This is a genomic window from Microvirga sp. CF3016, from assembly GCF_036314085.1.
Lineage (GTDB): Bacteria > Pseudomonadota > Alphaproteobacteria > Rhizobiales > Beijerinckiaceae > Microvirga.
On record NZ_JAYGGM010000003.1, the window covers coordinates 223,465 to 279,542 of the forward strand.

Annotated in this window: 52 protein-coding genes and 3 tRNA genes (1 of these 55 running past the window's edge); 23 read left to right on the forward strand and 32 right to left on the reverse strand. The window is 66.3% G+C overall.

The annotated features are described in order from the left end of the window. The first annotated feature begins 204 nt into the window (after positions 1-204). Positions 205-483 (forward strand): hypothetical protein, encoded by a 279-nt coding sequence (locus VB672_RS05580; protein WP_329783187.1) that lies wholly within the window; start codon positions 205-207, stop codon positions 481-483. Positions 484-525: 42 nt separating this feature from the next. Here VB672_RS05580 and VB672_RS05585 read toward each other — a convergent pair whose 3' ends face one another. The 14 genes from VB672_RS05585 to aceA all read right to left on the reverse strand — a co-directional run bounded on the left by VB672_RS05585 (position 526) and on the right by aceA (position 15,507). Then, positions 526-855, reverse strand: a complete 330-nt coding sequence (locus tag VB672_RS05585; RefSeq protein ID WP_329783188.1) for a hypothetical protein — start codon at positions 853-855, stop codon at positions 526-528. Between the two features lie 492 nt (positions 856-1,347). Continuing rightward, the gene (locus VB672_RS05590) at positions 1,348-1,746 is read right to left on the reverse strand and encodes a YbaN family protein (protein ID WP_442931915.1); all 399 of its coding nucleotides are present in this window, start codon (positions 1,744-1,746) and stop codon (positions 1,348-1,350) included. Positions 1,747-1,816: 70 nt separating this feature from the next. Next, entirely contained in the window at positions 1,817-3,127 is a 1,311-nt protein-coding gene (locus tag VB672_RS05595) for an amidase (protein ID WP_329783189.1), read from the reverse strand. A gap of 79 nt (positions 3,128-3,206) precedes the next feature. Next, positions 3,207-5,357 (reverse strand): sensor histidine kinase, encoded by a 2,151-nt coding sequence (locus VB672_RS05600; RefSeq protein WP_329783190.1) that lies wholly within the window; start codon positions 5,355-5,357, stop codon positions 3,207-3,209. Position 5,358: 1 nt separating this feature from the next. Next, on the reverse strand, positions 5,359-6,372 hold the full coding sequence (locus VB672_RS05605; protein ID WP_329783191.1) for a sensor histidine kinase: 1,014 nt from the start codon (positions 6,370-6,372) through the stop codon (positions 5,359-5,361). A 41-nt stretch (positions 6,373-6,413) separates the two neighbouring features. Further along, entirely contained in the window at positions 6,414-6,863 is a 450-nt protein-coding gene (locus VB672_RS05610; protein ID WP_329783192.1) for a response regulator, read from the reverse strand. After that, positions 6,864-9,107: an ATP-binding protein gene (locus tag VB672_RS05615; protein WP_329783193.1), complete on the reverse strand. Its 2,244-nt coding sequence runs from the start codon at positions 9,105-9,107 to the stop codon at positions 6,864-6,866. Beyond that, on the reverse strand, positions 9,104-9,670 hold the full coding sequence (locus VB672_RS05620) for a biliverdin-producing heme oxygenase (RefSeq protein WP_329783194.1): 567 nt from the start codon (positions 9,668-9,670) through the stop codon (positions 9,104-9,106). The genes VB672_RS05615 and VB672_RS05620 overlap by 4 nt, the downstream gene beginning before the upstream one ends. After that, entirely contained in the window at positions 9,667-10,422 is a 756-nt protein-coding gene (locus VB672_RS05625) for an ABC transporter permease (protein WP_329783195.1), read from the reverse strand. The genes VB672_RS05620 and VB672_RS05625 overlap by 4 nt, the downstream gene beginning before the upstream one ends. Continuing rightward, positions 10,419-11,357, reverse strand: coding sequence for an ABC transporter ATP-binding protein (locus tag VB672_RS05630; RefSeq protein ID WP_329783196.1), 939 nt, complete (start codon positions 11,355-11,357; stop codon positions 10,419-10,421). Before VB672_RS05630 ends, VB672_RS05625 begins: the two co-directional genes overlap by 4 nt. Then, positions 11,354-12,535, reverse strand: a complete 1,182-nt coding sequence (locus VB672_RS05635; protein WP_329783342.1) for an ABC transporter permease — start codon at positions 12,533-12,535, stop codon at positions 11,354-11,356. Before VB672_RS05635 ends, VB672_RS05630 begins: the two co-directional genes overlap by 4 nt. Positions 12,536-12,827: 292 nt before the next feature. Beyond that, positions 12,828-13,742 (reverse strand): glycine betaine ABC transporter substrate-binding protein OsmF, encoded by a 915-nt coding sequence (osmF, locus tag VB672_RS05640; protein WP_329783197.1) that lies wholly within the window; start codon positions 13,740-13,742, stop codon positions 12,828-12,830. A gap of 179 nt (positions 13,743-13,921) precedes the next feature. Further along, positions 13,922-14,131 carry a DUF4170 domain-containing protein gene (locus tag VB672_RS05645; RefSeq protein ID WP_329783198.1) on the reverse strand — a complete coding sequence of 70 codons (210 nt, stop codon included), beginning with the start codon at positions 14,129-14,131 and terminating at the stop codon, positions 13,922-13,924. 56 nt (positions 14,132-14,187) lie between these two features. Further along, positions 14,188-15,507 carry an isocitrate lyase gene (aceA, locus tag VB672_RS05650; RefSeq protein WP_329783199.1) on the reverse strand — a complete coding sequence of 440 codons (1,320 nt, stop codon included), beginning with the start codon at positions 15,505-15,507 and terminating at the stop codon, positions 14,188-14,190. A 188-nt stretch (positions 15,508-15,695) separates the two neighbouring features. Here aceA and VB672_RS05655 point away from each other — a divergent pair, with 188 nt between their 5' ends. Beyond that, positions 15,696-17,129 carry a helix-turn-helix domain-containing protein gene (locus VB672_RS05655; protein ID WP_329783200.1) on the forward strand — a complete coding sequence of 478 codons (1,434 nt, stop codon included), beginning with the start codon at positions 15,696-15,698 and terminating at the stop codon, positions 17,127-17,129. Positions 17,130-17,137: 8 nt separating this feature from the next. Here the strand turns inward: VB672_RS05655 and VB672_RS05660 are convergent, their stop codons facing one another. Beyond that, entirely contained in the window at positions 17,138-17,878 is a 741-nt protein-coding gene (locus tag VB672_RS05660; protein ID WP_329783201.1) for a glutamine amidotransferase, read from the reverse strand. 359 nt (positions 17,879-18,237) lie between these two features. Between VB672_RS05660 and VB672_RS05665 the strand changes: the two genes are divergently transcribed. The 6 genes from VB672_RS05665 to VB672_RS05690 all read left to right on the forward strand — a co-directional run bounded on the left by VB672_RS05665 (position 18,238) and on the right by VB672_RS05690 (position 28,789). Further along, the gene (locus VB672_RS05665; protein WP_329783202.1) at positions 18,238-18,627 is read left to right on the forward strand and encodes a response regulator; all 390 of its coding nucleotides are present in this window, start codon (positions 18,238-18,240) and stop codon (positions 18,625-18,627) included. A 172-nt stretch (positions 18,628-18,799) separates the two neighbouring features. Continuing rightward, positions 18,800-22,453 (forward strand): FecR domain-containing protein, encoded by a 3,654-nt coding sequence (locus VB672_RS05670; RefSeq protein ID WP_329783203.1) that lies wholly within the window; start codon positions 18,800-18,802, stop codon positions 22,451-22,453. A 64-nt stretch (positions 22,454-22,517) separates the two neighbouring features. Beyond that, positions 22,518-24,431, forward strand: a complete 1,914-nt coding sequence (locus VB672_RS05675; RefSeq protein ID WP_329783204.1) for a CHASE2 domain-containing protein — start codon at positions 22,518-22,520, stop codon at positions 24,429-24,431. Positions 24,432-24,622: 191 nt separating this feature from the next. Next, complete coding sequence (locus VB672_RS05680; RefSeq protein ID WP_329783205.1) at positions 24,623-25,510, forward strand: cation diffusion facilitator family transporter; 888 nt, start codon at positions 24,623-24,625, stop codon at positions 25,508-25,510. A gap of 220 nt (positions 25,511-25,730) precedes the next feature. Next, positions 25,731-26,756 carry a tryptophan--tRNA ligase gene (gene trpS / locus VB672_RS05685; RefSeq protein ID WP_329783206.1) on the forward strand — a complete coding sequence of 342 codons (1,026 nt, stop codon included), beginning with the start codon at positions 25,731-25,733 and terminating at the stop codon, positions 26,754-26,756. 335 nt (positions 26,757-27,091) lie between these two features. Then, a complete protein-coding gene (locus VB672_RS05690) occupies positions 27,092-28,789 on the forward strand; it encodes a methyl-accepting chemotaxis protein (RefSeq protein ID WP_329783207.1) in 1,698 nt (565 codons plus the stop codon). Between the two features lie 498 nt (positions 28,790-29,287). Here the strand turns inward: VB672_RS05690 and VB672_RS05695 are convergent. The 7 genes from VB672_RS05695 to hemC all read right to left on the reverse strand — a co-directional run bounded on the left by VB672_RS05695 (position 29,288) and on the right by hemC (position 34,743). After that, a tRNA-Gly gene (locus VB672_RS05695) sits at positions 29,288-29,362 on the reverse strand. 37 nt (positions 29,363-29,399) lie between these two features. After that, positions 29,400-29,475 (reverse strand) — tRNA-Ala (locus VB672_RS05700). A gap of 41 nt (positions 29,476-29,516) precedes the next feature. Beyond that, positions 29,517-29,592: transfer RNA gene (locus VB672_RS05705), tRNA-Thr, on the reverse strand. Between the two features lie 81 nt (positions 29,593-29,673). Continuing rightward, positions 29,674-31,269, reverse strand: a complete 1,596-nt coding sequence (locus VB672_RS05710; RefSeq protein WP_329783208.1) for a heme biosynthesis protein HemY — start codon at positions 31,267-31,269, stop codon at positions 29,674-29,676. A gap of 15 nt (positions 31,270-31,284) precedes the next feature. After that, entirely contained in the window at positions 31,285-32,922 is a 1,638-nt protein-coding gene (locus tag VB672_RS05715) for a COG4223 family protein (protein WP_329783209.1), read from the reverse strand. 199 nt (positions 32,923-33,121) lie between these two features. Further along, on the reverse strand, positions 33,122-33,817 hold the full coding sequence (locus tag VB672_RS05720) for a uroporphyrinogen-III synthase (protein WP_329783210.1): 696 nt from the start codon (positions 33,815-33,817) through the stop codon (positions 33,122-33,124). Next, the gene (hemC, locus tag VB672_RS05725; RefSeq protein ID WP_329783211.1) at positions 33,817-34,743 is read right to left on the reverse strand and encodes a hydroxymethylbilane synthase; all 927 of its coding nucleotides are present in this window, start codon (positions 34,741-34,743) and stop codon (positions 33,817-33,819) included. Before hemC ends, VB672_RS05720 begins: the two co-directional genes overlap by 1 nt. Positions 34,744-34,864: 121 nt before the next feature. Between hemC and tsaD the strand changes: the two genes are divergently transcribed. The 4 genes from tsaD to VB672_RS05745 are packed head-to-tail and all read left to right on the forward strand — an operon-like array spanning position 34,865 to position 37,925. Continuing rightward, on the forward strand, positions 34,865-35,920 hold the full coding sequence (gene tsaD, locus VB672_RS05730) for a tRNA (adenosine(37)-N6)-threonylcarbamoyltransferase complex transferase subunit TsaD (RefSeq protein WP_329783212.1): 1,056 nt from the start codon (positions 34,865-34,867) through the stop codon (positions 35,918-35,920). Further along, a complete protein-coding gene (locus tag VB672_RS05735; RefSeq protein ID WP_329783213.1) occupies positions 35,920-36,492 on the forward strand; it encodes a GNAT family N-acetyltransferase in 573 nt (190 codons plus the stop codon). The genes tsaD and VB672_RS05735 overlap by 1 nt, the downstream gene beginning before the upstream one ends. A 16-nt stretch (positions 36,493-36,508) precedes the next feature. After that, complete coding sequence (locus VB672_RS05740) at positions 36,509-37,492, forward strand: NAD(P)H-dependent glycerol-3-phosphate dehydrogenase (RefSeq protein ID WP_329783214.1); 984 nt, start codon at positions 36,509-36,511, stop codon at positions 37,490-37,492. Positions 37,493-37,511: 19 nt separating this feature from the next. Further along, entirely contained in the window at positions 37,512-37,925 is a 414-nt protein-coding gene (locus VB672_RS05745) for an EVE domain-containing protein (RefSeq protein ID WP_329783215.1), read from the forward strand. Positions 37,926-37,956: 31 nt separating this feature from the next. Here the strand turns inward: VB672_RS05745 and VB672_RS05750 are convergent, their stop codons facing one another. Together VB672_RS05750 and VB672_RS05755 are read right to left on the reverse strand one after the other, a co-directional pair. Then, positions 37,957-38,202 carry a hypothetical protein gene (locus tag VB672_RS05750; protein ID WP_329783216.1) on the reverse strand — a complete coding sequence of 82 codons (246 nt, stop codon included), beginning with the start codon at positions 38,200-38,202 and terminating at the stop codon, positions 37,957-37,959. Beyond that, complete coding sequence (locus VB672_RS05755; RefSeq protein ID WP_329783217.1) at positions 38,199-38,942, reverse strand: Crp/Fnr family transcriptional regulator; 744 nt, start codon at positions 38,940-38,942, stop codon at positions 38,199-38,201. Before VB672_RS05755 ends, VB672_RS05750 begins: the two co-directional genes overlap by 4 nt. Before the next feature lie 190 nt (positions 38,943-39,132). Here VB672_RS05755 and VB672_RS05760 point away from each other — a divergent pair, with 190 nt between their 5' ends. The 5 genes from VB672_RS05760 to VB672_RS05780 all read left to right on the forward strand — a co-directional run bounded on the left by VB672_RS05760 (position 39,133) and on the right by VB672_RS05780 (position 44,409). Continuing rightward, complete coding sequence (locus VB672_RS05760; RefSeq protein WP_329783218.1) at positions 39,133-39,393, forward strand: hypothetical protein; 261 nt, start codon at positions 39,133-39,135, stop codon at positions 39,391-39,393. Positions 39,394-39,581: 188 nt separating this feature from the next. Continuing rightward, positions 39,582-41,540, forward strand: coding sequence for an acetate--CoA ligase (gene acs, locus VB672_RS05765; RefSeq protein WP_329783219.1), 1,959 nt, complete (start codon positions 39,582-39,584; stop codon positions 41,538-41,540). Positions 41,541-41,706: 166 nt separating this feature from the next. Continuing rightward, positions 41,707-41,970 (forward strand): DUF6356 family protein, encoded by a 264-nt coding sequence (locus VB672_RS05770; protein WP_329783220.1) that lies wholly within the window; start codon positions 41,707-41,709, stop codon positions 41,968-41,970. Positions 41,971-42,051: 81 nt separating this feature from the next. Next, on the forward strand, positions 42,052-42,552 hold the full coding sequence (locus VB672_RS05775; protein WP_329783221.1) for a L,D-transpeptidase: 501 nt from the start codon (positions 42,052-42,054) through the stop codon (positions 42,550-42,552). Positions 42,553-42,750: 198 nt separating this feature from the next. Continuing rightward, positions 42,751-44,409, forward strand: coding sequence for a DUF4166 domain-containing protein (locus VB672_RS05780; RefSeq protein ID WP_329783222.1), 1,659 nt, complete (start codon positions 42,751-42,753; stop codon positions 44,407-44,409). On the opposite strand, the gene VB672_RS05785 is transcribed toward VB672_RS05780, so the two are convergent. The 6 genes from VB672_RS05785 to VB672_RS05810 form a co-directional block, all read right to left on the reverse strand. Next, a complete protein-coding gene (locus tag VB672_RS05785; protein WP_329783223.1) occupies positions 44,376-45,707 on the reverse strand; it encodes a class I SAM-dependent methyltransferase in 1,332 nt (443 codons plus the stop codon). The two genes, VB672_RS05780 and VB672_RS05785, sit on opposite strands and share 34 nt — an antisense overlap. A gap of 72 nt (positions 45,708-45,779) precedes the next feature. After that, a complete protein-coding gene (locus tag VB672_RS05790) occupies positions 45,780-46,673 on the reverse strand; it encodes a sigma-70 family RNA polymerase sigma factor (protein WP_329783224.1) in 894 nt (297 codons plus the stop codon). Continuing rightward, a complete protein-coding gene (locus VB672_RS05795) occupies positions 46,660-47,121 on the reverse strand; it encodes a carboxymuconolactone decarboxylase family protein (protein ID WP_329783225.1) in 462 nt (153 codons plus the stop codon). Before VB672_RS05795 ends, VB672_RS05790 begins: the two co-directional genes overlap by 14 nt. Positions 47,122-47,249: 128 nt before the next feature. Further along, positions 47,250-47,549: a CcdB family protein gene (locus tag VB672_RS05800; RefSeq protein ID WP_329783226.1), complete on the reverse strand. Its 300-nt coding sequence runs from the start codon at positions 47,547-47,549 to the stop codon at positions 47,250-47,252. Continuing rightward, on the reverse strand, positions 47,549-47,794 hold the full coding sequence (locus VB672_RS05805; protein WP_329783227.1) for a type II toxin-antitoxin system CcdA family antitoxin: 246 nt from the start codon (positions 47,792-47,794) through the stop codon (positions 47,549-47,551). Before VB672_RS05805 ends, VB672_RS05800 begins: the two co-directional genes overlap by 1 nt. 97 nt (positions 47,795-47,891) lie before the next feature. Further along, a complete protein-coding gene (locus tag VB672_RS05810; protein WP_329783228.1) occupies positions 47,892-48,122 on the reverse strand; it encodes a DUF1674 domain-containing protein in 231 nt (76 codons plus the stop codon). 115 nt (positions 48,123-48,237) lie between these two features. On the opposite strand from VB672_RS05810, the gene htpX reads away from it, so the two are divergent. The 3 genes from htpX to VB672_RS05825 all read left to right on the forward strand — a co-directional run bounded on the left by htpX (position 48,238) and on the right by VB672_RS05825 (position 52,367). Beyond that, positions 48,238-49,197, forward strand: a complete 960-nt coding sequence (gene htpX / locus VB672_RS05815) for a zinc metalloprotease HtpX (protein ID WP_329783229.1) — start codon at positions 48,238-48,240, stop codon at positions 49,195-49,197. Between the two features lie 3 nt (positions 49,198-49,200). Next, positions 49,201-50,514 (forward strand): RsmB/NOP family class I SAM-dependent RNA methyltransferase, encoded by a 1,314-nt coding sequence (locus VB672_RS05820; protein ID WP_329783230.1) that lies wholly within the window; start codon positions 49,201-49,203, stop codon positions 50,512-50,514. 95 nt (positions 50,515-50,609) lie between these two features. Beyond that, positions 50,610-52,367 (forward strand): heparinase II/III family protein, encoded by a 1,758-nt coding sequence (locus VB672_RS05825; protein WP_329783231.1) that lies wholly within the window; start codon positions 50,610-50,612, stop codon positions 52,365-52,367. Between the two features lie 4 nt (positions 52,368-52,371). Here VB672_RS05825 and VB672_RS05830 read toward each other — a convergent pair whose 3' ends face one another. Continuing rightward, the gene (locus tag VB672_RS05830) at positions 52,372-52,821 is read right to left on the reverse strand and encodes a cupin domain-containing protein (RefSeq protein WP_329783232.1); all 450 of its coding nucleotides are present in this window, start codon (positions 52,819-52,821) and stop codon (positions 52,372-52,374) included. A 161-nt stretch (positions 52,822-52,982) separates the two neighbouring features. Here VB672_RS05830 and VB672_RS05835 point away from each other — a divergent pair, with 161 nt between their 5' ends. The 3 genes from VB672_RS05835 to VB672_RS05845 all read left to right on the forward strand — a co-directional run bounded on the left by VB672_RS05835 (position 52,983) and on the right by VB672_RS05845 (position 56,054). Then, a complete protein-coding gene (locus VB672_RS05835) occupies positions 52,983-53,801 on the forward strand; it encodes a class I SAM-dependent methyltransferase (RefSeq protein ID WP_329783233.1) in 819 nt (272 codons plus the stop codon). Between the two features lie 107 nt (positions 53,802-53,908). Next, on the forward strand, positions 53,909-55,501 hold the full coding sequence (purH, locus tag VB672_RS05840; protein WP_329783234.1) for a bifunctional phosphoribosylaminoimidazolecarboxamide formyltransferase/IMP cyclohydrolase: 1,593 nt from the start codon (positions 53,909-53,911) through the stop codon (positions 55,499-55,501). 232 nt (positions 55,502-55,733) lie between these two features. Beyond that, complete coding sequence (locus VB672_RS05845) at positions 55,734-56,054, forward strand: heavy metal-binding domain-containing protein (RefSeq protein WP_329783235.1); 321 nt, start codon at positions 55,734-55,736, stop codon at positions 56,052-56,054. Positions 56,055-56,061: 7 nt separating this feature from the next. On the opposite strand, the gene VB672_RS05850 is transcribed toward VB672_RS05845, so the two are convergent. Then, positions 56,062-56,078, reverse strand: partial view of an MFS transporter gene (locus VB672_RS05850; RefSeq protein WP_329783236.1) — the 3' portion only. 1,333 nt of this gene lie beyond the right edge of the window; 17 of the gene's 1,350 nt are visible here — the last part of the coding sequence; the start codon falls outside the window, past its right edge; the stop codon is at positions 56,062-56,064.

Here is a 56,078-nt window from a genome sequence, read left to right on the forward strand (position 1 = left end):
CCTTCCCTCGCAGCCGCCGAAGAACCGCATCCGCGCTCGGCGAGGGGATATGAATCTCAACCGAAACCGCTTGAGCGCGGTTCCTCGCATGCGCGAAAAATGCCGCGCGACCCTGCCTTGCACGACATGCCTGCAGCATTGGAGTGCGGGTCTTTCGGTGCTAGGCTCTTGCCAGGAAGCCTTCTGAGCTCAGGGAAAGAACAGGTGGTCGCAGACTTGGCAATATCCGTGCTCGTCGTCCTGGCCGGCGCTGTCGGGATGCTCCTGCTGCTTGTCACGTGGTTCGGCGGCAGAGCCATCACGCCGGAAATCGAGAACGATCTCGATCCCATCCTGGGCGCCCGCGACCCGATGGCCATCTACGAATCCCATGGGCCCTTCATTCCCATGCCGGGCCATCTGAAAACCAGCGATCAGATGGTGGATTGGATGACCAAGGAACTCCCCAGGCTCACGGCGGAAATCGCCAATCCTCGCGCGTAACGAGCCGAGCGGCTCACCGCGCGAGGACCATAAATGCCGTTGTTAGTCGCAGCGACGAACCCGTCGCTCGACGGTACGACCCCACTCGTTCTCTTCTCGAATGATGATGTTGCGGCAGCGGCTCTCGTAACGGCGCTCGTCGCGCAGAGCATCCCGGCGGCCGGCCTCATAGGCGCGGGCACGATCCTCCTCCCGGCGCTCGCGCCAGCGCTCGCGGCGCTCATAACGCTCCTGCTCGGGATCGCGCACGCCGACCTGCGGGCGACCATCCGGGCCGATGCCGAATTGAAAGGTAGGCTGAGCCAGAGACGGGGAGGCTGCGAGGAGGGTTGAACCGATTGCGGCAGCGGCAAGACAAACGATTTTTCGCATCAGAAAAGTCCTGTTTAACAATCGCAGTCCAACGCTCACTCGCAAATGCGGTTCCCGGCCAGTGTGCCGCATGCCGCCGGACAATTGCGCAATTGAGAAATCAAAAGGTCGATCACGTTTCAGGGGAACATCAGAGCCGATACCAACACGCTGACCGCATAGGCCAGTGCGATCAGGAGTGGCGCAAGCATCGCGGCTGAAGCAAGCAGGAAGACCGACAAGCTGAGGCTGCGCATGATGGGCTCCTTCAATCGTGATGCCCGCAGCGTAACCGGAACCTGGGCCTTAACATGGCGCAACCTGGGCCAAAGGCGAGAAGCTCTGCCTCGCTGCCGCTCTACTATAGCCTTGCGGAAGAGCGACGAGCGCGTACCGAATCCTCGAGCATCGGACCCAAAAGTCGGCTTGCACTTTTGGGGTCCATACGATGCTCCACTCATTTATGCGCATCGGATGAGCCGGAAAACCGGGTCCACTTTTCCGTCCGATGCGCTAGCGATCGCAGGCGTTCGGCAAAGGCGCGTCGCAATTGTCGCGGGGTCTCGGCCGCGTCGCAATGTAGAGAGCGACGCTGCCCATGATCGCCGCGAGGACGGCAAGCAGGATGCGGCTTTCGATGAGATACAGGATCAGCACGTAGGACAGGGCGAGCGCCGTCAGCGCGCAGATCTTGGCGGGCAGTGGAATGGCCTTCTGATCGCGCCATGCGGTCAGCAGGGGACCGAATCGAGGATGATCGTAAAGCCTTGCGGCCAGAGCCGGATTCGATCGGGAAAAAAACCAGGCCGCCAGGAGCACGAAAGGTGTCGTCGGCAGAACCGGCAGGAAGATCCCGACGATGCCGAGCGCGAGGCTCGTATAGCCAAGGCAGAGATAAAAGCGGCGCATCATCGAGTGTCTCGCTCGCCCGTCGGATCGATCCAGGATGAGCATAACGCCCCAGGTTCCGATCCCGTGCCGTTCATGGTTCTTGCACCAGCATCGTCTCGACGCTTGCGGCGATCTCCAGAAGCCGCCGGTCGTGGCCATGACGCGCCACCAGCATGAGACCGACCGGTCGCTCGGTTCCGGGGATCGGCAGGGAGATCCCGGTGAGATCGAACTGGTTGCCGAACATGGTGTTGCGCAGGATCAGCCAATCCATCTTGTTGTAGAGCTTGTTGTAGAGCTTGTCGTCGGCTTCGAGCGGCGCGATCAGCGGCGCCGAGATGGCGGTAGCGGGCAGCACCAGCACATCGACGGGAGACAATCGCTCGTCCATGGCGGCGATCAGCGCGCGCCTGCGGCGCAGCATGCGGATATAGATCGGCGCCGGCACGGTGCCGCTGCGGGCAATCCACCAGCGCACCCGCGGATCGAGCTCGGCGGCTTTCGTCTCCAGCCAATCCGCGTGGACCTCGGCCGCCTCGATGGACGCGATAGAGGCCGTGACCGTCGTGTCCGCCATCGCGTCGAGCAGATCCTCGATATCGTGATCGACGATTCTCGCACCGGCCCGGGACAGGAGCGTCAACGACGCCTCGAACGCCTCATCGACCATCGGCTCGGTCTGCGCAAACAGGCGTCCGCGCGGAACCCCGATCCGCAAGCCTGCCAAGGGAAAAGGTTTCACCACGCGCGGCTCCTCGCCCGCCATGATCGCATCGGCGAAGGCGCAGTCCTGCACGGAGCGGGCCAGCGGCCCGACGGAATCGAGGCTGGGCGAGAGCGGGACGGCGCCTTCCAGCGGCACCCGATGCGCTGTGGGCTTGAACCCGACGACGCCGTTGAGCGCCGCCGGAATACGCACAGAACCGCCGGTATCGGTGCCGATGGCGATCTCGCTCGTGCCCTCCGCCACCGAGACGCCGGCGCCCGAGGACGAGCCGCCCGGAATCCGCGAGGGATCGGCGGCATTGCCAGGCGTGCCGTAATGCGGATTGAGGCCGATCCCCGAGAAGGCGAACTCCACCATGTTGGTCCGGCCGATGATGACGGCGCCGGCCTGTCGCAGGCGCCGAACGACCGTCGCGTCCCTGTCGGCTGGCGGCGCATCGCGCAGGGCGATCGAGCCTGCAAGGGTCGTCTCGCCCGCCACGTCGAAGAGATCCTTGATCGACACGATGGCGCCGTCGAGCGGGCCGAGCGAGAGACCCGCGCGACGGCGCGCATCGGCTGCATCGGCCGCGATGCGCGCTCCATCGTCGTAGACGCGCAGGAACACCCGCTCGTCGGCCGCACGCCCGGCAAGGCGCGCCAGGATGGTTTCGAGCTTGTCTCTGATCGTCGTCATAGGGAACCAATTCCAACGCGGAATGTCAGGTTAGCATCCGGGTGACAAGGTGATGTCAAGCCGGATCCAGTCTTGTTCCTCACGACGCATAGCGCTCGCGGACGTCATCCGCATCGTTCTGATCGGACGCCATGGTCGAAATCGGGAAGGTGATCACGCAGCGGATTCCCGCCGGGGCGAAATCGAGCTTGATCTCGCCTCCCAGCTGCTGCGCAAGGCCACGCTGGATGAGCTTGGATCCGAAGCCCTGACGCTCGGGCTTATTCACAGGCGGGCCGCCGCTCTCGACCCATTCCACGAGCAGCGCGGGCTGGCCGCTCCCTGACGTGAGGGCCCACATCACGTGCACCTTGCCCTCCGGAACCGAGAGGGACCCGTACTTGACGGCATTCGTCGCCAGTTCGTGGACGGCAAGTCCCAGGGCGAGGACGGCGCCCGGCTGCAGGTTGATCTTCGGGCCGCGCAGGCGGATGCGTTGCAGCATGGCATCCTGGTAGGGATCCAGTTCGTTCTTCAGCACGTCTTCCAGAAGCGCGCCCTGCCATTGCGTGGCCGTGAGAAGGTCATGGGTCTTGGCCATGCCATGCAGGCGATCCATGAAGGCATTCCAGGCCGCCGGATCGTTGCTCTCTGCGGAGCGCCTGGTCAGGGAGGCTACGGATTGAACCGTCGCCAGCGTGTTCTTGACCCGGTGATTGAGCTCGTGGAGCAGAAGTGCCTGACGCTCCTCGGCAAGGCGGCGTTCGGTGATATCCTGAGATACGCCGACCATGGAGATCTGTCCGTCGGGTCCGCATCTCATGCGGCCGCTCACCCGAATCCAGTGCTCGCTGCCGTCGGGCCAGATGGCCCGATATTCCACGTGCAGATCCGAGCGGGTCGCAAGAGCCTGTGCGACGGCTTCCGCCTGCATGGCGCGGTCGTCGGGATGGATCGACGCGACCAGATCGGCATAGGAGAAGGGCTCGTCGGGCCCGCGGCCGAAATTGGCCCGGCAATCGGCCGATGTGGTGAAGGCGCCCGTGGACGGCGTGTACTCCCAGGAGCCGAGATCTCCCGCATTGAGCGCCAGGCGCAGACGTGCCTCGCTCTCGGCCATGCGGGCCAGAACCTCTTCCCGCTCCCGTTCGTGCTTGCGGATGCCCGCCGCAGCCTCGCCAAGCGCCTTCTTGATCATGTCGAATTCCAGGACGCGCGTGGTGGCCGGATCGGTGATCTCGCCCCCGCGGCCGAGGGTCTGGGCGGCGGTCACGAGCTGGTCGACCGGTTTGGCGATGGATCGGGAGAGCAGGATTGCCAGGAGAATGCCGCCAAGGATGACGGCCCCGAGGATCGTGAGCCAGAAGAGGGAGCGCTGCGCCGATTTGGCCAGCTCCGCTTCCGGGATGCTGAGCACGAAGGACCAGCCGTAGGACGGCGACTGGCTGAAATAGGTGCGCACCGCAATGCCGTCCAGCGTCACGCTCTGGAGGCGTCCTTCCCGCGAGGCCGCGAGGGCGTCCTGGACGTTGGAGCTGGCGGATTGGCCGACGAAACGCTCCGGCGCGCGGGAGCGGGCCACGATGGTCCTGCTGCGGTCGAGCACCGCGGCATTCCACCGATCGTCGATCCGCTGATCGCGGATGATGGCCTGGAAGACGTCCGGCGTGATGGCCAGGGACAGGATATAGGCGACCTGCTCGTCGAGAATGACGGGCGCATCGATGGTGATCAGGCGCTGCCCCGTCAACGATCCCACATAGAGGTCGGATACTTGGGGCCTGCGGGTTTCCTGAACGCGCCGAAGCACATCCGGACGGTTGCTGTTCGGCAGAGTCACGCCGTACGGCACGCGGGTGTTGAAGAGCGCGCGGCCGCCGGGTTCGAAGAGGGCGATCCAGGAGGGCTCCGCGAGACCCGTATTCTTCGCGCGGCGATAGAATTCTTCGAGATTCCCCCTGGCAAGGCTGGTCGACTGGGCCAGGACCTGCACCGCCACCACCGACTTCTCGATCTCGCGGTCGAGCAAGAGGCTCAGGGCGCGAACCGTTTCCTGCATGCGCAGGTCGATCGCCTGCTGCTCGGCCCGATAGCCCGAATAGAGCCCGGCTGCTGCCACCAGAATGGTCGGCAGAGCAAGGACGAAGACGAGCCCCCACAGCACCTGCCGCAACGAAGTGCGAGCGCCTTCAGGCACATCCCTGCTCGGTTGTCCGGCCCTGCGTTCCGCGTCGCCGCTTCGCCCCTTCATGCTAGCTGTCCCGAACCGGCATCAGGATACGCACGAGGGTGGCCGGGTCCTCGCGCGGCCATTCCACATGCGCATCGAGCTGGCGCGCCAGGGCCTTCAGGATGGTGCCGGAGGCGCCCGTCTGCGCGGCCTCCTTCTCCTCGAGGCTGAAAGCATCGTCCGACAGCTGGAAAAGCAGGGTCCCATTCCGGACATGAAGCAGGAGCTTCAGCTTTCCATGGCGCTCTCTATAGGCGTGCGTGAGGGCGTTGACGACGATCTCGTTGAACAGGAGCGCCATGGGGGCCGCCTTCGCGGCCTCGACCTCAACGTTCTCGACCTCGAATTCCGGCGTGATCCGCACGTCCGGAAGAGACGAGGTCAGCTCCTGGCACAATCCCTTGGCGAAGCTCGAGGCGTCGAACCGCGTCGCCCCCTGCCCGTCATAGAGATCGCGATGGGCGGCGGCCAGCGCCTGCATGCGCTCCTTCATGCGCCCGAGCGCTTGACGCACAGGTCCTTCCTCGGCCTGTCTGAACTCGATGCTCATCAGGGAGAGCAGGAGCTGGAGATTGTTCTTCACCCGATGATCGAGTTCGTGCAGAAGCGCCGTGCGCTCGTCGAGCATCCGCTGCAGGGCATCCTGCGCGCTCTTTTTCTCCCCCTGTGCCCGGGCTTCGGCGAGGGCGCGCAGCACCGTCGCGGGCAGGCGGTCGAGATTGTCCTTGAGCACGTAATCCGTCGCTCCGCGCTTCAGGGCCTCGACGGCGACCTCCTCTCCCAGGACACCGGACACGAACACGAAGGGTGTGGCGCGGGCGATCTCGAGAGCGATCTCAAGGGCGTTCAGGCCGTTGAAGCCGGGCAGAAGGTAATCGGCGAGAATGAGATCCCAGCTCTCGTCCCGAACCGCCCCGGTAAAATCGTCGGCGGAGACCACCCGCTTGATCGATGCAAGGAGGCCGGCATCGATCAAAGCCTCCGTCACCAATTCAGCATCGAGGGCGCTGTCCTCCAGGAGGAGGATGCGCAGCATCCGATCTGAGGGGGTGGCGGAGGCTCGATCCATCGATGCCCTTACTGGCCGTTGCGCCGCGGCGGCGGTTCATTGAGGATGGCCCAGAACACGCCGAGATCCTGGATCGCGTCGAAGAATTCGCGAAAGCCCACCGGCTTCACCACGAAGGCGTTCACCCCGAGCTCGTAGCTGCGCACCAGATCGCTCTCCTCCCGCGAGGAGGTGAGCATGACGACCGGAGTATGCCGCAAGCTTGGATCGGCCTTGACCTTCTCCAGCACCTCGAGCCCGTCGACCTTCGGCAGCTTGAGATCGAGCAGGACGACAGCCGGGTCGCTGGTGTTGCGACTCTCGTGAGCGCCGCGACGATAGAGGAAATCGAGCGCCTCCTCGCCGTCGCGCACCACCACGACCTCGTTGGCGAGCTGGCTCTGCTCCAGGGCCGCCAGCGTCAGTTCGAGATCCTTCGGGTTGTCCTCAACCAGCAGGATCGGTTTCAATTCCGCCATTCACGCGGCTCCTTCATTCTGATCCGGCAGGGCGATGGAGAAGGTCGCCCCCTTGTCGAGCGCTCCCTCGGCCCAGGCCCGGCCTCCGTGTCTTTCGACGATGCGGCGGACATTGGCCAGCCCGATCCCGGTTCCCTCGAATTCTTCCATCCGGTGCAGGCGCTGGAAAACGCCGAACAGCTTGCTGATGTACCTCATATCGAACCCGACGCCGTTGTCGCGCACGAAATAGATCGTTTCCCCATCCTTGCGGCTGGAGCCGATCTCGATGCGCGCTTTCTCCCGGGTGCGGGTGTACTTTACCGCATTGTCGAGCAGATTTTCAAATACCAGCCGAATCAGCATCGGATCCGCATTCACGCGAGGCAGATCCCCGACGACCCATTCGATCCGGCGATTGCCATGCTCCGCGGAAAGCTTCTGCCGGATCTCGTCGACCAGGGCTTCGACGTCCACCGGCCGGGGCTTCAGGGCCGTGCGGCCCATCTGAGAGAAGCGCAGCAGGTTGTCGACGAGGGTTCCGGCCGTGTAGGCGGAATCGATGATCGTGTCGATGTAGCGCTTGCCCTTCTCGGACAATTCGCTCCATTCCTGCTTCTTCAGGAGCTCGGAATAGCCGACGATGTGCCGGAACGGCGCGCGCAGGTCATGGGAAACCGAGTAGGAAAAGGCCTCCAGCTCCTTGTTGCTGCGGCGCAGCTCCTCCGAGAGCGAGGCCATTTCCTCGGCCCGGCGCAGCACGATGCCCACGATGGCGTTGCGCAGCTCCTTGACGGCCTCGATTTCGCTTCGGTCCCAGGCCAGGGAGCGGTTGCGCACCGTCTCCTTCCAGATCTCGAAGGAACGCCGGGGGTGAAGCCTCAAGGAGCCCGCCTCCTCCTGGACGGGCTTCTGCGGATTGCCGCCCCATTTGACGGTCTGCACGACCTCGGGCCGGAACCAGAGGACGTAGCTCGAATGCACCTTCGAGATCGAAATGGAGAGAAGGCCGCTTGCCCGATCGGCGAAAGCTTGCGCCGGCGGGTAGATCCCGGACAGGGCGTCGGTGGCGAAGACGTCCTCCTGATGGTGCTTCGACAGCCAGTCGAACAGGGCCCTGACCTGATCCTGGTCGGGGGTTCGGCCCAGGCACCAGCAATGATCCTGCGTCACGACGGCAGCGCCCTGCGCGCCGGCCAGCATCATCAGATCATCCTGGTGGTTCACGAGGCCCGCGATGAAGTGCTCCTCGGCCGCCATGTGGGCGAGCAGCCTCGACTGCACGGCCCCGAGGCGCACCCGATTCTCGGCGAGCGTCGTGTTCTCCCGCGCCTCAAGCTGCAGCGCGAAGATCTGCGTGAGGAAATCGCAGGCATTGCGCACCTGGAGCGAAACGCGCTTCGGTTCCTTGTTGTGGCAGGAGATCAGGCCCCACAGCTTGCCGTCGCGCAGGATCGAGATCGACATGGACGCGAGCGTCCCCATGTTACGCATGTATTCGAGATGCACCGGCGATACGCTGCGCAGCACCGAGTCGCTCAGATCCAGCGGTGCGGGATCGCGCGATTGGATGGGAACCGGGGTGTAGTTGGCATCGGGAATGATGCGCAGGCGGTTGCGCCGGTAGAGTTCCCGCGCCTGGGCCGGGATGTCGGAGGCGGGAAAGCGCAGGTCGAGATAGGAGGGCAGCACCTCGTTGCGGTTTTCGGCGATGACGGTGCCGTTCCACTGCGCGTCGAACCGATAGATCAGGACCCGGTCGAAGCCAGTCATGCGGCGGATGTCGTGTGCGGCCAGGTTGCAGAGGATTTCAACCGTCGAGGCCCCCTGCAATTGCTCCACGAACCGGCGCAAGGTGGGATAGAGCGCATCGATGCCGGAGACGGCACCGGAGGGCGGCTCCTCCAATTCGAGAATCGCGCAGTTGCCCGAACGGGAGATCGCCGTCTCGAAGTACTTTTCCTCCTGGGCGGTCTGGACCTGGATGGTCCGGACGAAACGGGTGCTCCCCGCCGATGGAGGATCGTCGAGCTGCGGGGCGAATTCTCTGCTGAGGGCCGGCAGCACCTGCGCGAAGGGCCGTCCGAGAACGTCCGTCGGATCGAGGCCGAAGATCTCGGCCACGTTGGCGCTGGCATAGGCGACCGTCCTGTCGGACATCCTGACCGCGAGAAGAAGTCCGTGCGGCTGGATGCTGCCGGGAATGTGGATCGGCTCCCGCTCGCAGGCGGTCAGATCGATGTCTTGCGGCGGTTGCAGGGTCATGGGGTCTCGCACAGCCAGTCATGCATGATGGTGAAGGTTTCCTGCGCGGCCCCGACGATGAGATCGTCGGCCTCCGGCGACGAGGCCTCCAGGAGCACCGCGCCGAACGACTTCCACATGGCAGCGACATTGCGTCCATAGCTGCGGAAATAGGCGCAACCCGTTTCCGCAGTGAATCCCAGCCGGTTCTCCACCTCGCACGCGATCATGGCGCCGCCGAGCGTCGAGCCCTCGACCACATACATGCTTCCCAGCACGGCCTCCGGGACCGGCAGGGGCATGAGAGGCCGGCATTGTGGCAAACGAATGATGTCTTCAGATTTTAGTCCTAGCGCCTCGAGGTCCTTGGCGAGAAGCTGCGTCTTGCAGCGGCTCCGAAAGAAGGCCCGGTCGGGAGCCTGATCGGCAGCCTCGCCCTCCCAGGCCCTGTGGAACCCATAGAAGCGGATCAGCAGGTCCCTGTAGGCCTCGCGCGATGCGATCCGGCGGTCGAGATCGATGGCGGCCTCGATCCGGTCATGCGCTTCGCGGGTTTCGATTTTCAGTCGTTCGAGCAGTGTCATGAGATCTCGTCCAGGGGGCGGCCCAGCCGTCTGGCGGCCATCCGTTCGGCCAGTCCCAATCCGTCGTGGATCAGGACGGCGAGCAGCGCAACCACCAACCCGCCCTGCAGCACGAAGGCGACGTTGTTGGATTGAAGGCCCGCGATGATGACCTCGCCCAATCCCTTGGCCGCCACCGTCGAACCAATGGTCGCGGTGCCGAGACTGATGATCACCGACAGGCGGATGCCGGCCAGAATCACCGGGAAAGCGAGCGGCAGCTCCACCTGCAGCAGGCGCTGGCGCGGATTCATGCCCATGCCCTTGGCCGCCTCCAGCGTCTGCGGCGAGACTTCCATCAGGCCGGTGAGCGTGTTCTCGAAGATCGGCAGAAGGCCGTAGAGGAAGAGCGCGATGAAGGTCGGCTTCTCGCCGAAGCCGACGAGCGGCACCGCAATCGCCAGAACGGCGATGGGCGGAAAGGTCTGGCCGATATTCACGAGGCTGCGCGACAGCGGCAGGAACTCGCTCCCCGACGGCCGCGTGACGAAGATCCCGAGCCCCACGGCCAGGACCGTGCTGGCAAGCGTCGCCAGAAACACGATGCGCAGATGCGACAGGGTCAGGGCGAGGAGGCTGCCCTGATTGTAGATCGCCGGCGCGTCGTTGATGGTCAGGGGCTTGAACGCGAAGGCGAAGAGCTGCGGCGCGGCGATGAAGAGCACCAGCAGGAACAGCGCCGCAGCACGCAGGATGAACGACCGCCGGCTCATGCCGCGGACCGTCCATGAGCCAGGATGCCCTGCACGCTGACGCGTCCGACGAGGGCGCCGGATGCATCCACCACGGGCAAGGCTTCCCGTCCCACCCAAATCAGCCGCGAGAGAGCATCCCGCAGGGAATCGGTGATGCGGATGGGCTCGCCCTCGGCGTCGCCGGCCTCGAGCGCCGCCTGCACGTGCAGCAGGGACAGGAGGCGGAAAGGCCGCTCCGCCGTTCCCACGAGCTGCTCGACGAAGGCTTCCGCCGGATGCGTCAGCAGTTGCGCAGGCGTGTCGTATTGCAGCAGCCGCGCCTGATCCATCACGGCGATCTTGTCGCCCAATTGGAAGGCCTCGTTCATGTCGTGCGTGACGAGAACGATGGTGGTGCCGAGACGGCGCTGGATCGCGAGGAGATCGACCTGCGCCTTGCTGCGGATGACCGGATCGAGCGCCCCGAAGGGTTCGTCCATCAGAAGAAGCGCGGGCTTTGCCGCCAGCGCCCGCGCGACGCCCACGCGCTGCTGCTGCCCGCCGGACAACTCGTGCGGAAATTTCCCGGCGAATTCCGCCGGATCGAGCTGGAACAGGTCGAGCAATTCCTCGACGCGGGCGGCGATGCGCCTCTTGTCCCAGCCGAGAAGGCGGGGCACCGTAGCGATGTTCTCGGCGACGGTCCGGTGGGGGAACAGCCCGTAGCCCTGGATGACATAGCCGATCCGGTGCCGCAGCTGATCCTCCGGGATCGCCATGGTGTCCTCGCCGTCGATGAGCACGCGGCCCGCGCTCGGCTCCACGAGACGGTTGATCATGCGCAGCAGGGTCGACTTGCCGGCCCCCGACGTGCCCACGACGACGGCGATCGCCCCGTCCTCGACCCGCAGGGACACGTCGTCGACGACGGTGGTCGCGCCATAGCGCTTGGTGAGGCGCTCGATCTCGATCATGAGGAGCCCCGCCTGGTCAGATCGATGATCGCATCGAGGACGATCGCAGCCGCGAAAGACAGGGCGACCGTGGGGATGGCGCCCAGGAGCACGAGGTCGATCGCCGTCTGGCCGATGCCCTGGAAAACGAAGGTGCCGAAGCCGCCTCCCCCGATCAGCGCCGCCACCGTGGCCAGTCCCAGGTTCTGCACCAGCACGATGCGGATGCCAGCCAGGATGACGGGAAGCGCCAGGGGCAGCTCGACCTGCCACAGGCGCTGACGCGCGGACAATCCCATGCCGCGCGCCGCGTCGGTCACGGCGGCGGGCACCTGGCTCAGCCCGGTGACCGTGTTGGCGACCACGGGCAGCAGGGAATAGAGGAACAGCGCGATGAAGGCCGGAGCGGCTCCGATGCCGCGAATGCCCAAAGCCGCGAGGAGAGGCACATGGGCGGCCAAGAAGCCGAGTGGCGCGATCAGGATGCCGAAGAGCGCGATGCTGGGAATCGTCTGGACGATGCTGAGCACCTGGAGGATCGCCGTCCGCACGGCCCGCACGCGGTGGGCGAGAACGCCGAGCGGAAGCCCGACCAGGCAGGCGGCCACCATCGAACCGAAGGCGAGCCACAGATGCTGGCGCGCCTCGCGCCAGAAGGTGTCCTGCCGGTTCGCGTATTCCTTGAGCAGGGAGAGATCGGTCCAGGCGCCCGACAGAAGCAGAAGGGCGATCGCTCCGATGGCCGCCGCCAGGGCGGCGAGCCTCGCCCAGGGCCCCAGGCGCAGGCGCGTCAGCGCATCGGCGGCGATCAGCGCGAAGGACAGGGCCAGCAGCCAGAAACCCAGCGACGGCGAGACGCGCGCGAAGGTGTTGCCGGCCGGCGTGACGAACCCGGCCGACCACCCGACCGCGGGAAAGATCGCGCACAGGCCGACGGACGCGGCCGCAAGGCGGATCAGCGGTGTCCGGATCAGCGCCCCGCACAGCGCCACGCCGAGCGCCACGGCCGCGACACCGAAAGCGCCCGGAGGGGGCAGCGCATCGACCAGCATCCGCCCGTCGCCCGCCACGATGCGGTTGGCGCGGTAGATGACGAAGGGCGAGGCGAAGAGCGCGACGCCGATCAGGACCGCCATCACGCTCCCCAGCCGATCCGGGGACAGAGATGGACGCAACGAAGGCATGCCGGGCGCGGTCATTCGGGTGGAGATCGTGTTCACAAAACTTCCGGCCCTTATCGCATCACCGGTGTCATGAGAGTGCGGCTCATCAATTTCTCCCTCGTCCTGCCTCGTCATCACGGGCCTTGTGCCGGTGACCCCGATTGGAAAAGCGCGGCGCTCCACATCATCGGGATGGCCGGCACAAGGCCGGCCATGACGGGACGGTCTCACTTGCGAGCCAGAGTCCTAGAAGCAACGTAGCGGCGTCTCGAAGAAGCATCCAGTATGCACTGGAAACGCCTTCGTCCTCTGAGATCAGAGCCTCAGATCATTTCAAGAATCCCTTGGACTTCAAATAGTCCGTGGCCACCGCCTTCGCCGGCTCGCCGCCCACCTGGACGCGGGCGTTCAGCCCCTGGAGCGTGGCGAGGTCCAGGGAGGCGAAGACGGGCTTCAGGATCTCGGCAATCTTCGGGTTCTCCTTCAGGACGGATTCGCGGATGATGGGCGCCGGCGCATAGACGGGCTGCACGTTCTTGTTGTCCTCCATCACCACGAGGCCCGACGGGGCGATGCCGCCATCGGTGCCGTAGACCATGGCGGCATTGGCCCCGCTGGTCTGCTCGGCCGCCGCCTTGATGGTGGCCGCCGTGTCGCCGCCGGAGAGCACGATGAGCTGGTCCGGCTTCATCTTGAAGTCATAGGTCTTCTGAAAGGCCGGCAGGGCGGCCTCCGAGTTCACGAACTCGGCGGAGGCCGCCAGCACGACCTTGCCGCCCTTCGTCACCCATTGGCCGAAATCGGCCAGCGTCTTCAGCTTGTTGGCATCGGCCACATCCTTGCGCAGCGCGATGGCCCAGGTGTTGTTCGCCGGCGAGGGATCGAGCCAGACGATCTTGTTGGCGTCGTAATCGAGCTTCTTGGCCATCTCGAAGCCCTTGGCCGCATCCTTCCAGAGCGGATCGTCCGCTTTGTTGAAGAAGAAGCCCGCATTACCGGTATATTCCGGATAGATGTCGATCTCGCCTGCCGTGATGGCCTTGCGCACCACCGGCGTTGCTCCGAGCTGGATGCGGTCCTGGGTCGCGATGCCGTTGGCATTGAGCGTCAGCAGGATGATGTTGCCCAGCACCGAGCCTTCCGTGTCGATCTTCGACGAGACGACCACGTCGGCCCTGGCGGCGCCCGCCGCCGCGAAGGCCAGGGCGGCAGCCAGTGTCAGCGACTTGAGGACGGTCTTCATGCAAACCCCCTAGAGAAACAATGCCCTGCTCTTTCTAGGACAGTCGGGCCGTTTAGGCAGGGGGGAGGCTCGCCAAGAATTGTACAGAAAGTTAAAAACTTCGTGTGACGGCAAAAGATCCCGCCGAAGGAACCTGCGTCCTCCGGCGGGGCGACCGTCAAGCGCTGTCGGGGGCCTCTTCAGGCGCTCAGGGTCGTCGGAGGCTCCTGGGCGATGGTGAATCGCACCTGCGCCTGGGGACGGTGATCCTCGGAAAGGCTACGCCAGGTGCGCTCGGCCTCCATGCGGCTCTCGAAGGGGCCGACCACCCGCTCGGTGCCCTGGACGATGGTTTCGCAGTCGCAGGAGGTGTACTCGCCGCCGACCACCCAGAAACGGGACTTCATCATGATCGATCTCCATTGGTGACAAAGGTTTGAGGATTGGGTTCGAGGGTTGTGGACGCTCACTCGGCTGCCTGGAGCTTGGCCGGATTCTGGAACTGGGCGGTTTCGGTCGATTCCGCCATCGCCGTGGTGGAGGACTTGCCGCCCGTGATGACCACCGAGACCTGGTCGAAATAGCCGGTGCCGACCTCGCGCTGGTGCCGTGTGGCCGTGTAGCCGTCTGTCTCGGCGGCGAATTCGCGGACCTGGAGCTCGGAATAGGCACCCATGCCCCGGTCGCGGTAGCCGCTCGCCAGCTCGAACATGCCGTAATTGAGCTGGTGGAAGCCGGCCAGCGTCACGAACTGGAACTTGTAGCCCATGGCGCCGAGCTCGCGCTGGAACTTCGCGATGGTGGCATCGTCCAGCTTTTTCTTCCAGTTGAACGAGGGCGAGCAGTTATAGGCGAGCAGCTTGCCCGGATAGCGCTTGTGAACGGCTTCCGCGAACTTGCGTGCATCGTCGAGATCCGGATGCGAGGTCTCCCACCACAGGAGATCGGCGAGTTCCGCGTAAGCGAGGCCCCGGGCGATGCAATGGTCGAGGCCGGTGCCGTCCTTCAGGCGGTAGAAGCCTTCCGGCGTGCGGCTGTCGGGCTCGATGAACGGCCGGTCGCGCTCGTCCACGTCGGAGGTGATGAGCCTGGCCGATTCCGCATCGGTGCGCGCCATGATCAGCGTCGAGGTGCTCATCACGTCGGCGGCGAGCCGGGCTGCGATCAGGTTGCGCTCGTGTGCCGAGGTCGGGATCAGCACCTTGCCGCCCAGATGCCCGCACTTCTTCTCGGACGCCAGCTGGTCCTCGAAGTGAACGCCCGCGGCACCCGCCTCGATATAGGCCTTCATGATCTCGAAGGTGTTGAGCGGCCCGCCGAAGCCTGCCTCTGCGTCCGCCACGATGGGCAGGAACCAGTCGCGCTTGGCGCCGCCTTCCGCGTGCTCGATCTGATCGGCGCGCTGGAAGGTGCGGTTGATGCGCCGGCACAGTTCCGGGCCGGAATTGGCCGGATAGAGCGACTGGTCGGGATACATGGCGCCCGCCACGTTCGAATCCGCCGCCACTTGCCAGCCGGAGAGATAGATCGCCTCCAGGCCCGCCCGTGCCATCTGCATGGCCTGGTTGCCCGTCATGGCACCGAGGGAATGAACGTAGGGGCGTTCGTGCAGGAGCTGCCACAGGCGCTGGGCACCGCGTTCGGCCAGCGTGTGCTGGATCTGCACCGAACCCCGCAGACGATTGACGTCTTCAGCCGAATAGGGACGGCGGATGCCATCGAAGCGGCCCTCGGGAGCCGTGGGGATCAGGCTGGCGGTCGAGGCCGGGATCGTCTCGGTGGTCATGTCGTATCCTTCTTTTACATTTCTTGACAAAACCTGCTTCCGAGCCAGAATTATCGCAGAGCAGCAGGACGTCTTGTTCTCATTAACCCTCGAAGAAGCCTTTGTTTCAACGTTGGATTTCTGAAGAAAAGTGACCCTGTAAAGCTTTGACAACACGCGCTGTGTAAACTTGTAAAAAGATTTACAACATGGATGAGAGCAGAAAGCTTTTCGTGGGACCGCGCCTCAAGCGGCTGCGGCGCGAGCTCAACATGAGCCAGTCCCGCATGGCCGAGGAGCTCGGGCTGTCCCCGAGCTACCTGAACCTGATGGAGCGCAACCAGCGCCCGATCACCGCCCAGGTGCTGATCCGCCTCGCCCATGCCTATTCCCTCGATCCGCGCGAATTCGCCAACGACGACCATGAGCGCACCGTGTCGGAGCTGGAGGAGGTCTTCGCCGATCCGCTCTTCCGCTCGACGCCGGTGGCCCGGCTGGAGCTGCGCGAGACCGTGGAGAGCGCCCCCTCCCTGGTCGACGCCATCAACCGCCTCTACCGGGCCTATCAGGCCATGCGCGGTGCCCGCGAGGCGGTGACGCCGAGCCTCAGCGACCGGGATCGGGCGGAGGACGCCCCCCAGGTCAATCCGGTCGACCGGGTCCGGGAGCTGATCCACGAGGCCAAGAACCACTTTCCGGAGCTGGACGAGGCCGCCGAGGCCTTGGCATCCGATCTCGCCGTCTCGGGCCACGAGCCCTTCTTCGCCATCGCCGAGCGCCTGCACGTCAAGCACGGCATCCGCGTGCGCGTCATGCCCATCGATGTGATGCCGGATGCACTCCGCCGCTACGACCATCACCGGCGCCAGCTCCTGATCTCCGAGCTGGTGGATCCGTCCGGCAGGACCTTCCAGGCCGCCTACCAATTGGCCTTCGCCGAGATGCGCGAGACCATCGACGCCCTTGCCGCCCGCCTCGAGCCCACGGACGGACCGGCCAGGCGGCTGCTGCGCGTCTCCTTCGGCAATTACTTCGCCGGCGCCCTCATGATGCCCTACGGCCGGTTCCATGCGGCGGCGGAAGCGCTCGGCTACGATGTGGAGGTGCTCGGCGCCCGCTTCGGCGCGAGCTTCGAGCAGGTGGCGCATCGGCTCACGACCCTCGCCCGGCCCGGCGCCCGGGGCATTCCCTTCTTCCTGGTGCGGGTGGATTCGGCCGGCAACGTCTCGAAGCGCTTCTCCTCCGGCCGCTTCCCGTTCTCTCAGTTCGGCGGCACCTGCCCGCTCTGGAACCTGCACTCCACCTTCCGGAATCCGGGCCAGGTGGCGACGCAGGTGATCGAGCTGCCGGATTCCTCGCGATGGTTCTCCATCGCCCGCACGGTCAAGCGTGCCTTCAACCCCTGGGGAGCGCCCGACCCGCAATTCGTGGTGGGCCTCGGCTGCGAGCTGAAATATGCCCACCGCCTCGTCTATGCCCGCGGTCTCGACCTAGCGTCGTCGGACGCGACGCCCATCGGCATCAATTGCCGCCTGTGCGAGCGCGCCGCCTGCCCGCAGCGGGCCGCCCCTCCTCTGATGCACGCCCTGATCGTCGACGAGATGAAGCGCGGCGTCTCGCCCTTCGAGTTCGACGCGACCTGAGTGCAGGCTCAGGCCTGCAGACGGCTCGGCATGGGTTCGTCGAGCCAATGATCGAGGAAGCGGTCGAGCCAGCGCGAGACATGCGGGTCGTGCTGGAAGCGCCCGGCGAGCTGCCGGACCCGATCCTGCGCGCCCGGCATCTGCAGCCGCTCCTCGGCCACCACGGTCCAGCGGCAGAGCATGGCGTGCGTGACCTCCGGGTGGAACTGGAGGCCGAAGGCCCTGTCCCCGACCCGGATCGCCTGGGTCGGGAAATCGTCGCCGGTCGCCAGGGTCTCGGCCCCGGACGGACAGTCGAAGCCCTCCCGGTGCCAGTGATAGACGTGGCCCGGCCAGGGCACGCCCCAGTCACGGCTGAGGGCCTCGCCGGCCGGGGTCGGCAGCAGGGGATAATAGCCGATCTCCGCCCGGCCCTCCGGATGGGCCCAGACACGGGCGCCGAGGTGCTTCGCCATCATCTGGGCGCCGAGACAGAGGCCGAGATAGGGCTTGTTTTCCTTGAGCGGCACCCCGATCCAGTCGATCTCCGCCTTGACGAAATCCTCCGGATCGTTGGCGCTCATCGGGCCGCCGAAGATCACGGCCCCCGTGTGCCCGGCGAGCGTCCCCGGCAGCGGATCGCCGAAGCGGGGGCGGCGGATGTCGAGGCGGTAGCCGCGCTCCGCAAGCAGGCGCCCGACCCGGCCGGGGGTCGAATGCTCCTGGTGCAAAACGATGAGGATGGGTGCCTTGGACCGTCGCCTAGCCATGGTTTCGATCCGATGCGGAGGCATTCACGAGGCGACGAAAGTGATCACGCGGGGACATGGGACGATTATTCAGGACAAGGCGGGTTGTCCGCAAGGGGCGCAGAGTGCTGACAGGGCTCATCTCCTGGCCGGATGATCCAAAGGGGTAAAAGGATCTAGGCAAGGGCAGCCCGCCGCCCTAAGATGACCATCGCAACGATATCATAGGTTAATGCGGTTCTGTCCGGTTTTTGCATGGATACGCAAAAATGATAGAAGCGTTTGATTCTCCAGGCTTGAAGTCCAAACCATCCAGCGCATCTTGTCTCGTGCTCCGCTGAGACGTCAGCCTGCACCCTAGCGTGAAAGAAAGTGACCCCGTGACTGACAGCGTAACGAGCGACGGCGATCTCAACGGCCTGCGCATTCTCGTCGTTGAGGACGAAGCTGCGATTTCCCTGCTCCTGGAAGACATGCTTCTCGACTTCGGCTGCGAGGTGATCGGCCCGGCCGCGCGCCTGTCGGCCGCTCTTGACGTTGTGGCCCGCGAACAGGTCGATCTGGCCATTCTCGACGTGAACGTCGCCGGCGAGCCGATCTATCCGGTGGCCGAAGCCCTGGCGCAGCGCTCGATCCCCTTCGTCTTCTCGACGGGCTACGGCAGCGCGGGAATCCGCGATGCCTTCCGGGACCGCCCGGTCCTGCAGAAGCCCTTCGCCCAGCATGACCTGAAGCAGAAACTGCTGATCGCGCGCGGCAAGATGGCCTGAGATCGGCCCGTCGCTGCGATCCGTCGCCTCTTCTGTGGCGTTTATGCCGCAATCGTTCACCCTGTGCTGTAAAACACATCATCCATGATGTGAATCGGCTTTGTTCCTGAGCACTTCCTGCTAAGTTCCAGTAACGTTAGAGCAGGTAACCTTTCGATCGAGCCGGTCTTCCATGTCTTTCCGATCCTTCAGGCTTCTGGCCGCCGCGAGCGTCCTGACGTTGTCTCTTGCTGCCGCCCAGGCTCAAGCGCCCGTGCCGCGCCAAGCCCCCTTGGCGGGCGCCATCGTGGCGGCCAAGGGGGGCGAGGAGATGCGCTTCGTGCGGGAGGATCTCTGGCGGGCCGCCCAGCTCCAGCAGAGCCTCGTCGGCGGCGACACCCTGCGCACCAACGCCATCGGCAACCTGGCGATCCTGTTCAACGACCAGACCCAGATCCGCGTCGGCCGTAATTCGACCCTGACCGTGAACGACGTGGCGAGCGGGCCGGCGGACGCGACCCAGCTCAGCCTCCAGGCGGGCAACATCTGGGCGCGCGCCGCCCGCGGCGGCTCGGGCGTCGACGTCAAGACGCCGGCGGCGGTCGCGGCGATCCGCGGGACCGATTGGTCGCTGTCGGTGGACGGCGCGGGAAAAACCTCGCTGGTGGTGCTCGAAGGCGTCGTCGAGCTCAAGAACCCGCAAGGCGCCGTGACGGTGCGTCAGGGGGAAGGCGCGGTGGCGGCTGTCGGCCAGGCGCCGACGAAATTCGTGCTCGTCAGCCCCAACGACCGGGAGCAGATGCTGTTCTACATGTCGATGCGCGAGGTGTTCATCAACCTGCCGACGACACCCCTGGAGAACAAGCAGTTCAAGGCCGAGGGCGCCCGGATCCAGGCGCTGCCGGCCGAAGCCCGCACGACGGAGGATTGGCTCATCCTTGCGGAGAGCCTCATGAATTCCGGCGACAGGCGTGCGGCGGCAGCTCCTCTGGCCGAGGCCCGCAGCCGTCCGATGACGAGGACGCAACGGGCCCGGGCGGATTACCTGGAAGCCCTCATGGCCGGGGCGGACCGCCGCTGGCAGGATGCGATCAGATTGTTCGAGCGCGCAAAACCCGGCCTCGATGCCCGGCGGCGCGGCTGGGCGGAGTACGGCCGCTATGCCGCGGCCTCCCTGGCGGATCCGAAGCGGGTTCAACAGGCCCCGAAGGTCCCGGTCAGGGACCCCAGGACGGCGGAGATCAGCGCCTATCTCACGGGCTTCCGTCAGGATCTCAAAGCCGCCGCGGCCGAGGCTGCCGCTGCCGAAAAACGATTCCCGAACGATGCCGGCCTTGCCATCCTCTCGGCATCTCTGGCCCAGGATCTCGACCATCGCGAGGACATGTACGCGGCCTTTGAGCGAGCCCGGGCCATCGACCCGACCGATCCGAACGTGGTCGCCTTCGGGGCGACGATCAAGGCGGATTATGCCCGCGACATCGATGGAGCTCTTGCCGACCTCTACAGGGTCGTGAAGACCGATCCGAATTTTTCGCTGCTCAACCAGATCGGCCTGCTCGAACAGAGCCGCGGTGCGTTCGTCGAAGCCGAAGCGGCCTTCCGTCGCGCGCTCGACATGGAGCCGCAGAATCCGATCCCCTATACCAACCTGGCCATTCTCCTCCTCGATCAGAGTCGGGTGGAAGAGGCAGGCGCTCTCATCGACAAGGCCCTGGCGCTCGATCCCACCACCGCCTACACGGCCCGCGGACGCTACCTGCTGCAGAAGGGCAAGATGGCTCAAGCGCTCGAGTCCATGCTGGCCGGCTCCGCGGTCAACCCGGCCCTGTCCAACGACCAGGTCACCCTGGCCGACGCCTATTTTCAGAACGGCGACTACGAGCTCGCCTGGCAGACCCTGGACAACGCCGACCGGCTCGACCCCAGAGCACCCATCGTACCCATCCTGCGCACGGCCTTCGCGCTCGATCTGTATCTCGCCGACGAGGCGATCCTTGCCGCGCGCGAGGCCCTGCGGCGCTACCGGGCTCGCGGCGGGGATTATGCGGGGATTTCGGTCAGCAAGCAGACCGGCTCCTATCCGGTCCAGGCCTACCGCTTCATCAACCTGCACGATTGGGCGCGCTTCTACGCCGATCGCACCTTCGATCCGTTCGAGGCCCAAGGGTATTTCGACCAGGCGATCGTCAGCCGGCCCGGCCTGTTCCCCACGGAACCGACCCTCGATGCCGCGGAAGGCACGGAGCTCAACAGCGCGGCCCTGAACCTCTCGATTCAGGGGCTGCTCCTCGACCCCCTCGCCGTTGCCGGCCGCATCGGACGCTACGATCCCATCCGCCGGCCTTTCCTCGACACCGAGATCGGGGGCGGCGCGATCGTGCGGGGCGGCAAGGTCGGCTGGCAATCGGGCGTGCTGGTCAACGGCTTCTCCAACGAGCCCCTGCCCACGAGCTTCAGCCTGTCCGCGAGCGCCAACGAGGCCCGTGGCGACCTGAGCGCCGACAACGAGAGGGGACGGGGGATCACGTTCAGCCTCGGCACGGCCCCGAATGCCGCCGACCGGTTCATGTTCATGGGCTGGGCGAACGAGGGACAGCCGGGCCTGACCGATATCGACCGAATTGACTACACGAGACAGGTCGAGCGGGACACGACCAGCCTCTTCGGAGTGGCCGGCTGGAGCCACACCTTCGGTTACCGGAATGTCCTCACGGCCGCGGTGTTCGCAACCCGGAACGATACGCTCGACCGCGGGGAACTCTGGGATTATCGGCCGTTTCCCTCGACACAGACCCTATGGCAGGAGAAGCAGCGTGTGGATGGCGTCGTCGGGGCGGTGAGCCATGCCATCGGCTTCGGCGACTTCAACCTGCGCTATGGCGTGGAAGCTCAGGCCGGCAAGGTACGCTACAACGGCCTCAAGGAGACCTATAGGTACTATTTTCCGGACCGGGAGGAATTGCCCCCGGAGGCGTCGGCCTTCGACAGCCCGTTCCGTGGCGGCCGTGCCTATGCGGATGTTCTGTGGCGCCCAAACGACTGGTTCGAGGCTCAGGCCGGCATCCATCGCACCTTCCTCGACGTGAAGGATGCCAATCCCGACGTATGGGCATCGCCCCGCTTCGGCATCGGCGTCTCGCCGCTGGAAGGGCAATGGCTCCGGGCCGCTTACATCGAGAATGCCGATACTTTCCTGAGCTACTCCCTGGCGCCGACCACGACCGTCGGGCTGATCCCGAACGATACGCCTGCGAGCGGGCCGACGAAGAGCCTCGTGCTGCGCTGGGACGCGGAATGGACGCCGCAGGTCTTCACGGCCCTGGAATATCAGCGACAGACGCTGAACGACCTCAGCGTTCCCATCATCAACACGCTGGACAGCTTCAGCGGCATCGAAAAGGCGCGGGCCGAATGGCTCGCCGCCACGGTCAACGTGTGGCTCGGTCACGGCATCGGCGTCTTCGGCACCGTCGGCGGAGCCACGTCGAAAATTCTGACGACATCGGACGATCTGGAAGGAGCGGGCATCGGGGAGCCGGTGCCCTACATTCCGGAACGCTTTGCCCGCTTCGGAATGACCTTCGTCCATCCGAGCCGCCTGCGGTTCACCCTGACCCAGAATTTCATCGGCGAGCGGTCCGGCAATTATGACAACGACCGGCTGGAATCCTACTGGACGACCGATGCCGCGCTGACCTGGGAAACGCCGGACCGCCGCTTCCAGGTCGGCCTGACGGCGCTCAACCTGTTTGACCGGAGATATAGTTTCGGATTCGACACCTTCGGGTCTGACATCCCGGCGCCGGGCCGCACCGTTGCGGCCAGCGTCAAGGCCCGGTTCTAAGGTGAGCGGCGGGCGGTCGACAGTACGAGACCATGCAGGGGAGCCTCTCTGGCGCCATTTTGCCATGGCCGGGCTCGTGGCGGCTCTGCTGATCCCGGTTCTGTTCCTTCCGCCCTTCCGCCTCATCGAAGCGCGGCTCTACGATCTTCTCTCGGTCATCGCGCCGCCGCTTCCCGCCCAGCCGGGCGCCGTGGTGGTGGCCATCGACGAGCCGTCCATCGGGGAGATCGGCCAGCGCTGGCCTTGGTCCCGGGAACTCCACGCCAAACTGGTCGAGAGCCTGCGGGCGGCCGGCGCGAAGGTGATCGCCTTCGACATCATCTTCGCCGACCCGACCACCGAGGAAGCCGATACGGCCTTCGCAAAGGCGATCGGCCCGGACGTGGTGCTGGCGGCCGACGACGTCACCACGCCGCTGGCGCAGGGGATCCAGATCACCCGTGTCACTCCTCTCGATCCCTTTCTCGATGCCGGGGCGGCCGTCGGCGTGGCCTCCGTGGATCTCGACGGGGACGCCTATCTGCGTCGCATGCCGCCGGTGCCGGACAGTTTGGCCGCCGAAGCGCTTCGCCTGAAGGGCGAACCGCAGGGGCCTGCTCCGGCCGGCGCGTTGATCCAGTATTTCGGGCCGGCCCGCTCCTACCCGACCGTTTCGTATTACCAGGCTCTCGACCCGCAAGAGTTTCTGCCGCCCGGCTTCTTCAAGGACCAGATCGTGCTGGTGGGCCTGAGCCTGAAGCAGGCGACCTCCGCCGATATCGGCGCGCCCGATACCTTCCCGACGCCCTATACCCTGACCGAAGGCACGCTCACGGCAGGCGTGGAGGTTCAGGCGACGATCCTCGACAATCTCCGGCACAATCTCTACGTGCTGCCCGTGCCCCGGCTCGTCATGGCGCTTCTGGTGATCGCCGGAGCCTTTCTGGCCGCGGCCTTCTCCACCCGTGGCGTCTCCTGGCGGACCGGGCTGGCGGCAGCCTTCCTGGTAGCCTTCTTCTTCGTCGGAGCCTGGGCCGTGCTGCGCCTCGGCCGCGTCTGGGCGCCGCCGGCCCTGCCGGCCGCCGCGGCGCTTGCCGTCTTCGGGACGCGGTTCGGGCTCGATTACGCCCGCGAGCGGCATCTGCGCCGCACCGTCTCGGAAGCCTTCTCGCGCTATCTCTCGCCGGACCTCGTGGCGCAGCTCGCCCGCGATCCGAGCGCCCTGAAGCTCGGAGGCGAGCGCCGCGAGCTCTCGATCCTGTTCTGCGACGTGCGCGGCTTCACGACCCTGTCGGAGAAGCTGAAGGACGAGCCGGAGCGGCTGACCACGCTCATCAACCGCCTGCTCGATCCGCTGTCCGAAGCGGTGCTCGCGGAAGGCGGCACCATCGACAAGTATATCGGCGACTGCGTGATGGCGTTCTGGAACGCGCCGCTGCCGAGCCCGGACCATCCCCTGCGCGCGGCCCGCGCGGCCATGCGCATGCTGGAAGCGGTCGAAATCCTGAATGCCGAGCTGCGGCAGGAACAGGGCGAGGATGCCCCCCGCTTCGCCATCGGCGTCGGCATCAACACCGGCGACTGCGTGGTCGGCAACGTGGGCTCGCGCTGGCGCTACGATTACTCGGTTTTGGGCGACACGGTGAACCTCGCCTCCCGGCTGGAGAGCCTGTCGAAGGAATACGGCGTCTCGATCGTTCTCGGCCCGGCGACGGCGAAAGCCCTGCAGGAGCATTTCGTCCTGATCGAACTCGACCGCATCGCCGTGAAAGGGCGCGCCGAGAAGACCGCGATCTTCACCATCCTGGCGCCTGCGACGCCGCATCAGGATCCGGCGCTCGCGGAGCTGATGGAATTGCACCCCACGGTTCTCGACAGCATCGGCGCGGGACGGCGTGTGGAGGCGCTCGAACTTGTCCGGCATTGCCAGACGCTCGCCCCCTCCCTGTCGAAATACTACGGGAAGCTTCTCCTCAAGGCGACGGCGATCCCGGAGTGACCGGCGCCCGGCCTCGGCGAAACAGACCTGCGCGTGAGGCGGCGATCCGGCTTGACGTGTGGATGAAACGACTTTGCCCTGATGTGATTTTGCAAACGAATTGCAAGTAAAAACAAAGTCTTGCGCTTGAGAAATCACGGCCTATAAGGTCGCGTCGTTTCCCGCAGAGCTCTCTTGATACGCAACGCGCCATGGACAAGATTCAAAAACTTGCCCTGGGCAGCATATTCGTCGGAACCGTTGTTCTCGTCCTGAAATATGCCGCCTACTTCATCACGGGCAGCATTGCGCTTTATTCGGATGCTCTGGAGAGCGTCATCAACGTGGTGACGGCGATTGCGGCCTTCATGGCGGTGCGCCTGAGCGCCGCCCCGGCGGACGCCAACCACCCTTACGGCCACCACAAGGTGGAATACTTTTCCGCCGTCCTCGAGGGCGTGCTGATCATCGTGGCGGCTTTGGCGATCCTGCGGGAGGCCTATTTCGGCATCCTGTCGCCCAGGGTCATCGACGCACCCGCACAAGGCCTTGCCCTCAATGCGCTTGCCGGCGTGATCAACGCCGTCTGGTCTTGGCTCCTGATCAGCCGGGGACGGCGCCTGCGCTCGCCCGCGCTGGTGGCCGACGGTCGCCATCTCCTAACCGACGTGATCACCTCGGCGGGCGTCATCGTGGGCCTCCTGCTCGTGCCTCTCACGGGCTGGCATTGGCTCGACTCCGCTCTTGCCGCGATAGTGGCGCTCAACATCCTCTGGTCCGGCTGGGGATTGATGAAGGAGAGCATCGGCGGCCTCATGGACGAGGCTCTTCCCGAGGCGACCCTGAGCCGCGTCCGCGAGATCATCGCGGTCAATGCGGAGGGCGCTATCGAGGCGCACGATCTGCGCACGCGCCACGCGGGCCGGATGACCTTCATCGATTTCCATCTCGTGGTGCCGGGCCAGATGAGCGTGACCGACGCCCATGACATCTGCGATCGCCTGGAGCGGGCCCTCAAGGCCGCCGTGGAGGACGCGCTGATCACGATCCATGTGGAACCCGACGACAAGGCCAAGCACGCGGGCATCGTGGTTCTCTAGATTCCGAAACCTCGTTCTTGCGCGAGCGTCGCTCTCATGGCATTCCTGCGCCCATGAACGATCGTGCGACCCCGGCCCGAATTTTTTGGTGGCGCTCCTGACAGGAGCGGCACGTCGTCATGTTTTTTTGCAGCGAACGCAGCCGCCATGTGCGGCAGGCTTCGTTCGTTCTTCTCGACCCGAATCCTTCGTCATGGCGGCTCCTATCCGGAGAAGCCCCATGTCCGTCACCATCGATCAGCGCCCTGTCATCCTGACCGGAGACCGCACCACCGGCCCGCTGCATCTCGGCCATTATGCCGGGTCCCTGAGGAACCGCGTCGCCCTTCAGCGCAGCCATCGGCAGTATCTGCTGCTCGCGGATACGCAGGCGCTCACCGACAATGCGTCCGACCCCGCCAAGGTGCGCCGCAACATCCTGGAGGTCGCCCTCGATTACTTGGCCGTCGGCATCGATCCGGCGAAGACCACGATCTGCGTTCAGTCGGGCCTGCCGGCATTGGCCGAACTCACGCTGCTCTATCTCAATTTCGTCACCGTCGCGCGGCTCGAGCGCAACCCGACGATCAAGGACGAGATCCAGGCGCGCGGCTTCGGACGCGACATTCCCGCGGGCTTCCTCTGCTATCCGGCCGCTCAGGCAGCGGACATCACGGGTTTCAGGGCGAATGTCGTGCCCGTCGGCGAGGATCAGGCGCCTCTGATCGAACAGACCAACGAGATCGTGCGCCGCCTCAACCGGCAGATCGGCCGGGACATCCTTCCCGAGGCCCGGGCTCTGATCCCGTCCGTCGGGCGCCTGCCGGGCGTCGATGGTCGGGCGAAGATGAGCAAGTCGCAGGGCAATGCCATTCCATTGTCCGCCACGCCCGACGCGATCCGGGATGCGGTTCGCCGCATGTACACGGATCCCAACCACCTGCGTGCCTCGGATCCCGGTACAGTCGAGGGCAATGTCGTCTTCACCTATCTCGACGCGTTCGACGAGGATCTCGCAACGGTCGAAGACCTGAAGGCGCGCTACCGGCGCGGGGGGCTCGGCGACGCCGCCGTGAAAGGCCGTCTGGAAGAGATCCTGCAGGCTCTGCTCGCGCCGATCCGGGAACGCCGGGCCGCCTTGGCGGCGGATGCCGGCGCTGTGCTCGATGTCCTACGGGCAGGCACGCAGGACGCCCGCAAGACGACACAGGCAACATTGGACGATGTTCGCGCCGGGCTCGGGCTTTTCGCCTTCGAGCCAACTTAGAATCTGTTGACATCGTTCAGGGGAGACGCAGTTGGCTTCTGCCTTGCCAGCTCATCAAGCCAGTCGTGGCGGAATCGGTTGTGCGGACGTTCGACGAGATCGGCTCACGCTGAGGCGATCTTCGACGCCACAAGTATTAATAAGTCATTAATACTGAATATACCGTTAAGATCGAGCTGTTAATCACGCTATTTTTATTTCTATATTTGGCATGACTAAGTAATATCCCGTAATGTGCGATGCAATATAGAACGATTATAAAAACAATACCTGTTTCAAGCGCGTCGCAGGGGCGCGCGCCTCCCGCGGCGATGCGGGCAGGACACTGAAAGACGATGAAGCTGCTGAACAATTTGAGGCTCCTAGCCAAGCTCGCTATTCCAGTTACGATTTTCGTTGCGATTACGATCGGTCTTATTGCTCTTGCCGATCGCGGCCTCATTGAGATGGCCGACGATTTGGAGAATCTGGTCGAGCGCGATGTGGCTCGTCTCACGGCGATCCTACAGATCAACGCCGAGGTGAACGAAGCCAGCATCCAGGAGAAGAACATCATCCTCCTCAATGCGGACCAGCAGGATCGCCTGAAGAGCGCCGAGGGAATTTATCAGCAGTACAAGAAGCAGGCCCTGCAGCACTTGGACGAACTGGTGGCGCTCTCGGACACGGCCGAACGCCGGGCCATCAACGAGAACATCAGGTCTGAAATCGCGAAATACTTCGCCGGCATGGACCAGAGCGTGGCGCTGGCCCTCAAGGACGACGATGCGGCTGCGCTCAAGCTCTCGAACGGAGAGGTGCGTGACCTTCGCCGCAATGCCCGTGACATCCTCACCCAGCGCATCGAAGCCAATCAGAAGGCGCTCGGGAAAGCGAAAGGCGAGGCGGAGGAATTCGCCAGCGAGACCTCGACGTTTCTGATCGCATCCGCTGCATTCGGCATCCTGATCGCGGTCGGCCTCATCGGCTCGATCACGATCTTCGGCATCGTTCGCCCACTGACCCGGATGACGGGCGCCATGAGCCGCCTGGCCGAGGGGGACCTCACCGTCGACGTCACGGGCACCGAGCGCAAGGACGAGGTCGGGCAGCTCGCCCGCTCCCTGCAGGTGTTCAAGGACAACGCCGTCGAGGCCCGTCGCCTCGCCGCCGCCCAGGAGGCCGATAACCAGGCCAAGATGCGCCGCGCGGAGATCCTGGACCAGCTGACGAAACGCTTCGAGATGAACGTGTCGGCGCTGACGCAGGGGCTGTCCTCGGCGGCCACCGAGATGGAAGCCACCGCTCAGTCCATGACGTCCATTGCCGGCCAGACCACCCAGCAGTCGGTGACCGTCTCGTCGGCCGCCCAGCAGACCTCAGCCAACGTGCAGACGGTGGCGGCCGCCACCGAGGAGCTGTCGATCTCGATCCGCGAGATCGCCAGTCAAGTGGCGCAGTCCTCGCAGATCGCAGACCGGGCCGTGCAGGGCGCGCGCCGCACCGATGCGGCCGTGCAGGATCTCGCCACCACGGCGGCCAAGATCGGCGACGTGGTGCAGCTGATCAACACCATTGCGGGTCAGACCAACCTGCTGGCGCTCAACGCCACCATCGAGGCGGCGCGCGCCGGCGAGGCCGGCAAAGGCTTCGCCGTGGTGGCCACCGAGGTCAAGGAGCTGGCCAGCCAGACGGCCAAGGCCACGGAGGAGATCTCGGCCCAGATCGGCTCGGTGCAGCAGGCGACGCAGCAGACGGTGGCGGCCATCCAGGAGATCGCCCGCACGATCACCGAGATGAGCCAGATCTCGACCTCGATCGCCGCCGCCATGGAGGAGCAGGGCGCCGCCACGGCCGAGATCGCCCGCAACGTCCAGGAAGCCGCCCGCGGCACCGAGGCCGTGACCGGCTCCATCGCGGACGTGCACCAGGGCGCCGGCGAGACCGGGGCCGCGGCAAGCCAGGTGCTCGGCGCCGCCCAGGAGCTGTCGCGCCACTCGCACGATCTCGGCCGCGAGGTCTCGACCTTCCTCCACGACGTCAAGGCGGCGTGATCCGAACGGCTCCGTTCGGTAAGTCAAACTCAAGAAGGCCCGGCAATTGTTAGCCGGGCCTTTTTCTTTGCCGCCACGCTGAAACAAGCGGAGTGCGAGCGCTTTCTATCTCTGACGGCCGTGATCTCATCCCTGGAGAGAGGCCCGTCGCGGAGAGCGGAACAGCATGCTTGTTCGAGCGGGTTCCTGACCGAAGCCTGTTCCGCACCATTGAAGAACCGGGCACCCGCCCCGGCTTGAACGGATGGAGGCTCGCATCGCGATATCGCCTGGGCTGAAGACCCCCTCCTCGTCGAGACATTGAGCGTTGGAGGCAACCCTTCGGCTCGACAATCCATATTCCATGACCGGTTTTACCCGGATAAACGTCGATGACGTGTGACTTCGAGTCACCGCGGGCCCTTTCCATTCATGGATGGGGCCCGTTTGATTGAGAGAGGCGCAAAACACGAAAGGCGCCCGAAGGCGCCTTGTCGATGGATTTCCCCATTGAGGAAATGGAGCGGGCGAAGGGATTCGAACCCTCGACCCCAACCTTGGCAAGGTTGTGCTCTACCCCTGAGCTACACCCGCACGCTCCGTCTCTCGTCTCGAACCCGAACTAGCAGGATGGTGGAGCCAGGCGGAATCGAACCGCCGACCTCTTGAATGCCATTCAAGCGCTCTCCCAACTGAGCTATGACCCCCTGCCATGCCTTTCCGCCTGACGTCGCCGCCAGAAGTGGAATGGTGCCGCAAGAGGGATTCGAACCCCCGACCCCCTCATTACGAATGAGGTGCTCTACCAGCTGAGCTATTGCGGCATCGCAATTGTTGCGATCCGAGAGGCCGCCCTCTTACCCCCTCCCCCGCCGCTTGGCAAGGGAGGGAAAGGCCGGATTGGCCTACCAGACCGAAAAAACGCTGCGGCGTGCGGACGCCTGCTCCTTCGGCTTCGGCACATCGGGCGGCGTGTTCGGAAAGACCACCGGTCCGGGCGGCGGCAGAGGCGTTTCCTCCCTTGTACCATCCCTGACGGGCTCGGCGGCGACGGGTTCAGCCCTGACCTCGTTCTCCGCGGGAGCGGGCTCGGGTACGGGCACCGTTTCCGTCACGGGCGGCGAGGCAGGCTCTTCCGCCGTGACGATGGGCAGCGCCCTGACCTCGTCGTCGAGATCCGCCGTCACGTCGTCGTGCAGGGTGAGCTCGGGTGCGATCAGCACGTCGGGAGGCGCCTGCCAGACGAAGGCATCGAGGCGCCCGGTGACGGGCGAGACCGGCGCCCAGTGGTCGGACACGACCCCATCGGCGATCCAGGCCGGATCCCGGGGGGCGCGGGTAGCCCGGGCGAGCCATTCACGTCCCTTGCCCGTGGAGCCGTGCTCCGCCTGCTCCAGATCCGACATGAGCAGGCACACCCGCATGCTCGGACGGTCCTGCAGCAGGGGCTCCAGCGCGTCGCGGGCCCGGTCGAACTCGCGGGACTCCAGGGCGGAACGTGCCACGGCGAGCCGGCCTTCCGGCGCCCCATTGGCCAGGCGGGAGAGGGTTTCGGCACGCTTGAGGCGGTCGAGCCCAGAATCCCCCGGGCGCAGGTTGAGATAGACCTCGGCCAGATCCGGGTGCGGCAGGCTGCGCCAGGCGGTTTCCACCACCTTGGCAGCCTTGCGCAGATCCCCTTTCCGCGAGAGCAGACGGCCGGCCAGCGCTGCGGCCGGCACGAGATCGGGCGCGAGCCTCACCGCATCCTGGGCGCTTCTGAGCGCACCCTCCGGGTCGTGATCGACCCTCTCCAGGGCATCCGCCGTCAGCAGGACGGCCCGGTGGCGTCTGGCCGTCTTCTTGTCGAGGAGGCCAAGCGAGGTCCGCCGCTCGACGGTTTCGAGCGCGCCGCGCCAATCCCGTTCCGCGCAACGCGCTTCGAGAACCGCATCGCTTGCCCAGGCGGCCGCCGGCGCCAGGCGCACGGCCTCGGTGGCATATTCGTGCGCGGCCTCCGCATCGCCCCGGCGCCGGGCCTCGACGAAGAGGCCCCGCAGGCCGAGAACCCGCGTCTCGTCCTCGTCCATCATCTGCCGGAAAGCGGCCTCGGCCACCTCCCGATTGCCGGACACCTGGGCGGCCTGCGCCTTGAGCAGGAGCGTCAGGGGCTCTTTGCCCAGAAGGCGCTCGGCCTCGTTGGCATAGCGGCGGGCCGCGATGGTGTCGCCGGCCCCGACCGCCACCATCCCGCGCGAGACGGCCTGATAGCCCCGGGAGCGCCGGCGGGCCCGCGAGGCGAAAGTGAGGCGGGTGGGAAGCTGGATGAGGCCGGTGACCAGGGACCAGAGCAGGGCCAGGGCCAGGGCAAGGCCAGCCAGCGCGATGGCCGCCACCGCCACCGACATCTGGATCTCATAGCCGCCGAAGGTGATCAGAACCGTGCCCGGCCGATCGGCGAGCCAGACCGCGCCGAAGGCCGCGACGCAGAGAAGACCGATGAAAACAAGAGCGCGCCACATGCGGGGCAGATCCTTTTATTGCGTCGTACGGTTGAGGGTGGCGAGCGCGTCGGAGCTGATCGCCCGGGCCGCCTGGCGCGCCGCGGCGACCGCCTTGACCTGCCGGCCCCAGGCCTCGGAGAGCTGTCGCGACGGCTCGGGCAGGGCGTCCCAGGCGGCTGCGGCCTCCACCACGTCGCCGCGCTCCAGAGCCTGCCGGATGCGGGCGACCAGAGCCGGAACGCCGGCGGAGCCCGGTTCGTTCACGGGTCGGACGGTCACCACCCGGTCGGCCATGCGCAGGAGCCGGTCGGTCCAGCCCTCGGCCGGGCCGCGGCTCTCGCGCAGGATCGCCGTCTCGACCGGTTCGAAGCTGCGGGCGAGCGCCTCCGCGGTCGGGGCACCCTGCTGGGCGAACGGTTCCAGGGGCGCCACGCGGCCCGCTTCGGCCCCGGCCTTCTTCACCCCTTCGAGCACTTCGGCATACGGCGTCCCGTTCGTCAGGGCGTCGTTCAGGCGACCGGCGAGAACCACCTTGGTTCCGGTCTGGCCGGCGGCCTCGGCATTGCGGGTGTTCTCCGCCGCCTGCTGGGAGAGGGCCGCCAGGCGCTGCTCCTGCTCGGAGAAGCGACGGTCGGTGTCCGCAAACCGGCGTTCGGTCTCCGAAAAGCGTCGTTCCGTATCGCCGAAGCGGCGATCCTGATCGGCAAGGCGCCGGTCCAGATCCGTGAGGCGACGGTCGAGTTCCTGCGACGCGGTCGCGGCATTGGTCGCGTTCTGGACATTGGTCCGGACCTGCTCCTCCAGGGCGGAGAGGCGGTTCCCCAGATCAGTGAGCGCGGCCTCGTTCTGAGGCGTCGGCTGCGGCGCCTCGGGAGCAGGACGGTTCAGGGCTGCCTCGGCCTGGCTCGCGGCCTGCTGGACCGTGCCCTGGACGGCCTGGAGGCGCTGATCCAACTCTCCTCGGGCGGTTTCAAGCGCCTGGAGGCGCTCCGTCAGGGCCTGGAAGTTGCCCTGGGGCTGACCGAGCGGTCCAGGCTGCCGGAGAGCTCCCACGCGCTGCTCGAGCTGGGCCAAGCGCAGTTCCACCGGCTGCCCCTGCTCCGACGCCTCCTGCCAGGCCTGCAACCCGTAGAGGAGCCCTGCGCCGACGAGGCCGCCAAGCAGGCCCGATCCGATCAGGGCGCCGGCGGAGCTGCGCCGCTCGGGCGCGGGAGGCGGGGGCACGGCATCGTCGCGTGTCCGCGATGGGGGAGGCTCCTGGAAGGAGCTTTCAGACGATGTGGGATCCGGCCTTCCAGACTCCCCGACGGAGGCTCCGGGCGGGAGCGTGTCGGTGCCGGCTCCCGAATCGAGACTGGCCTCGGGCGACGCCACCACATCCTCGGCCGGAGGCGCGCTGCCGCTCGCGATGGTTTCGGCGGGCCTTCCATCCGGCGTGTCGCCTGCGGGGATCGTCTCCGGGCCGGGAACATCCCCCCCAAGGGTGTCCCGTCCGGCCGTATCCTGTCCCGGCGTGTCTGGTCCCAGCGTGTCCCGGGCTTCGGCGCCCGGCGGGCTGGCCGGGGCGATTCCGTCGTCGATCACGGTGGCCTTCAGGTCGAGGGTCGCCGGCTCACGCGAGAGCTTCTTGCGGGACGATTTCGGACGGCGGGGATCAGATGAATCGGTCACGGGTCACTCTTGCACGGGTCGCGCCAGGCGCGGGATCTTCAAAAGGTCAGTGTGAAAGGCAAATGAGGCAAGCTTGGGCGCAGCGTTTCGTTCCCTCAAGGCGGTCAAATCCTCAAAACGGACGGGCCCATCGGACCACGATCCTCTGCGTATGGCAAAGCTTCCTAACATAGGATCGCCAACGAAGCGCCGGCAGTCATCACGAGGGCGGATCGAGGAGCCTGAGAAGCGCATCCTCGGAAGGGTCCCCGGCCACGCGGGTCGTCGCGCCAACCGCAACGAGGGGCGCAGCCACATCGGCCGACAGGCAGAGATGGGGAACAGCCCGCAGGTTCGACGCCACTCCCGCCTCCTCGGCCAGCCGGACGACGAGATCCGCGCTCCGTCGGGAATAATGGAGCGCCACGCCGATTTGGCCAGTGCGCAGGGCCTCGACGGCAGCCGCGGGGAGACGTTCGATGGCCCTCGCCTCATAGGCCTCCCAGGTGAGTACGGGAAATCCGGCCGCCCGCAGGGACGACGCCGGCTCCTCCTTGTGATGGCGGCCCGTCACGTGGAGCAGGGTGTGGCCGGGCGGCAGGCTTTCCCGAATCAGCCGCGCCAGCGACACCGCGTCACCGTCCGCCACGGTCACATGGGCAAAGCCGAGCGCACGCACCGCATCGGCCGTGCGCGTGCCGACCGCGAAGACGGGTTTGTGCCGGTCCAGCCCTGCCAGGGCATCGGCCGCATGGGCGCTGGTTACGATGAGCGCATCGTAAGCGGCGGCGGGCGCGGGATCGCCCGTCGGGACGATCCGGGTCACGGGCGCAAGGCACGCCGCGTGACCGCGCGCGACCAGTTTTTGCGCCGTGCGCTCGGCATCCTGGGCTGAGCGGGTGACGAGAACCTGCATCAGGCTTTCAGGAAATCGACCGGCATGCGGGAGCGCAGCTCCGCGCCGGCCTCGCGCCCGAGGGCCGCCGCGTCGTCCGGCGAGCCGCGGCGCACAGCCTCCAGGCTCTCGGAGCCGTCGGGGCGCAGCACGAGGCCGCGGATCTCGAGTTCGCCCCCGATCAACCGCGCATGGCCTGCGATGGGCGTACGGCAGGAGCCGTCGAGGATGGTGAGGAAGGCGCGCTCCGCCGCAAGCGCTTGGCCGGTCGGCCCATCGAGAATCGGCTGAAGCGCCTCGCGCACCCGCTCGTCCCCGGCCCGGATCGCCACCGCGATGGCGCCCTGCCCGACAGCCGGGAGGAAATCGTCGGTGTCGAGAACCATGGTCGCGTGATCGGTGAGTCCGAGCCGGCGCAGACCCGCCATGGCGAGCAGCGTCGCATCGACCTCGCCGCGTTCGAGTTTCGCCAACCTGGTCTGCACGTTGCCGCGCAGGAGCGTGACCTGGAGATCCGGCCGCAGGCGGCGGATCTGCGCCTGTCGCCGCAAGGAGGCGGAGCCCACGACGGCGCCCGGCGGGAGATCCTGCAGGCTCCTGAAGCGATGGCTGATGAAGGCGTCGCGCACGTCCTCGCGCGGCAGGAAGCCGGCAATGACGATCCCCTCCGGCAGAGCGGTCGGCAGGTCCTTGGCGGAATGGACTGCGAGATCGATGGAACCGTCGAGCAGCGCGATGTCGAGTTCCTTGGTGAAGAGCCCCTTGCCGCCGGCTTCCGAGAGGGGCCGGTCCTGAATGGCGTCGCCCGTGGTCTTGATGATCGACAGGGGCAGGTGCTCCACGGTCCAGCCATGGGCGGCGACCAGCCTGTCTTGCGTCTCGTGGGCCTGGGCGAGCGCCAGGGGGCTGCCTCGCGTACCGATGACCAGGGTGGGTGAAGAGGCCATTCTGCCTGAAGTCTCCTGTTCTGCGCGCTATGGGTTTGATCTTGTGCGGCGCGGCGGACTATAGGGGGAGGAGCGCCGGGCCGAAAGCCCGGACAACACCGGAATTGAGCAGCCCACGATCATGCGCATTCTAGGCATCGAGACCACCTGCGACGAGACCGCGGCCGCCGTGGTCGGAATCGGCTTCGACGGACGCGGCGAGATTCTCTCCAACGAGGTCCTGAGCCAGATCGCCGAGCATGCCCGCTACGGCGGCGTGGTGCCGGAGATCGCCGCCCGCGCCCATGTGGAGGTGATCGACCGGCTGGTGGCGCGCGCGCTGAAAAGCGCCAATTGCTCCGTGAAGGATCTCGACGGCATTGCGGTGGCGGCGGGCCCCGGCCTGATCGGCGGCGTTCTGGTGGGCCTGACCACCGCCAAGGCGATCTCGCTCGTCACCCGCAAGCCCCTGATGGCGGTGAACCACCTCGAGGCCCATGCGCTCACCGCGCGCCTCACCGACGGCATCGGCTTCCCCTATCTCCTGCTGCTCGCCTCCGGCGGCCATACGCAGCTCGTGGCGGTGCGTGGCGTCGGCGACTACGTGCGGCTGGGCACCACCATCGACGACGCCATCGGCGAGGCCTTCGACAAGGTCGCCAAGATGCTGGGGCTGCCCTATCCCGGCGGCCCTCACGTGGAACAGGAGGCCGCGAAGGGCAATCCGGAGCGCTTCGCCTTCCCGCGCCCCATGCAGGGCCGCGCGGAACCGAATTTCTCCCTGTCCGGCCTCAAGACCGCCGTGCGCATCGAGGCGGAGAAGATCGCGCCGCTGACGGCCAGCGACATCGCCGATCTCTGCGCCAGCTTCCAGGCCGCCATCGTCGACGTGGTGGTCGACCGCACCCGCGTGGGGCTTCGCGCCTTCCGCGACATCGCCGGCCATCCGACCGCCCTGGTGGTGGCGGGCGGCGTCGCGGCGAACCAGAGCATGCGCCAGGGGCTGCAGCGGCTCGCCGTGGAGGCCGGCCTCAAGCTCGTCGCCCCGCCGCTGGCGCTGTGCGGCGACAACGGCGCCATGATCGCCTGGGCGGGCCTGGAGCGCATGCGGCTCGGCCTCATCGACGACATCGCGGCCCCGGCCCGCGCCCGCTGGCCGCTCGACACGAGCCGCGACGAGGCTGGGGCGAAGGCGTGATGCTGCCGTGCCCCGAGGAGATCCGCACCGAGCGGCTGATTCTGCGCCGTTGGACCGAAGACGACGTTGCCCGCTATGCGGCCCTCCAGGCGGATCCGGAGGTGCGGCGCTTCTTCCCCGGCACGATGCCGATCGAGAAGGGCGAGGCGGATGCGAGACTCCATGCGGAGGGCTTCGAACGTCACGGCTTCGACCAATGGGTGGTCGAGCTTCCGGGAATCTCGGCTTTCATTGGCGTCGCCGGCCTGAGAAGAATCCTCCGCGAGATGCCTTTTCAGCCGCGCGTCGATGTCGGATGGCATTTCGTGCCGGCTTATTGGGGCAGAGGCTATGCCACGGAGGCCGCGCGCGCGGCGCTCCGCGATATCTTCGAACGGAGCGACCTGCAGGAGGTCGTCGCCTACACGTCGCGCATGAACGAGCCCTCCCGGAAGGTGATGCATCGGCTCGGCATGACGCACGATCCCGCAGAGGACTTCGATCACCCAGCCGTTCCCGATCACCATCCTCTGCGCAGGCATGTGCTCTACCGGATCTCGCGGCAGGCCTTCTCCGCTTCCAATGCGTCATGAACAGGATCAGCGGCCCATGGGAATGATTGGCATCGCCGGAGCGGGAGCCTGGGGAACGGCGCTCGCCAATGCCGCGGCCATTGCCGGCAACGACGTGGTGCTGTGGATGCGCTCGCCCGAGCAGGCGCAGGCGCTGGCCGCCACCCGCAGCAACGCGCGCTTCCTGCCCGGCGTGAAGCTCCATGACCGCATCCGCCCGACCGCCGCCCTGGCCGATCTCGCGGCGTCTCGCGCGGTCCTTCTCGTCACGCCCGCGCAGACGACACGGGAGATGACGGCAGCGCTCTCCTCCGTTCTGCCCGCGGCAGCGCCGCTGGTGCTCTGCGCCAAGGGGATCGAGCGCGAGAGCCAAACCTTTCTCTGCAACGTGGTGGCGGAGATGCGCCCCGGCTCGCCGGTCGCCGTGCTCTCGGGACCCAGCTTCGCCGACGACGTGGCCCGGGGCCTGCCCACCGCCGTGACGCTCGCCTGCCGGGACGCGGCTCTCGCGGAGGATCTGGCGACCGCTCTCTCCGGCCCGACCCTGCGCGTCTACCACCGCCAGGACGTGCGCGGCGTCGAGATCGGCGGCGCGGCCAAGAACGTGCTGGCCATCGCCTGCGGGGCCGTGGCCGGCAGGGGCCTCGGCGAGAGCGCCAAGGCCGCCCTGATCGCCCGCGGCTTCGCCGAGCTCCTGCGCTTCGCCCGCGCCTATGGCGGGGAGCCCGAGACCCTGATGGGGCTCTCGGGGCTGGGCGATCTGGTGCTCACCTGCTCGTCGGCCCATTCCCGCAACTTCGCCTTCGGCCAGCGCCTCGGCCAGGGGATGAGCGTGGAAGAGGCCGCCGGCGGCAAGCTGGTGGAGGGGGCCGCGACCGCAAGCGCCCTCGTGGCGCTGGCGCGGGCGAAGAATGTCGACATGCCGATCGCCGAAGCGGTCGACCAGATTCTCAGCGGCGCCTGGACCCTCGATCAGGCGGTCGATGCGCTGATGAACCGTCCGATCAAGTCCGAACACTGAACAGTAAGAGTAAGCGTCGATGGCCCACTGGCTCTACAAGTCCGAACCCTCCGTCTGGTCCTGGGACGACCAAGTCGCGGAAGGTCCGAAAGGCACCCACTGGAACGGGGTGCGCAACCATGTCGCCAAGCAGAACCTGATGGCCATGAAAAAGGGCGAGCAGGGTTTCTTCTACCATTCCAACGAGGGCAAGGCCGTCGTCGGCGTCGTCGAGGTGATCAAGGAATACTACCCCGATCACACGGACGAATCGGGCAAGTTCGGCATGGTCGACATCAAGGCGGTGAAGCCCTTCAAGCGCCCGGTCACGCTTGACGAGATCAAGAGAGAGCCCGGCCTCGAGAAGATGATCCTGATCAACAATTCCCGCCTGTCGGTGCAGCCGGTGACGGACGAGGAATGGACGATCATCTGCAGGATGGGCGGATTGTAACAATTCGCCATGGGACCATGAGTCCGCAGCGTCAGACCCAAAGGGCGAGACGCTGCCTGATCCATTCCTGTGCCGCGTCGAGATCAGCGAAGGCATGAGGGGTGACACCGCCGAGCGGGCCGAAGCCCGCCTCCAGGAACCATTGCCCCGGAGCGACCTCATTCCGGTCCGAGAGATGGACCAGCACGGCGACCAGCCGCTGCTGCTCGTCGAACACCAGCACGCCTTCTTCCTCGAAGCCGGTGTTGACCCGTACAGGCTGATGGGTGAGGCTCATGCGGCTTCATCCTGCTTCAGGTGCAGGTAAAGCGGGTCGAACTCGCCCGCTTCCTTCAGCGCCTCCCAGTCAGGGATGGTGATCTGCGTGCCCCTGGACTGAATCAGGCCATCGGCCCGAAGGGCTTGGAGAACCCGGTTGACATGAACCGTGCTGGTGCCGGTGCAGTCCGCCAGCTCGCCCTGAGTGATGGGCAGATCGAAGGTGGCATCCTTGACCAGCCCCACCGCCTTCAGCCGAGCCAGGAACTCGCACAAAAGATGGGCCATCCGGGTGTAGGCCTCGCGCCGCCCGATGTTGAGCAGCCACTCGCGGAAGATCGAGGCGTCCACCAGGGTCTCGCGCCAGAAGGCGGCGGTGATGCGAGGATAACGCTCGCACACCCGGCGCAGGTCGTCATGCTGGATGAACCCGACCGTGCACTGGCTCATCGTAGCGACGCTGTTGTCGAGGACCTTCAGGTGCAGGCTCTGGAGGTCCGGGATGTCGCCGGGCACGTGCACAGCCATGATCTGGCGCTTGCCCTCGGCGGTCAGCTTGTAGACGCAGGTGAAGCCCTCCAGCAGCAGGCAGCATTGCGAGGGACTGTCGCCGACGCGCACGATGTCATGGTCTGCCTCGAGAACGACGACCTGCACCGGCAAACCCTGGAGCGCCTGCTTCTCCTCCTCGCGGAGGGGAAAAATACTCTCCAGCTTGCGGATCATCAGGGTCTGCGGCGAGTGAGGACCGGCTGCCATCCTTATCCTTCCCTGTCGAGCACTCTGAGCGAACGGGGCTCCGATCAGCGATGGAGCAATAACGATGCCGGGCCGCGATTGTGCCGAACAAATCCCCTTCCTGACCGTTGATTCGTATCGTCGGCACGGTATTCCAGGCGCCGGCGGCTGAGAGTAGCGTGTGCTCCCGCCTGCAACTGCGGAGCGCACCATGCCCTTCGATATCACTTTCCAGCCCGTCAAGGTGCTTATCGACGGCCACGACAGCGAGGGCCGCCTCATCTTTGCGGATGATCAGCTCACCGCCGTCGTCGTGCGCCTGGATGGACAAACTCATGTCCCTGAGCACAAGGGACGCTGGCACCTGGAGGCGGGGTTCGGCCCGTGCGATGCGAGCATTGCGCCACCGAGCTTCATGACACTGGAAGAGGCTGAAGCCTGGGTGAAGCAGAGGTTGGCAGGCCGCATGTAATCCGCACAAGGCCCTCGGTGGAACGGACTGAGGAGGAATTTCAAGGCATGCGCCCCCGGGCGCCATTTGTGCGCCGCACCCCGAAAGTAGCAAAGACCAAAGTCCGATCTCAGGCCGCTTGCCCGACCCCTCTCTTCTTCCGTAAACCTAGCGCTAAATCTGTCAGGGATGCGTCTGGGAGAAGCGCCATGGAAGAGAAGATCTACGACGTGCCGTCCGAGTGGAGCCACCGCGCCTATCTGGACGATGCGGGCTACCGGGCCAAGTACGAGGCTTCCGTCAGGGACCCGGAGGGTTTCTGGGCCGAGGAGGCCAAGCGCATCCACTGGTTCAAGCCACCGACCCGGATCAAGAACACCAATTTCGGCCCCGACAATGTGGCGATCCGCTGGTTCGAGGACGGGGTCACCAATGTGGCCTATAACTGCATCGACCGGCACCTCCACACCCGCGGCGACCAGGTCGCCATCATCTGGGAGGGCGACGACCCATCCGAGTCGAAGAAGATCACCTACCGCGAATTGCACGCGGAGGTCTGCCGCATGGCCAATATCATGCGCAACCGCGGCGTCGCCAAGGGCGACCGGGTGACGATCTACATGCCGATGATCCCGGAGGCCGCCTATGCGATGCTGGCCTGCGCGCGGCTCGGCGCCATCCATTCCGTGGTGTTCGGCGGCTTCTCGCCGGATTCGCTCGCCAGCCGCATCCAGGACGCGAAATCCGCCTTCGTCATCACGGCCGACGAAGGCCTGCGCGGCGGCCGCAAGGTGCCGCTGAAGGTGAACGTGGACGCCGCCATCGAACGCGTCGGCGCGGGCGTCGTCGATCACGTGCTGGTGGTGCGCCGCACGGGCTCGGCGGTCAACATGGTGCCGGGCCGCGACGTCTATTACCACGAGGCGGCGGAGCTCGTGTCCGACGAGTGCCCCTATGAGGAGATGAACGCGGAGGATCCGCTCTTCATCCTCTACACCTCAGGGAGCACGGGAACGCCCAAGGGCGTGCTGCACACCACGGGCGGCTATCTCGTCTACGCGGCGATGACGCATCAATACGTGTTCGACTACCATGACGGCGACATCTACTGGTGCACCGCCGATGTGGGCTGGGTGACGGGCCATTCCTACATCCTCTACGGGCCGCTCGCCAACGGCGCCACGACCCTGATGTTCGAGGGCGTGCCCACCTACCCGACGATCTCCCGCTTCTGGGAGGTGATCGACAAGCACCAGGTCAACATCTTCTACACCGCCCCCACGGCGATCCGCTCGCTCATGCAGGCCGGCGAGGAGCCGGTGAGAAAGACCTCGCGCAAGTCGCTTCGCCTGCTCGGTTCCGTGGGCGAGCCGATCAACCCGGAAGCCTGGGAATGGTACCACCGGGTGGTGGGCGACGACCGCTGCCCGATCGTCGATACCTGGTGGCAGACGGAGACCGGCGGCATCCTGATCACGCCGCTGCCCGGCGCGACCAAGCTCAAGCCCGGCTCCGCCACGCGCCCCTTCTTCGGCGTGAAGCCGCAGATCGTCGACGCGGAGGGCAACGTGCAGGAGGGTGCCACGGAAGGCAATCTGGTGATCGCCGATTCCTGGCCGGGCCAGATGCGCACGGTCTACGGCGACCACGAGCGCTTCGTGCAGACCTACTTCTCGACCTATCCGGGCAAGTACTTCACCGGCGACGGCTGCCGGCGCGATGCGGACGGCTATTACTGGATCACCGGCCGGGTCGACGACGTGATCAACGTGTCGGGCCATCGCATGGGCACGGCGGAGGTGGAGTCCGCCCTCGTGGCGCACCCGAAGGTGTCCGAGGCCGCCGTGGTCGGCTATCCGCACGACATCAAGGGCCAGGGCATCTACGCCTATGTGACCCTGATGGCTGGCGAGGAGCCGTCCGAAGAGCTGCGCAAGGAGCTGGTGGCCTGGGTGCGCAAGGAGATCGGCCCGATCGCCTCGCCGGACCTGATCCAGTTCGCCCCGGGCCTGCCCAAGACCCGCTCGGGCAAGATCATGCGCCGCATCCTGCGCAAGATCGCCGAGGACGAGTTCGGCTCGCTCGGCGACACCTCGACCCTTGCGGATCCGGCGGTCGTCGACGACCTCATCACCAACCGCCAGAACAAGCGCACGCAGGCGGCCTAAGCTTCGCCGCCGGACACATTCTCACCATGGCCGGGCGCAGTCCGGGCCATGTTTTTGTCCGGATGCTCGCCAGGTGACGGGGCGCACAGCTTGGCCGCAGGAACGCGGTTGAGCTCCTCCCGGTCCGAGCGTAGGCTTGAAGCTCGGACTGAGAGGAGCCCAGCCCATGTCCTTGAAGCGTCTGTTCACCGATCATCCGGAATCCGTCGGCGAGAGCTATTTCGAGCACATGCACGTCGCCATGAGCTTCGCCGGCCCGCTGCTCGCGGCCGGACTTGCGGCCCTGGTCCACGCCTTCCTGCCCTTCCTGTTCCTCACGACCGCCAGCCGCACGGTGAAGCGGCTCCATGCCCGGATGGTGAACCGCCAGCCGCACCCGGCGTCGCACGAAGCGCGCGAGCGCATGCTGGCCTGGGACCCGGTGATCTGAACCTCTCCCGTCGGGACGGGCCGGAACCGTAGCCTTATCTTTCGCGTCTCACCCTCACGGTTTCCCAGGAGGGTTCGAGACATGAGCATCCGCGCCGCTTTCGCCCTGGCCGCCCTCATCGGCGTCGCCGCCACGGCCGCCTCCGCCCGCGAGGTCGTGCCCTTCGAGGGGCGCGTGTCGCCGGGCACCATCGTGATCAAGACCGGCGAGCGCCGGCTCTATTACGTGCGCGGCGACGGCACGGCCCTTCGCTACCGGGTGGCGGTGGGCAAGCCCGGCAAGCAATGGTTCGGCGAGGCGCGGATCGACGGCAAGTATGTCCGTCCCGCCTGGTCGCCGCCGGACGAGGTCAAGCGCGACAACCCGCGCCTGCCCGACGTGATCCCCGGCGGCGCGCCGAACAACCCGATGGGCGCCCGGGCGCTCACCCTCGATCTCGACGAATACGCTATCCACGGCACCAACCGGCCCGCCTCCATCGGCACCTACGCGTCCTACGGCTGCATCCGCATGCTCAACGAGGACATCGTCGATCTCTACGACCAGGTGAGCGTCGGCACGCGGGTGATGGTGGTGCCCTGACAAGCCATGGCCTCGACCTTACCGCCGGCGGCGGATTGGGCTACAAGAAGCCATGAAACTTCGTTGCACCAAGACGCAGTGTCGCCAGATTTCCCGGGTCTCATTCGTGATCGGACGGAACAGGACCCCTCGCTTCCGGCCCCCTGCACTGGAGATAGGGGCCCGGCGCCGCGATGATTCAGGCTTGGCGCGCCTCTCATGACGGACCGTATTCTCGTCGTGGGCGGGGCGGGCGCGTTCGGGCGGAGGCTCGTCGAGAGCCTGCTCGCCACCACGGATGCAATCGTGCTGATCGGCGGGCGCCGGCCTCAGCGCCATGCGGGCTTGGTTCAAGACCTCAAGACGCGCTACGGCGACCGGCGCATCGACGTGATCGTGATCGACAGGGATGCGCCGCTCGACGCGATGCGCACGTCGAAGCCCTTCTGTGTCGTCGATGCCGCCGGACCGTTCCAGGGACAAGAACCTCATCTGGCGAAGGCCGCGATCGCGGCAGGCTGCCATTATGTCGATCTCGCCGACGCCCGCGACTTCGTGGCGGATTTTTCGGCTCTTGACGCGGCCGCACGTGCGGCAAACGTGCTCGTTGCAACGGGCGCCAGCTCGACTCCCGCCCTTTCCAGCGCGGTCGTGGCGATGCAGACCGAAGGTTGGCAACGGGTCGACGAGATCGCCGTTGCCATCTCGCCCGGCAATCGCGCACCCCGCGGCTTATCCGTGATCGAGGCCATTCTCGCCTATGCGGGACAGCCGGTTCGCGTGAAGCGCGACGGGCGCTGGACCACGAGACCGGGCTGGGGCGACCTCGTGAGGCGGGACATGCCGGGCCTCGGGCCACGCTGGCTCTCCTTATGCGAAACGCCGGATCTCGACCTCCTCCCGACCCGCTATCCCTCAGCCCGCACCGTCCTGTTTCGAGCGGGGCTCGAGCTGCCGATCCTGCACCTCGGTCTTTGGCTTCTGATGCTGCCGGTCCGTGCCGGATTCATTCGCTCCCTCCGCCCCACCGCGGCTTTCCTGCAAGCCATCGCATCGGGGTTCGAGTCCTTGGGAACGGATCGCGGCGGCATGAGCGTGGAGGCATCGGGAATAGGTCGGGATGGGCAAGCCATCAGGGCGAGCTGGTCCCTCGTCGCGGCCGCAGGCGACGGCCCGAACATCCCTGTCCTGCCAGCCCTCGCGTTGGTTCGGGGTCTGCTTGATGGCCGCTTTACGACACGCGGCGCAAGGGTCGCAGGCGACCTCCTGTCCCTCAAGGACATCGCGAACGAGTTCGGCCGATTTCGGATCACGGTGCGGAATGCCTACAGCTGGCCCGAAGGCCGAGGACTCTTCGACAAGGTTTTGGGATCCGACATCGCGCGCCTTCCAGCCGTGGTGCGAGACGTCCACACGAACGCACCCCTCCACCTGACAGGCCGCGCCGCCATCGACGGCGCACAAAACGGAACGGCAAAGATCATCGCGAAATTGATCGGGTTCCCGTCCGGTGCGTCGAACGAACCGGCCGATGTGCTGCTGAGACGATCCGGAGACGGGGAAGTCTGGATTCGCCGTTTCGGGCGCTCGGTCTTCCGCAGCACACTGAAACCCGGCGATGAGCCACGACGTCTCCATGAGCGGTTTGGGCCGTTCGATGTCGAGCTGGAGATCACGCCGCATGAATCCGGTTTCGACCTGGAGGTCGTGGGTTGGCGCATCGGTCCCGTGCGATTGGCCCGGCGGGCGGCTCCATACACGCTGGCGAAAGCCTTTGCTGATGATGAAGGCCGCTACGGCTTCGACGTGACGATCGGGCTGCCGTTGATCGGACGTCTGGTGCGTTATCGCGGCTGGCTGGTTCCGGAAGGAAGATAAAGATCCGCCCGGCTCGATGGCAGGCCCGAGGCGCCGCGGGTGCGCTTGGAGGCCAGCGTCTGGTTCACCCCGATGACGCCGCGCTCGAAGCCCAGCGAGACGCCCGACAGGTAGAGCAGCCAGGCGCGGGTCTTCTCGGCGCCCACCTCGGCTTCCGCCTCCTGCCGGCGCGCGTTCAGGTTCTCCCACCACAGGCGGGTCGTGCGCTGGTAGTGCTCGCGCCAGGCCTCCACGTCGTGCACCTCGAAGCCGAAGCGCTCCAGGCTGGCCACCGACATGCCGAGGTGGTCGAGCTCCGCGCCGGGGAAGATGTAGCGCATGACCGCCTTGGCCTCGGGCCTCAGGCGGCCGAACGCCTTGTCCGAACGCTTCGCCCGCCGGGCGATGGTGTGGTGCAGATAGAGCCCGCGGGGTTTCAGCAGCCGGTGGACGGTCTGGAAGTAGGTCGGGTGGTTGGCGATCCCCACATGCTCGAACATGCCGATGGACGAGATCTTGTCGAACTCGCCCTCGACTTGCGTGAAGTCCTTGAGGACGACCTCGACCCGGTCCTGCAGCCCGAGGCGCGCGATCTTCTCCCGCGCCAGCGCGGCCTGCTCTTCCGCGAGCGTCACGCCGGTGGCCTTGACGCCGTAATGCTGCGCCGCGTGGCAGATGAGGGCGCCCCAGCCGCAGCCGATGTCGAGCAGGCGCTCGCCGGCTTTCAGCCGCAGCTTGCGGCAGATCATGTCGAGCTTGTCCCGTTGCGCCCGGGCGAGGTCGTCGTGCCAGTCCGGCTGAAAATAGGCGCAGGTATAGACCATCTCCGGATCGAGGAAGAGCCGGTAGAAGGCGTTCGACACGTCGTAATGGTAGGCGATGTTGGCCTTGTTGGTGGAGGGCCTGCCGTCGCGGGCGCCGGTGTCCTCGGCGGGCCGGACCAGGGGGCGCGGCATGTCGGCGGGCGCGCGCAGGAAATGATAGGCGACCTTCAGGGCCTTCAGCTTGTTCAGGGCTCTCAGACGCTTGCCGGCCTTCTGCGGGCGCTGGGAGGCGAGATCGAAGATGGTGCCGTTCTTGAGATCGATGAGGCCCGCCACATAGGCGTTGAGCGCCGTGTCGAGATTCGGGCGGCGCAGGAGAGCGGCGACCACGCTCTCGCGCTTGATGACGATCCGAAGGGCATAGGACGGAAGATCCGCCGGAATCGTCGAGCCGTCCCACAGCTCGAAGCCGAACTGGAGATCGAGCGCGCGATGCGCGTCACCCAGGAGATCCCGGAACATCGTCAGCCGTGCCGTCTCGCTCGTCCCCGCCATGAGCCTACCCCTTTCGGGGCAAGGTAGCGGGCGGCCGGCGAGGGAACAACCGCTGCTTCGCCGCCATCCACGTCAGGAAAGGATGCTGGAGCCGATCAGGCCGGACAGATGCCCGAGCTTCTCGGGATTGCGCACGATGTAGACCCCGACGATGCGGCCGTCCTCGATGTCGAGGCTCGTGGTCTGCACGATGCCGTCCTGTTCGAGGGTGACGAAGCCGGGCAGGCCGTTGATCAGCCCCTTGTAGAGCACCGGAGGCAATTGGCCTCCGCTCTTGCGCGCCACGCCCAGGAACAGGCCTGCCACCCGGCGGAAGCCGAAGAGCGGGTTGAGCGCCGCGTTGCGGATGCCGCCGCCATCCGTGTAGGAGACGACGTTCTCCGCCAGGAGGTTTCGCAAGGCCGTCACGTCGCCGCTGCGCGAGGCGGCGAAGAACGCATCGGTCATGCGCTCGCCCTCCTCCCGGTCAATGGGGTAACGGGGGCGATCGGCGCGCACGTTCTTTCGCGCCCGCGCCGCGAGCTGGCGGCAGGCGGCGGGATCCCGATCGAGGGTCGCGGCGACCTCGTCGAAGCCGAGGCCGAACACGTCGTGCAGGAGGAAGGCCGCACGTTCCAGGGGCGAGAGCCGCTCCAGCGCCATCATCAGGGTGAGAGACAGATCCTCGCTCATGTCCTCCTCCGGGTCCGTGTCCAGAACCGGCTCGGGCAGCCAGGGTCCGATATAGGTCTCGCGCTTGACCCGCGCCGACTTGAGGATGTCGAGGCACAGGCGTGTGACGGTCTTCGACAGGAAGGCGCCGGGCTCGCGGATAGCCGAGCGATCCGTCTGGTGCCAGCGGATATAGGCCTCCTGCACCACGTCCTCGGCCTCGGCGATCGAGCCGAGCATGCGATAGGCCAGGCGGACCAGCCCCGACCTGAGGGGCTGGAACTGGTCCACCGCGTCACAGTCAGGCGGCCGCACGGTTCGCCTCGACCGGATGGACGGACCGGAAGCCGATCGCCAAGCGGTTCCAAGCGTTTATGGCGCCGATCAGCAGGGTCAGGTTGACCTGCTCGACGGGGGTGAAGTGCCGGCTCAGCTCCGCGTAATCCGCGTCGGGCGCATGGGTCTCGGACACGAGAGTCAAAGCCTCGGTCCAGGCGAGCGCGGCGCGTTCGCGCTCGCTGTAGAGGGGCGATTCGCGCCACGCGCTGAGGAGATAGATCCGCTCCTCGGTCTCGCCGCTGGCGCGGGCGTCCTTGGTGTGCATGTGGATGCAATAGGCGCAGCCGTTGATCTGCGAGGCGCGGATCTTCACCAGCTCGAACAGGCTGTGCTCCAGACCGCTGTTCTTCAGGGTCTTTTCCAGCTCGATCATCGGCTTCACGGAGCCGGGAGCGACGTCGAAGGGAATCAATCGGGCTTTCATCGTCTTGGTCCTCATTGTCGTGGTGCTGACGATGTTAAGACGAGACGGGAAAGCCGGATGTGACATGCGGCTGAAAAGTTTTTGCGGCGATCCGAATTTCGTGTGCAGCTGCCCCGCCTGCAACGTACTTAAAAGCCAAGAAACAGAACATCGAGCGCCCGCTTGATTGCGTCCTGATCGGAAACAAGGGAGCCCACAGGGCGCTGCAATTCACGCACGGGAATGGACGCCAGCAGTGGGATCATCACAACGAATTCGCGTCCATCGATGCGAACCGGCGGGGAGAGTTCGGTGAGGACCGGTGTTTCACTCCGCTGAAAGAGCGGCGCAACGATGCGGGTGGCGATCGGTGCCAGAAGGTCGGATTGCAGATCGACCACAAGCCGGTTCGAACGGCCGACGCCGGCATAAACGTCGAATTGGCCCATCAGAATTGCCGGAACTCATCCAGGGGCAATCCGTCCCGCTCGACCATCACGTTGTAGGCCTCGATGGCTTCCTTGTTGTCCTTAAGCCAGCGGGCCCTCCGGGCCTCCGCCACAGAATGCGCCAAGCCACGCTCACACGCCTGGGAGAGATTGATGTCGAGGGCTTTCGCCTCGGCCACGAGCTCGACAGGAAGAGAGACATTGGTGGGACGCCGCTCTCTCACCGCTCCAGCTCCCCTAGGCATGATGAACCTCCAAAATCCATGCGCATATCTTATGCACATAGATCAATCGGGTAAAGACAGCCCCTGTGGAGCACCAAACCAGATTCGGCAGCGCGGTCTAAAAATCGCTCGCCAGGCCTTTCACCTCCCAATCCTCGTAGCGGACGGGCTCAAGGCCGCCGCGGCCCTGGAGCTCCTTCTGCTTGGCGATCTCGGCCGCACGGGCGTCGATCTCGAGGCGGCGCTGGGCTGCCTCCTCCAAGGCGCGCTGGGCGGCAGGAGACAGGGGTTTGCCGGGGGCTGCACCCTCAATGGGGCTCGCCGGGGGAGTGTTGTCGTTCATGCTCATGAGGTGCCTTATGCCAGAGGCTCGCTCCTCTTGGGAGGTCTTGGGAGGGAGCTGGACCGTTCCCACATAGGGTTGAAACGGATCAATTGTCGTTGACCACGAGGTGGAGACCCCGATGAACACCGTCAAGACCGGAATGCTGCTGGCAGGCCTGATGGCCCTGTTCGGCGTCGTCGGCTACTTTCTCGGCGGCGGAACCGGTATGATGATCGCGTTGGGCTTGGGCCTCGCGACCAACATCTTCGCCTATTGGAACTCGGACCGGCTGGCGCTCGCCGCCCACCATGCCGTCGAGGTGGATGAGCGCACCGCGCCGGAACTCGTCCGCATGGTGCGCGACCTCGCCGGGCGCGCCGGCCTGCCGATGCCGCGGGTCTATCTCATCGACAATCCGCAGCCCAATGCGTTCGCCACCGGCCGCAACCCGGAGAATGCGGCGGTCGCGGCCACCACGGGCCTCCTCCACATGCTCGCCCATGACGAGGTGGCGGGCGTGATGGCGCACGAGCTCGCCCACATCAAGAACCGCGATACCCTGATCATGACCGTGAGCGCGACCATAGCGGGCGCCATCGCGACGCTGGCCCAGTTCGGCTTCCTGTTCGGCGGGCGCGACGAGCGGCCGAACCCCATCGTGATGCTGGGCACCGCCCTGCTCGCGCCGATTGCCGCCATGATCATCCAGATGGCGATCAGCCGCTCGCGGGAATATGATGCCGACCGGATGGGCGCGCAGATCTGCGGCCAGCCGCTGGCGCTCGCCTCGGCGCTCGCGCGGATCGCCGGCGGCGTGGCGCAGATTCCCAACCCCGATGCGGAGCGCCGGCCGGCCACCGCCTCGCTCTTCATCATCAACCCGCTGTCGGGCCGGGGCGTGGACAACCTGTTCTCGACCCATCCCGCGACGGAAAACCGGATTGCGGCCCTGCACGCTTTGGCGCAGGAGATGGGAACGCCGGCGCAGCAGCCCGGCCTCTTCACGCAGAGCGCATCGAGTCCATGGGGATCCACTGGGGGTTCTCATGGCGGCTCGGTCACGGGCCCGACCGGCACCCGCCGCGGGCCTTGGGGATAGATTTTGGATCAATCGAACGAACAGGCGGGGCTCGGACCCCGCCGCCTGGCCTGGACGGCGGTCACCGAGACCCTGAAGCGGCGCGTGCCGCTCGACGACGTCATGGAGGAGCTCTCCCGCGGGGAAAACCTCTCCGTCCGCGACGAGGCGCTCGCCCGCGCCATTGCCATCGTGACCTTCCGCCGCCTCGGCACCCTGGGCCATGCCTTGCGCGAGCGGCTCAACAAGCCGCCCAAGGACGAGCGCCTGATGCACCTCCTGGCCATCGGGGCGGCGCAGATCCTGTTTCTCGACGTGCCGGACCATGCCGCCGTCGACAGCGCCGTCGCGCTCGCCCAGGAAGATCCCAAGCTCCATCACGCGGGCGGCTTCATCAACGCGGTCCTGCGCCGCGTCGCCCGCGAGCGCGAGCAGATTCTGAGCCAGGACGATCCCTGGCTCGACACGCCGACCTGGCTGGAGGAGCGCTGGATCGCCCAATACGGCGAGCCGCTCGCCACAAGGATCGCCGAAGCGCACCGCTCCATGGCGTCCGTCGACCTGACCGTGAAGAGCGATCCGGCTGCCTGGGCCGAGCGCCTGGGCGGCGTTCTCCTGCCCACCGGCAGCGTCCGTCTCAAGGAGCGCACCGCCATCCGCGAGCTTCCGGGCTTCGAGGAGGGCGAATGGTGGGTGCAGGATGCCGCCGCCGCCCTGCCGGCCCGCCTCCTGCAGGCGAAGCCCGGCGAGCGCATCGCGGATCTCTGTGCCGCGCCCGGGGGCAAGACTGCGCAGCTCGCGTCCGCCGGCGCCGAGGTGCTCGCCGTCGATCGTTCAGCCAAGCGGCTGCAGCGCCTGGAAGAGAATCTCGCCCGCCTGAATCTCAAGGCCGAGACCAGGGCGCTGGACGCGGAGAAGCTCGATGCTCCTCCCTTCGACGCCATCCTGCTCGATGCTCCCTGTTCGGCCACCGGCACCATCCGCCGCCACCCGGATGTGGCCTGGACCAAGAGCGAGGAGGACATCCGCAAGCTGTCTGGCCTGCAGGCGCGCCTGCTCGACAAGGCGGCAGGCCTCCTGAAGGCGGGTGGGCGGCTGGTCTACTGCACCTGCTCGCTGGAATCCGAGGAAGGAGAGCAGCAGGCAGAAGCCTTCCTTGCCCGTCATCCTGACTTCACCCGCAGGCCCATCACCGCGGACGAGATCGGCGGCCTGACCGAATGCATCACGCCGCAGGGGGATCTGCGCACCCTGCCGAGCCACGTGGCGCTCGCCGAACACGACCGCGGCGGCCTCGACGGCTTCTTTGTCGCACGGTTTGTGCACAAAGGATCGTGAACACGGTGAATCGTCTCTTACCTGTTGTTAACCAGTCAGCAGGAACTCCTCACCTAAGTTGGCTGAGATTCAAGCAAACGAGGGGAGCGCCACGGGTGGATTTCGGGCCGGATCGCTGGCGTCTGTACAGGCTTGCCGCTCGCGAGGCCGGCCGCGCCATGCGCGAGAGCACGATCTGGAGCCTGTCCCGGCTCTCCAGCGCGCCGCTGCCCACGCGCCTGCTGTTCGCCCCGCAGGATCTGCGCACGGCCGATCCTACCATCGCGACCGACATCTATTCCGGCTTCTTCGCCTTTTCCGGCCGCGCCATCACCACCGGCGGACGCTCGCCCTTCGCGTTCACGCCCCCGAGCCGCGCCTGGGCCGAGGCGCTCTACGGCTTCGGCTGGCTGCGGCACTTAAGGGCGGCCGGCACCGCGCTCGCCCAGGCCAATGCCCGCTCCCTGGTGGACGAATTCGTCACCTCGAAGCTCGGCGACAGGCGGATCGCCTGCAGCCCGGAGATCACGGCGCGCCGGCTCATGTCCTTCATCAGCCAGTCGCCCCTGATCCTGGAAGGCGCCGATCATGCCTTCTACCAGCGCTTCCTGAAGATCATCGGCCAGCACGTGCGCACCCTGGAGCGCCAGGTCCGCTCCGGCGCCCTGCCCTACCAGCAGCTCATGGCCGGCATCGCACTCTGCTATGCGGGCCTCTGCTGCGAAGGCCTCGACCGAAGCTTAAGGCGCGCAAGCCGCCTGCTCGCCCGCGAGCTCGAACGGCAGATTCTGGCCGATGGCGGCCATGCGAGCCGCAACCCGCGCATCGTCGTCGACCTCCTGTTCGATCTCCTGCCCCTGCGCCAGATGTTCGCCAGCCGCGAGGTCGACACCCCCGACGCCCTGCTCCACGCCGTCGACCGCATGCTCCCGATGGTGCGCCTGTTCCGGCACGGGGACGGCACGCTCTCCCATTTCAACGGCATGGGCGTCACCGCCGCCGATCATCTGGCGACGCTGCTCACCTATGACGACATGCGCAGCCAGCCGATCCACCACGCGCCCCATTCCGGCTACGAGCGCCTGGAGGCGGGACGCACGCTGCTCGTCGCCGATGTGGGCGCGCCGCCGCCGCGGCCCCTGTCCCAGGATGCGGCAGCCGGTTGCCTGTCCTTCGAGTTCTCGAGCGCTGCGCAGCGCATCGTGGTCAATTGCGGCACGCCCACCATCGCCGGCCCGGCGATTATCCAGGCTGCGCGCTCGACGGTGGCGCATTCCACCGCCTCCATCGACGACGTCTCGTCCTGCCAGATCGTCGACAAGAAAGGGAACTGGCTGCAGCGGCGGATCTCCGCCTGGATCCTGCGCCGCGTGGGCCCCGTGGTCATCAGCGGGCCCGAGCGCGTGACGGCGGAGCGCAGCGAGCGCGAGCACGCCCAACTCTTGAGCGCCAGCCATGACGGCTACAAGGCCCGATTCGGCATCACCCACGAGCGGCGCTGGCAGCTCGCCCCCAAGGGCAACGTGCTGGAGGGCGAGGACAGCTTCTTCAGCGACGGCGGCCGGGCCGGGACGGTGCAGGCCGTCATCCGCTTCCATCTGGCACCCGGCATCAAGGCGAGCCGCGCGCAGGGCGGCCGCGTGGTGATGCTGGTTCTGCCCAACCGGGAGGCCTGGCAGTTCTCGGCCGTCCCAATCGAAGCAGAGCTTGAGGACAGCGTGTTTCTCGCCACCGCCGAGGGCATGCGACGCACGGAGCAGATCGTGCTGACGATCCGCCCCAGCGAGACGCCGACGGTGCGCTGGCGCTTCGAGCGCCTCGCGCGCACGTTCAACCCCGGCGAGCCCCAGGATCAGGCACCGGAGCTGATCTAGCGTTTCATTCGTTTGCCTCGGGCGGCAGGAAATCGACTTGGTGCGCGGCCGAGAGCTGCAGCACCCGCGGGATGTCGTTCAGGTCGTGCAGGGCATCGAACAGGGCCTCCAGCCTGCCCGCGGGCGAGACCCAGAACAGCGCGCGCGCCGGTGCGTCCGACTTGTTGAAATAGCCGTGCGGAACGCCCCGCGGCATGCGCACGAGGTCGCCCGCCTTCGCCTTGGTCCAGACGCCATCGAGCTTCAGATCGAGCTCGCCTTCGAGCATCAGGATGAACTCGTCCTGCTCGGGATGGATGTGAACGGGCACGTATTGCCCGGGCTCGCTGTTGGTCTCGAACGCGAAGGTCGAGCCGCAGGAGGCCTTCGGGAAATAGAGTTGGCCCAGGATGTTCCACGACTTGCCCCGGTATCCTTCGCCGGCCCGCGTGATGCCTTTTTCGAGTTCGCTCATGGCTGCCCTCCGCGTCTGAATCGTGCTCGCTCTTGCCGAAGCACCATGGCGGGAGCCCGTTTCGCCAGGCAATTGATCATCGGAGGTAAGGCCCGGCTCGCCGATCTGCTAAGATGACGCGGTGTTGCGTTCGAAGCCTCTGACGAGAATGGGAGCACATCATGTCCTCCAAATTTCATGCGAAGAGTGCCGAGGTTTATGAGCAGCTCATGGGCCGCTGGAGCCGGCGGCTGGCCGGGCCGTTCCTCGCCTTCGCCGGGCTGGAATCGGGCGAGCGGGTGCTCGATGTCGGCTGCGGCACGGGCAGCCTGACCTTCGCCATCCCGGAGGTCGCCGAGATCGGCCGCATCGACGGAATCGATTATTCCGAGGTCTACGTCCAAGCCGCGCGGGCGCGCAACGCCGATCCCCGCATCACCATCGCCCGCGGCGATGCCTGCGCGCTTCCGTTCGAGGACCGCTCGTTCGACCGGGCGCTTGCTCTGCTCGTCCTTCACTTCATTCCGGAATCGGAGCAGGCTCTGCGGGAAATGACCCGCGTGACGCGGCCCGGCGGAATCGTGGCCGCCGCTGTCTGGGACAGCTATGGCGGGATGCCGGTCCAGCGCATGTTCTGGGATACCGCCGCGGTTCTCGATCCCTCCGCCGCTATTTCGAGGCGCGAGAGCTATTTCAAGCCGCTGACGAGGCCGGGCGAGATGCGCGCGCTCTGGACCCGGATCGGCCTTTCCGACGTCACCGAGATCCCGCTGATGATCCGCATGGAGTTTTCGTCCTTCGAGGATTTCTGGTGGCCCTACGCCGCCGGAGAGGGACCGCTCGGCAAATACGTGACCGGGCTCGACGAGACGAGGCGCACGGCCTTCGAACAGGCCCTGCGGGCCTCTTACGAGGCGGGCGAGCCGGACGGCCCACGCTCCTTCGCAGCCGTGGCCCTGGCCTGTCGCGGCTTCGTGCCCGAAGGGTGGCACCGGCAGTAGGACCGTTATAACAACTGGACATCCATCCCCTGCGGCCGCAACAGGTTCCCATCCCTGATCTCCCGTGGTATCGCGCCCGCATCTTTTCCCTGAATGGAGCGGCCGTCATGCCGAGCGACCTGAAGCGCGTCTCCCGCGCTCTGCTTTCCGTATCCGACAAGACGGGTCTCGTGGACTTCGCCCGCGCGCTCTCCGAGCGCGGCATCGAGCTGGTGTCCACCGGCGGCACGCATAAGGCGCTCAGCGAGGCGGGCCTGCCCGTGAAGGACGTGAGCGAGCTCACCGGGTACCCTGAGATGATGGACGGGCGCGTGAAGACGCTGCATCCGGCGGTCCACGGCGGGCTCCTCGGCATCCGCGAGAACCCCGAGCATCAGGCGGCCATGCTCGCCCACGGCATCCAGCCCATCGACCTCCTGGTGGTGAACCTCTACCCGTTCGAGGCGACGGTCGCGGCCGGCAAGCCTTACGACGATTGCATCGAGAACATCGATATCGGCGGGCCGGCCATGATCCGCGCGGCCGCCAAGAACCACGGCGACGTGGCCGTGGTGGTGGACGGCGCCGACTACGCGTCCGTCCTGGAGGATCTCTCGAGGCACGACGGCTCGGTCACCTACACGCTACGCCGCCGTCTCGCCCAGAAGGCCTATGCCCGCACGGCTGCCTACGACGCGGCGATCTCCAACTGGTTCGCCGCCGAGCTCGCCGAGGAAACGCCGCCCTTCCGTGCGCTCGGCGGTTCCATCGCCGAGGTGATGCGCTACGGCGAGAACCCGCACCAGAGCGCCGCCTTCTACCGCACGCCGGAGAGCCGGCCGGGCGTGGCCACCGCCCGCCAGGTGCAGGGCAAGCAGCTCTCCTATAACAACATCAACGACACCGACGCGGCTTACGAGGCCGTGGCGGAATTCGCCCCTGAGCGCTCCGCCGCCATCGTGATCGTCAAGCACGCTAACCCGTGCGGCGTGGCGGAAGGCATCTCGCTCCGCGAGGCCTACGAGAAGGCGCTTCGCTGCGATCCGGTCTCGGCCTTCGGGGGCATCGTGGCCATGAACCGGCCGCTCGATGCGGAGGCCGCGAAGGCCATCACCGAGATCTTCACCGAGGTGATCATCGCGCCTGATGCCACCGAGGAGGCGATCGCGATCGTGGCCGCCAAGAAGAACCTGCGTCTCCTGCTCGCCGGAGGCCTGCCCGATCCGCGCCAGGAGGGCCTGACGCTGCGCACGGTGGCGGGCGGCTTCCTGGCGCAGAACCGGGACAACGCGGTGGTCGACGCCATGGACCTGAAGGTGGTGACGAAGCGCGCGCCCACCGACCGGGAATTGGAGGATCTGCGCTTCGCCTTCCGGGTCGCCAAGCACGTGAAGTCGAATGCCATCGTCTACGCCAGGGACCTCGCCACGGTGGGCATCGGGGCCGGCCAGATGAGCCGGGTCGATTCCTCCCGCATCGCCGCCTGGAAGGCCGCCGAGGCCGCGAAGGCCGCAGGACTCCCTGAGACCCTCGCCAAGGGCTCGGTGGTGGCCTCCGACGCCTTCTTCCCCTTCGCGGACGGTCTCCTCGCCGCGGCCGAGGCCGGCGCCACGGCGGTGATCCAGCCCGGCGGCTCCATGCGCGACGAGGAGGTGATCAAGGCCGCCGACGAGGCGGGTCTGGCCATGGTGTTCACGGGACACCGGCACTTCCGGCATTGAAGGACTGGGTCCGCCGAGGTTCATCCTTCGTCATCACCGGCCTTGTGCCGGTGATCCCGCTCGGTGGTGCGCGCTGCTTCATAGGATCGGGATGACCGGGACTGATCCCCGGATCAAGTCCGGGGACGGCCATGACGTGCAGGCCTCATCGGGTCGCCGTCTCCCCCAATCAGGGTGACGATGACATTTCTCCCCTCCCTTCCCATCTGAAGCGGAGCAGCAGGAGAAAGCCATGATCATCACCACCACGCCGTCCATCGAAGGCCGCCGCATCGCCTCTTATCGCGGCATCGTCTCGGGCGAGGCCATTCTCGGCGCCAACGTGTTCCGCGACTTCTTCGCCTCCATCCGCGACGTGGTCGGCGGACGGGCCGGCTCCTACGAGCGCGTCCTGCGCGATGGGCGCGACACGGCTATCCAGGAGATGATCGAGGAGGCACAGCGCCTCGGCGCCCATGCCATCGTGGGCGTCCACCTCGATTACGGCGGCCTCGGCAAGAACGAGGGCATGATGATGGTGTCGGTCAGCGGCACGGCGGTGACGCTGGAGTGACCAGCGCTCACACGCGCTTCACGC

What these genes read in the sequence shown, in the direction of transcription:
- VB672_RS05585 (WP_329783188.1), bottom strand. Translation starts at nt 855, where the DNA reads ATGCGAAAAATCGTTTGTCTTGCCGCTGCCGCAATCGGTTCAACCCTC.
- VB672_RS05590 (WP_442931915.1), bottom strand. Translation starts at nt 1,746, where the DNA reads ATGATGCGCCGCTTTTATCTCTGCCTTGGCTATACGAGCCTCGCGCTC.
- VB672_RS05595 (WP_329783189.1), bottom strand. Translation starts at nt 3,127, where the DNA reads ATGACGACGATCAGAGACAAGCTCGAAACCATCCTGGCGCGCCTTGCC.
- VB672_RS05600 (WP_329783190.1), bottom strand. Translation starts at nt 5,357, where the DNA reads ATGAAGGGGCGAAGCGGCGACGCGGAACGCAGGGCCGGACAACCGAGC.
- VB672_RS05605 (WP_329783191.1), bottom strand. Translation starts at nt 6,372, where the DNA reads ATGCTGCGCATCCTCCTCCTGGAGGACAGCGCCCTCGATGCTGAATTG.
- VB672_RS05610 (WP_329783192.1), bottom strand. Translation starts at nt 6,863, where the DNA reads ATGGCGGAATTGAAACCGATCCTGCTGGTTGAGGACAACCCGAAGGAT.
- VB672_RS05615 (WP_329783193.1), bottom strand. Translation starts at nt 9,107, where the DNA reads ATGACCCTGCAACCGCCGCAAGACATCGATCTGACCGCCTGCGAGCGG.
- VB672_RS05620 (WP_329783194.1), bottom strand. Translation starts at nt 9,670, where the DNA reads ATGACACTGCTCGAACGACTGAAAATCGAAACCCGCGAAGCGCATGAC.
- VB672_RS05625 (WP_329783195.1), bottom strand. Translation starts at nt 10,422, where the DNA reads ATGAGCCGGCGGTCGTTCATCCTGCGTGCTGCGGCGCTGTTCCTGCTG.
- VB672_RS05630 (WP_329783196.1), bottom strand. Translation starts at nt 11,357, where the DNA reads ATGATCGAGATCGAGCGCCTCACCAAGCGCTATGGCGCGACCACCGTC.
- VB672_RS05635 (WP_329783342.1), bottom strand. Translation starts at nt 12,535, where the DNA reads ATGACCGCGCCCGGCATGCCTTCGTTGCGTCCATCTCTGTCCCCGGAT.
- osmF (WP_329783197.1), bottom strand. Translation starts at nt 13,742, where the DNA reads ATGAAGACCGTCCTCAAGTCGCTGACACTGGCTGCCGCCCTGGCCTTC.
- VB672_RS05645 (WP_329783198.1), bottom strand. Translation starts at nt 14,131, where the DNA reads ATGATGAAGTCCCGTTTCTGGGTGGTCGGCGGCGAGTACACCTCCTGC.
- aceA (WP_329783199.1), bottom strand. Translation starts at nt 15,507, where the DNA reads ATGACCACCGAGACGATCCCGGCCTCGACCGCCAGCCTGATCCCCACG.
- VB672_RS05655 (WP_329783200.1), top strand. Translation starts at nt 15,696, where the DNA reads ATGGATGAGAGCAGAAAGCTTTTCGTGGGACCGCGCCTCAAGCGGCTG.
- VB672_RS05660 (WP_329783201.1), bottom strand. Translation starts at nt 17,878, where the DNA reads ATGGCTAGGCGACGGTCCAAGGCACCCATCCTCATCGTTTTGCACCAG.
- VB672_RS05670 (WP_329783203.1), top strand. Translation starts at nt 18,800, where the DNA reads ATGTCTTTCCGATCCTTCAGGCTTCTGGCCGCCGCGAGCGTCCTGACG.
- VB672_RS05675 (WP_329783204.1), top strand. Translation starts at nt 22,518, where the DNA reads ATGGCCGGGCTCGTGGCGGCTCTGCTGATCCCGGTTCTGTTCCTTCCG.
- VB672_RS05680 (WP_329783205.1), top strand. Translation starts at nt 24,623, where the DNA reads ATGGACAAGATTCAAAAACTTGCCCTGGGCAGCATATTCGTCGGAACC.
- trpS (WP_329783206.1), top strand. Translation starts at nt 25,731, where the DNA reads ATGTCCGTCACCATCGATCAGCGCCCTGTCATCCTGACCGGAGACCGC.
- VB672_RS05690 (WP_329783207.1), top strand. Translation starts at nt 27,092, where the DNA reads ATGAAGCTGCTGAACAATTTGAGGCTCCTAGCCAAGCTCGCTATTCCA.
- VB672_RS05710 (WP_329783208.1), bottom strand. Translation starts at nt 31,269, where the DNA reads ATGTGGCGCGCTCTTGTTTTCATCGGTCTTCTCTGCGTCGCGGCCTTC.
- VB672_RS05720 (WP_329783210.1), bottom strand. Translation starts at nt 33,817, where the DNA reads ATGCAGGTTCTCGTCACCCGCTCAGCCCAGGATGCCGAGCGCACGGCG.
- hemC (WP_329783211.1), bottom strand. Translation starts at nt 34,743, where the DNA reads ATGGCCTCTTCACCCACCCTGGTCATCGGTACGCGAGGCAGCCCCCTG.
- tsaD (WP_329783212.1), top strand. Translation starts at nt 34,865, where the DNA reads ATGCGCATTCTAGGCATCGAGACCACCTGCGACGAGACCGCGGCCGCC.
- VB672_RS05735 (WP_329783213.1), top strand. Translation starts at nt 35,920, where the DNA reads ATGCTGCCGTGCCCCGAGGAGATCCGCACCGAGCGGCTGATTCTGCGC.
- VB672_RS05740 (WP_329783214.1), top strand. Translation starts at nt 36,509, where the DNA reads ATGGGAATGATTGGCATCGCCGGAGCGGGAGCCTGGGGAACGGCGCTC.
- VB672_RS05745 (WP_329783215.1), top strand. Translation starts at nt 37,512, where the DNA reads ATGGCCCACTGGCTCTACAAGTCCGAACCCTCCGTCTGGTCCTGGGAC.
- VB672_RS05750 (WP_329783216.1), bottom strand. Translation starts at nt 38,202, where the DNA reads ATGAGCCTCACCCATCAGCCTGTACGGGTCAACACCGGCTTCGAGGAA.
- VB672_RS05755 (WP_329783217.1), bottom strand. Translation starts at nt 38,942, where the DNA reads ATGGCAGCCGGTCCTCACTCGCCGCAGACCCTGATGATCCGCAAGCTG.
- VB672_RS05760 (WP_329783218.1), top strand. Translation starts at nt 39,133, where the DNA reads ATGCCCTTCGATATCACTTTCCAGCCCGTCAAGGTGCTTATCGACGGC.
- acs (WP_329783219.1), top strand. Translation starts at nt 39,582, where the DNA reads ATGGAAGAGAAGATCTACGACGTGCCGTCCGAGTGGAGCCACCGCGCC.
- VB672_RS05770 (WP_329783220.1), top strand. Translation starts at nt 41,707, where the DNA reads ATGTCCTTGAAGCGTCTGTTCACCGATCATCCGGAATCCGTCGGCGAG.
- VB672_RS05775 (WP_329783221.1), top strand. Translation starts at nt 42,052, where the DNA reads ATGAGCATCCGCGCCGCTTTCGCCCTGGCCGCCCTCATCGGCGTCGCC.
- VB672_RS05780 (WP_329783222.1), top strand. Translation starts at nt 42,751, where the DNA reads ATGACGGACCGTATTCTCGTCGTGGGCGGGGCGGGCGCGTTCGGGCGG.
- VB672_RS05785 (WP_329783223.1), bottom strand. Translation starts at nt 45,707, where the DNA reads ATGGCGGGGACGAGCGAGACGGCACGGCTGACGATGTTCCGGGATCTC.
- VB672_RS05795 (WP_329783225.1), bottom strand. Translation starts at nt 47,121, where the DNA reads ATGAAAGCCCGATTGATTCCCTTCGACGTCGCTCCCGGCTCCGTGAAG.
- VB672_RS05800 (WP_329783226.1), bottom strand. Translation starts at nt 47,549, where the DNA reads ATGGGCCAATTCGACGTTTATGCCGGCGTCGGCCGTTCGAACCGGCTT.
- VB672_RS05805 (WP_329783227.1), bottom strand. Translation starts at nt 47,794, where the DNA reads ATGCCTAGGGGAGCTGGAGCGGTGAGAGAGCGGCGTCCCACCAATGTC.
- VB672_RS05810 (WP_329783228.1), bottom strand. Translation starts at nt 48,122, where the DNA reads ATGAGCATGAACGACAACACTCCCCCGGCGAGCCCCATTGAGGGTGCA.
- htpX (WP_329783229.1), top strand. Translation starts at nt 48,238, where the DNA reads ATGAACACCGTCAAGACCGGAATGCTGCTGGCAGGCCTGATGGCCCTG.
- VB672_RS05830 (WP_329783232.1), bottom strand. Translation starts at nt 52,821, where the DNA reads ATGAGCGAACTCGAAAAAGGCATCACGCGGGCCGGCGAAGGATACCGG.
- VB672_RS05835 (WP_329783233.1), top strand. Translation starts at nt 52,983, where the DNA reads ATGTCCTCCAAATTTCATGCGAAGAGTGCCGAGGTTTATGAGCAGCTC.
- purH (WP_329783234.1), top strand. Translation starts at nt 53,909, where the DNA reads ATGCCGAGCGACCTGAAGCGCGTCTCCCGCGCTCTGCTTTCCGTATCC.
- VB672_RS05845 (WP_329783235.1), top strand. Translation starts at nt 55,734, where the DNA reads ATGATCATCACCACCACGCCGTCCATCGAAGGCCGCCGCATCGCCTCT.